At 42.9% G+C, this 44,245-nt stretch carries 40 protein-coding genes, 3 tRNA genes and 3 pseudogenes; 12 read left to right on the top strand and 34 right to left on the bottom strand.

The annotated features are described in order from the left end of the window. Both QZ169_RS06005 and QZ169_RS06000 read left to right on the top strand, forming a co-directional pair. Nucleotides 1-630, top strand: a pseudogene (locus QZ169_RS06005) (phospho-sugar mutase); the annotation flags it as partial. A 124-nt stretch (nt 631-754) separates the two neighbouring features. Further along, on the top strand, nt 755-1,102 hold the full coding sequence (locus QZ169_RS06000) for a thioredoxin (protein ID WP_295505319.1): 348 nt from the start codon (nt 755-757) through the stop codon (nt 1,100-1,102). Nucleotides 1,103-1,151: 49 nt separating this feature from the next. Here QZ169_RS06000 and mutY read toward each other — a convergent pair whose 3' ends face one another. The 5 genes from mutY to QZ169_RS05975 form a co-directional block, all read right to left on the bottom strand. Further along, a complete protein-coding gene (gene mutY / locus QZ169_RS05995; protein ID WP_295505317.1) occupies nt 1,152-2,309 on the bottom strand; it encodes an A/G-specific adenine glycosylase in 1,158 nt (385 codons plus the stop codon). A gap of 65 nt (nt 2,310-2,374) precedes the next feature. Beyond that, nucleotides 2,375-3,352 carry a phosphate acetyltransferase gene (gene pta / locus QZ169_RS05990; protein WP_295505316.1) on the bottom strand — a complete coding sequence of 326 codons (978 nt, stop codon included), beginning with the start codon at nt 3,350-3,352 and terminating at the stop codon, nt 2,375-2,377. Nucleotides 3,353-3,375: 23 nt separating this feature from the next. Next, on the bottom strand, nt 3,376-4,263 hold the full coding sequence (locus QZ169_RS05985; protein ID WP_295505314.1) for an RluA family pseudouridine synthase: 888 nt from the start codon (nt 4,261-4,263) through the stop codon (nt 3,376-3,378). Then, the gene (locus tag QZ169_RS05980) at nt 4,260-5,087 is read right to left on the bottom strand and encodes an NAD kinase (RefSeq protein WP_295505313.1); all 828 of its coding nucleotides are present in this window, start codon (nt 5,085-5,087) and stop codon (nt 4,260-4,262) included. The genes QZ169_RS05985 and QZ169_RS05980 overlap by 4 nt, the downstream gene beginning before the upstream one ends. Beyond that, nucleotides 5,062-5,733, bottom strand: coding sequence for a GTP pyrophosphokinase family protein (locus tag QZ169_RS05975; RefSeq protein WP_295505312.1), 672 nt, complete (start codon nt 5,731-5,733; stop codon nt 5,062-5,064). Before QZ169_RS05975 ends, QZ169_RS05980 begins: the two co-directional genes overlap by 26 nt. Nucleotides 5,734-5,828: 95 nt before the next feature. Between QZ169_RS05975 and QZ169_RS05970 the strand changes: the two genes are divergently transcribed. The 7 genes from QZ169_RS05970 to QZ169_RS05940 all read left to right on the top strand — a co-directional run bounded on the left by QZ169_RS05970 (nt 5,829) and on the right by QZ169_RS05940 (nt 10,778). Continuing rightward, nucleotides 5,829-6,392 carry a CYTH domain-containing protein gene (locus QZ169_RS05970; RefSeq protein ID WP_295505311.1) on the top strand — a complete coding sequence of 188 codons (564 nt, stop codon included), beginning with the start codon at nt 5,829-5,831 and terminating at the stop codon, nt 6,390-6,392. Between the two features lie 134 nt (nt 6,393-6,526). After that, complete coding sequence (locus tag QZ169_RS05965; RefSeq protein WP_295505310.1) at nt 6,527-7,483, top strand: ribose-phosphate diphosphokinase; 957 nt, start codon at nt 6,527-6,529, stop codon at nt 7,481-7,483. Between the two features lie 10 nt (nt 7,484-7,493). After that, nucleotides 7,494-8,606: a cysteine desulfurase family protein gene (locus QZ169_RS05960; protein ID WP_295505309.1), complete on the top strand. Its 1,113-nt coding sequence runs from the start codon at nt 7,494-7,496 to the stop codon at nt 8,604-8,606. A gap of 1 nt (nt 8,607) precedes the next feature. Further along, the gene (locus QZ169_RS05955; protein ID WP_002902952.1) at nt 8,608-8,955 is read left to right on the top strand and encodes a DUF1831 domain-containing protein; all 348 of its coding nucleotides are present in this window, start codon (nt 8,608-8,610) and stop codon (nt 8,953-8,955) included. Nucleotides 8,956-9,071: 116 nt separating this feature from the next. Next, nucleotides 9,072-9,293, top strand: a complete 222-nt coding sequence (locus QZ169_RS05950) for a DUF4649 family protein (protein ID WP_295505304.1) — start codon at nt 9,072-9,074, stop codon at nt 9,291-9,293. 120 nt (nt 9,294-9,413) lie between these two features. Beyond that, nucleotides 9,414-10,061 (top strand): redox-sensing transcriptional repressor Rex, encoded by a 648-nt coding sequence (locus QZ169_RS05945; protein ID WP_295505301.1) that lies wholly within the window; start codon nt 9,414-9,416, stop codon nt 10,059-10,061. Nucleotides 10,062-10,085: 24 nt separating this feature from the next. Further along, nucleotides 10,086-10,778 (top strand): gamma-glutamyl-gamma-aminobutyrate hydrolase family protein, encoded by a 693-nt coding sequence (locus QZ169_RS05940; RefSeq protein ID WP_295505300.1) that lies wholly within the window; start codon nt 10,086-10,088, stop codon nt 10,776-10,778. Nucleotides 10,779-10,846: 68 nt separating this feature from the next. Here QZ169_RS05940 and radC read toward each other — a convergent pair whose 3' ends face one another. From radC to gyrA, 3 genes are all read right to left on the bottom strand, one after another. Then, nucleotides 10,847-11,530: a DNA repair protein RadC gene (radC, locus tag QZ169_RS05935; RefSeq protein ID WP_002900302.1), complete on the bottom strand. Its 684-nt coding sequence runs from the start codon at nt 11,528-11,530 to the stop codon at nt 10,847-10,849. 154 nt (nt 11,531-11,684) lie between these two features. Beyond that, nucleotides 11,685-12,440, bottom strand: coding sequence for a class A sortase (locus tag QZ169_RS05930; RefSeq protein ID WP_295505299.1), 756 nt, complete (start codon nt 12,438-12,440; stop codon nt 11,685-11,687). A 14-nt stretch (nt 12,441-12,454) separates the two neighbouring features. Next, nucleotides 12,455-14,914: a DNA gyrase subunit A gene (gene gyrA / locus QZ169_RS05925; RefSeq protein WP_295505324.1), complete on the bottom strand. Its 2,460-nt coding sequence runs from the start codon at nt 14,912-14,914 to the stop codon at nt 12,455-12,457. 194 nt (nt 14,915-15,108) lie between these two features. On the opposite strand from gyrA, the gene QZ169_RS05920 reads away from it, so the two are divergent. After that, entirely contained in the window at nt 15,109-16,095 is a 987-nt protein-coding gene (locus tag QZ169_RS05920; protein WP_002895436.1) for an L-lactate dehydrogenase, read from the top strand. Nucleotides 16,096-16,139: 44 nt separating this feature from the next. Here QZ169_RS05920 and QZ169_RS05915 read toward each other — a convergent pair whose 3' ends face one another. The 14 genes and pseudogenes from QZ169_RS05915 to parE all read right to left on the bottom strand — a co-directional run bounded on the left by QZ169_RS05915 (nt 16,140) and on the right by parE (nt 29,355). Beyond that, a complete protein-coding gene (locus QZ169_RS05915) occupies nt 16,140-16,544 on the bottom strand; it encodes an NUDIX hydrolase (protein WP_295505321.1) in 405 nt (134 codons plus the stop codon). A gap of 70 nt (nt 16,545-16,614) precedes the next feature. Then, nucleotides 16,615-16,686: transfer RNA gene (locus QZ169_RS05910), tRNA-Arg, on the bottom strand. An 87-nt stretch (nt 16,687-16,773) separates the two neighbouring features. Beyond that, entirely contained in the window at nt 16,774-17,976 is a 1,203-nt protein-coding gene (gene rpsA, locus QZ169_RS05905) for a 30S ribosomal protein S1 (RefSeq protein ID WP_002909688.1), read from the bottom strand. Nucleotides 17,977-18,139: 163 nt separating this feature from the next. Continuing rightward, a tRNA-Gln gene (locus tag QZ169_RS05900) sits at nt 18,140-18,211 on the bottom strand. A 13-nt stretch (nt 18,212-18,224) separates the two neighbouring features. After that, a tRNA-Tyr gene (locus tag QZ169_RS05895) sits at nt 18,225-18,305 on the bottom strand. Between the two features lie 49 nt (nt 18,306-18,354). Next, nucleotides 18,355-18,585, bottom strand: a complete 231-nt coding sequence (locus QZ169_RS05890) for a DUF2969 domain-containing protein (RefSeq protein ID WP_002918960.1) — start codon at nt 18,583-18,585, stop codon at nt 18,355-18,357. 105 nt (nt 18,586-18,690) lie between these two features. After that, nucleotides 18,691-19,716: pseudogene (locus QZ169_RS05885) on the bottom strand (branched-chain amino acid aminotransferase); the annotation flags it as partial. 170 nt (nt 19,717-19,886) lie between these two features. After that, entirely contained in the window at nt 19,887-22,337 is a 2,451-nt protein-coding gene (gene parC, locus QZ169_RS05880) for a DNA topoisomerase IV subunit A (protein WP_295505294.1), read from the bottom strand. An 891-nt stretch (nt 22,338-23,228) separates the two neighbouring features. Further along, nucleotides 23,229-24,041, bottom strand: a complete 813-nt coding sequence (locus QZ169_RS05875) for an aminoglycoside 6-adenylyltransferase (RefSeq protein ID WP_295505292.1) — start codon at nt 24,039-24,041, stop codon at nt 23,229-23,231. Between the two features lie 16 nt (nt 24,042-24,057). Next, nucleotides 24,058-24,594, bottom strand: a complete 537-nt coding sequence (locus tag QZ169_RS05870; RefSeq protein WP_295505289.1) for a GNAT family N-acetyltransferase — start codon at nt 24,592-24,594, stop codon at nt 24,058-24,060. A gap of 29 nt (nt 24,595-24,623) precedes the next feature. Continuing rightward, complete coding sequence (fic, locus tag QZ169_RS05865) at nt 24,624-25,229, bottom strand: protein adenylyltransferase Fic (protein ID WP_295505286.1); 606 nt, start codon at nt 25,227-25,229, stop codon at nt 24,624-24,626. A gap of 26 nt (nt 25,230-25,255) precedes the next feature. Beyond that, nucleotides 25,256-26,005, bottom strand: coding sequence for a DUF6261 family protein (locus tag QZ169_RS05860; protein WP_295505285.1), 750 nt, complete (start codon nt 26,003-26,005; stop codon nt 25,256-25,258). Between the two features lie 277 nt (nt 26,006-26,282). Beyond that, on the bottom strand, nt 26,283-27,389 hold the full coding sequence (locus QZ169_RS05855) for a hypothetical protein (protein WP_060976038.1): 1,107 nt from the start codon (nt 27,387-27,389) through the stop codon (nt 26,283-26,285). Between the two features lie 16 nt (nt 27,390-27,405). Next, complete coding sequence (gene parE, locus QZ169_RS05850) at nt 27,406-29,355, bottom strand: DNA topoisomerase IV subunit B (RefSeq protein ID WP_295505284.1); 1,950 nt, start codon at nt 29,353-29,355, stop codon at nt 27,406-27,408. Nucleotides 29,356-29,545: 190 nt separating this feature from the next. Between parE and plsY the strand changes: the two genes are divergently transcribed. Further along, nucleotides 29,546-30,196, top strand: a complete 651-nt coding sequence (gene plsY, locus QZ169_RS05845) for a glycerol-3-phosphate 1-O-acyltransferase PlsY (RefSeq protein WP_295505282.1) — start codon at nt 29,546-29,548, stop codon at nt 30,194-30,196. Between the two features lie 39 nt (nt 30,197-30,235). On the opposite strand, the gene nt5e is transcribed toward plsY, so the two are convergent. From nt5e to QZ169_RS05795, 10 genes are all read right to left on the bottom strand, one after another. Continuing rightward, a complete protein-coding gene (gene nt5e / locus QZ169_RS05840; protein ID WP_295505280.1) occupies nt 30,236-32,395 on the bottom strand; it encodes a cell surface ecto-5'-nucleotidase Nt5e in 2,160 nt (719 codons plus the stop codon). Nucleotides 32,396-32,556: 161 nt separating this feature from the next. Next, complete coding sequence (locus QZ169_RS05835) at nt 32,557-33,825, bottom strand: dihydroorotase (protein ID WP_295505279.1); 1,269 nt, start codon at nt 33,823-33,825, stop codon at nt 32,557-32,559. Between the two features lie 12 nt (nt 33,826-33,837). Further along, nucleotides 33,838-34,302 (bottom strand): 8-oxo-dGTP diphosphatase, encoded by a 465-nt coding sequence (locus tag QZ169_RS05830; protein WP_295505278.1) that lies wholly within the window; start codon nt 34,300-34,302, stop codon nt 33,838-33,840. Between the two features lie 8 nt (nt 34,303-34,310). Next, nucleotides 34,311-34,964: a uracil-DNA glycosylase gene (locus tag QZ169_RS05825; protein WP_295505275.1), complete on the bottom strand. Its 654-nt coding sequence runs from the start codon at nt 34,962-34,964 to the stop codon at nt 34,311-34,313. Nucleotides 34,965-34,999: 35 nt separating this feature from the next. Then, complete coding sequence (locus QZ169_RS05820) at nt 35,000-35,752, bottom strand: DUF4336 domain-containing protein (protein ID WP_295505274.1); 753 nt, start codon at nt 35,750-35,752, stop codon at nt 35,000-35,002. Then, entirely contained in the window at nt 35,749-37,287 is a 1,539-nt protein-coding gene (locus QZ169_RS05815; RefSeq protein ID WP_295505273.1) for a glycosyltransferase family 39 protein, read from the bottom strand. The genes QZ169_RS05820 and QZ169_RS05815 overlap by 4 nt, the downstream gene beginning before the upstream one ends. A 111-nt stretch (nt 37,288-37,398) precedes the next feature. Further along, nucleotides 37,399-38,028, bottom strand: coding sequence for an orotate phosphoribosyltransferase (pyrE, locus tag QZ169_RS05810; protein ID WP_124764595.1), 630 nt, complete (start codon nt 38,026-38,028; stop codon nt 37,399-37,401). Between the two features lie 78 nt (nt 38,029-38,106). Continuing rightward, nucleotides 38,107-38,799: an orotidine-5'-phosphate decarboxylase gene (pyrF, locus tag QZ169_RS05805; RefSeq protein WP_124764593.1), complete on the bottom strand. Its 693-nt coding sequence runs from the start codon at nt 38,797-38,799 to the stop codon at nt 38,107-38,109. A gap of 247 nt (nt 38,800-39,046) precedes the next feature. Further along, a complete protein-coding gene (locus tag QZ169_RS05800) occupies nt 39,047-39,985 on the bottom strand; it encodes a dihydroorotate dehydrogenase (protein ID WP_124764591.1) in 939 nt (312 codons plus the stop codon). A gap of 11 nt (nt 39,986-39,996) precedes the next feature. Further along, nucleotides 39,997-40,908, bottom strand: a complete 912-nt coding sequence (locus tag QZ169_RS05795; protein ID WP_185681421.1) for a dihydroorotate dehydrogenase electron transfer subunit — start codon at nt 40,906-40,908, stop codon at nt 39,997-39,999. A gap of 348 nt (nt 40,909-41,256) precedes the next feature. On the opposite strand from QZ169_RS05795, the gene QZ169_RS05790 reads away from it, so the two are divergent. Further along, the gene (locus QZ169_RS05790; protein ID WP_002897493.1) at nt 41,257-42,165 is read left to right on the top strand and encodes a LysR family transcriptional regulator; all 909 of its coding nucleotides are present in this window, start codon (nt 41,257-41,259) and stop codon (nt 42,163-42,165) included. 116 nt (nt 42,166-42,281) lie between these two features. Here QZ169_RS05790 and QZ169_RS05785 read toward each other — a convergent pair whose 3' ends face one another. Continuing rightward, nucleotides 42,282-43,598 carry a type III-A CRISPR-associated CARF protein Csm6 gene (locus QZ169_RS05785; RefSeq protein WP_295505272.1) on the bottom strand — a complete coding sequence of 439 codons (1,317 nt, stop codon included), beginning with the start codon at nt 43,596-43,598 and terminating at the stop codon, nt 42,282-42,284. Then, a pseudogene (locus QZ169_RS05780) lies at nt 43,595-44,245 on the bottom strand (type III-A CRISPR-associated RAMP protein Csm5); the annotation flags it as partial. The pseudogene QZ169_RS05780 and the gene QZ169_RS05785, both read right to left, overlap by 4 nt.

The following is a 44,245-nucleotide window of genomic DNA, read 5'->3' as shown; positions in this document are numbered from 1 at the left end:
AAGATTGCTGAAAGCTACGGCGCAACCATGTTCAACGTCTTGACTGGTTTCAAATTCATCGCTGAAAAGATTCAAGAATTCGAAGAAAAACACAACCACACCTACATGATGGGATTTGAAGAAAGCTTCGGCTATCTGATTAAGCCATTTGTACGTGATAAAGATGCTATCCAAGCTGTTTTGGTTGTGGCTGAGCTTGCTGCCTACTACCGTTCACGTGGCTTAACTCTGGCTGATGGTATTGAAGAAATCTACAAAGAGTATGGTTACTTTGCTGAAAAGACTATCTCTGTAACCTTGTCCGGTGTTGATGGAGCAGAGCAAATCAAGGCTATCATGGCTAAGTTCCGTGACAATGGTCCGAAAGAATTCAACGCTACTGCTATTTCTGTTACAGAAGACTTTAAGGCGCAGACTTCTACGGCTGCAGACGGTACTGTTACAGCTCTGACGACTCCTCCAAGCGATGTACTGAAATACACTTTGGCTGATGGTTCTTGGATTGCTGTTCGCCCATCCGGAACAGAACCAAAAATCAAGTTCTACATTGCCGTTGTCGGTGACAGCAATGAAGATGCCCAAGCAAAAATTGCTGCTATTGAAGCAGAGATTAATGCCTTTATCAAGTAAAATAACACTATCAAACAAGCAACCAGAGGATGAATTTCACATTCTCTGGTTTTTCGTTTCCAAATCAAGCATTTTTCTGCTTTTTATGGCATACTAGTTTTATTAAAAGAAATGAGGATGTTTTATGGAACAATTTGCTCAAAATATTAAAGACTTGGAAGTCACAACTGTTGACCGTGCTCGTCAAGTGATTGCTGATAAAGAGACAGCAACTTTCTTCGTCGGTCGCAAAACTTGCCCTTACTGCCGTAAATTCGCTGCTACTCTCGCTGGCGTGGTAGCTGATACCAAGGCACATATTTTCTTTATCAACAGTGAAGAAGTCAGCGAATTAGATAAACTGCAAACCTTCCGCTCTGAATACAGCATTCCGACGGTTCCTGGTTTTGTTCATGTTCAAGACGGCCAAGTATCTGTTCGTTGTGATTCTTCTATGACTGCAGATGAGATTAAAGCTTTTGCAAACTTATAAAATTGATTCAATTCAAAAATCTGAGACAAAAAGGGTCTCAGATTTTTTATTAATTTCTAACTTTCTGAAAAGCCTCCCACATCTTCTGCTGGGGTTTGGCAAAGGGGTAATTGCCAAAGTCTTCTGGATGAAGCCACAAGACCTCTCCCTCCGCTGCGTGCTTGCTATCTTTAACTCGGCCATAAGCCAGCTGGATATGCCACTTGCGATGGCTGAAGACATGTTGCACTTTTGAAAAGGACTCCTGCTGCCAATCAACAATCAAATCATAATCCTGCTCAAAGCTTTCTTGAGGAGACAGATCCAGACTGGGCTGATTTTCTGCCACCTCAAAGAGGGACATCTGATTTTCAGTTTGAAAATCCTCGACTTCAATCAAGGGAAAATGCCAAAAACCTGATAACAAGCCAGCAGCCTCATTCTTTTCAAGTAAGAACTGTCCCTGTTCGTTTTCGATAATCAAGCCTTGCAGATAGACCGGAACTGGCTTCTTTTTAGGTGCTTTGATTGGATATTTATCCATAGTTCCGTGCAAATAAGCTGCGCTGAACTCTTTTACAGGACTGTCTTCTGGATGAGGATTAACAGGAGCTTCGATATCTGACCCCAGGTCCATCAGCGCCTGATTGAAATCTCCGGGTCTGTATGGATCAATCAGAATCTCCATCATAGCCTGAAATACCTTACGATTGCTAGGTTGGCCAATATCTAAACCAACTTCAAACAATCGACTCAGCACCCGCATGACATTGCCGTCTACCGCAGGCTCAGCTAGGTCAAAGGCAATACTAGCAATGGCACCAGCTGTATAAGGTCCAATCCCTTTGAGGCTAGCAATTCCTTCATAGCTATCAGGAAATTTTCCAGCGAAATCCGTCATTATCTGCTGGGCTGCTTTTTGCATATTTCTCACACGCGAATAATATCCCAATCCTTCCCAAGCCTTGAGGAGTCTATCCTCTGGCGCCTGCGCTAAGTCAGCTACAGTCGGGAACCAGTCAAGAAAACGCTCATAATAAGGAATTACCGTATCCACCCAAGTCTGCTGCAGCATAATCTCAGAAACCCAGATATGATAAGGATTATTTGTTCTGCGCCAAGGTAGATCACGTTTATTTTCATCATACCAAGTTAATAATTTCTTTCTAAAAGAGGCGATTTTATCTGCCTCCCACATTTCAATTCCGTATTCTTTCAAATCTAACATAAATCTAGTATAGCATAAGGCAAGAAAAATTGAAGAGCTTATGCCCTCCAATTGTTTCCTATCGTTTAATAATGACCGACTGCCTGGCTGGCTGTAATCAAAGTCAGCTTATAAACATCATCCGCATTACATCCTCGGGAAAGGTCATTAACTGGATGGTTAAGGCCCTGCAGGATAGGTCCTACTGCTGAAAAGCCACCCAAACGCTCTGCCATCTTGTAGCTGATATTACCAGCCTCAATACTTGGGAAGACAAAGACGGTCGCTTGACCAGCCACCGGGCTGCCAGGTGCTTTCAGCTCTGCTGTTGCAGGAACGAAAGCTGCATCAAACTGCAATTCACCATCGATAACCAAGTCTGGACGCATTTCCCGAGCTAGCTTAGTTGCCTCTACTACCTTATCAACCTTCTCTCCGAAACCAGAGCCCTTGGTCGAATAGCTGAGCATAGCAACTTTAGGATCGATACCGAAAATCTGCGCTGTTAGGGCTGAATTAACAGCAATCTCTGCCAAGATATTGGCATCTGGATTGATATTAATGGCACAGTCACTGAAAATGTATCGTTCGTCATCACGCACCATGAGGAAGGCTCCTGAAGTACGAGACACCCAAGGCAGTGTCTTGATGATTTGGAGAGCTGGCCGAACAGTCGCTGCAGTAGAGTGAATCGCTCCTGAAACCATCCCTTGGACTTTACCAAGATAAACCAACATAACACCAAAGTAGTTGACGTCTTCCTTGAGCAACTGACGTGCTTCATCTGCAGTGATTTTCCCTTTTCGACGATCAACGAATGCTTCTACCAGTTCCTCAAAGCAAGAACAGTTTGAAGGATCAATAACCTGATATCCTTCTTTTACTCCCTCAATTTCCAGATAAATACGGATTTTATCTGGATTCCCCAAAAGAACTGGTGTAATACTGGTTTCTTTCACCAATAGTTTAGTCGCCTGCAGAATTCGTGGTTCTTCACCCTCTGGCAAGACAATTTTTACTTCCTTATCTTTCAAGGCTTCACGAATTGAGTCAAAAATTTTCATGGTTCTTAACACTCCTTTATCTCTTAATCTTTTAATTTCTCAATAACTTGCTTAAAATCTTCCGGCAAAGGACTGGCACGCTCAACCTCCTGGCCACTAAAAGGATTATAAAATTTCAAAGAATGACAGTGCAAAGCCTGGCGCTCTATTCCGCGTTCCAAACTCCCTCCATAAAGGTCGTCACCCAAAAGTGGAAAGCCAATATGTGAAAAGTGAACGCGGATTTGATGAGTCCGCCCAGTATGAAGATGGATATCCACCAGATAGACATCTCCGAACTGCTCTATGACCTTGTAACTGGTATGAGCATACTTGCCATCCTCTGTCACGCGTCTCGTAATGATACTCTCAGGGTTGCGCCCAATCGGAGCAATAATCTCGCCTTGTTCTTCTAAGAGGCCACTACCCCTAACCAGAGCGTAATAACGCTTTTCTATCAGCTTCTTCTGCAGCTGCTTGTCCAATCTGGCATGAGCATAGCCATGCTTGGCAAAGAGCATGAGCCCACTTGTATCCTTATCCAGACGCGTCACGATATGCACCTGCTGGTTTTCATAGCCCTGACGAATATAGTAAGCCTTGACGAAATTAGCCATAGTATTGGAATGGTTAACACTGGGAATACTAGCTACCCCTGCCGGCTTATCCAAAACCAAGAAATGCTCATCTTCATAGATGACAGACAAATCCTTATCAACAGCCATCAGACTCTCAAATCCCTTTTCAGACGGGATATCAATCGTCACCCTATCGCCAATATCCAAGAGATAAATAGCGTTCTGAGGTTGATGGTTGACAAGAATGTTTCCGCCGGAAAATTTTACCTTTGCCAAGAGGCCTTTGGAAATTTCGTGCCGTCTTAAAAAGGTCTTCACCTTGACATGCTCATCGGCAATAAACTCAAACCTCATTCCTGGCACTCTCCAATAAAGGAGTCTCTGACACGATTCCAAAAGCTGGTATGACTTGGCGATGCCACAAAATGTATCTTATGATTGTCAATCTGATACTCAATACGGACAATATTTTTGAAAGAGAAAGTCTGATTATCGACCGCAATAGTGTGATAGTCACTGCGGGTCGGTACTAACTCGATCTTATCTTTTTTGGGAACAATGACTGACGAGCCCAACGTCCGATAAACCCGATTGTTGAGACTGGCAATTTCTGTCACCTGCAAGGCTTCAATGGTCGGATGCAATACCGCCCCGCCCAGAGATTTGTTATAGGCTGTACTGCCCGTCGGAGTAGAAACAGAAATCCCATCTCCTCGGAAACGCTCGAAATGAACCCGATTGATAATGACATCGGCTACCATAGTCCGATCCGAGCGCTTGATTGTTGCTTCGTTCAAAGCACGAATGATGCGTGTATCACCATTTTCAAAAATAATTTTGACATTTAAAATTGGATAAGAAACCTGAGCGCCGGAGTCTAATTTGAGATTTTCTACCAACTTATCTAGTTCAAAATCACGGTAGTCCGTATAAAATCCGAGATGGCCTGTATGCACACCAACAAAGCGAACCCGATCCAGCTGTTCTTCATACATATGAAAAGCCGATAGCAACATGCCGTCACCACCCACCGAAATCACGATGTCGGGATTCTTAGGAGTTAAAATAAAGCCGTTCTGTTTCAGCTTCTGCTTCAAATCCTGATAAACTTGTTCGCTCTGTCTTTTCCGATTGCGGATAATCGCTATTTTTTTATCTGTATTCTTCATCTGTATCATCACTATTTCCCACACCGTCATTTAACTTGCGGTGAAGAGGGTCAAAGAGGGCCTGCGCCTCCTGGATAGCGTCACGGATAGCACCCATCTCCTCATCCAGCTGATAAGCAAGATTAGCTGTGGTTTCCAAGCGGCATTTGATTTCCTCGGGAAATTCTCCTTTATACTTGTAATTCAAAGAATGCTCAATCGTTGCCCAAAAATTCATCGAAAGGGTGCGAATCTGAATTTCAGCCAGAATAAGCCTATGACCATTAATGGTATCGACTGGATACTCTACAATCACATGATAGCTTCGATAGCCACTGGCTTTTTTGTTTTTGATGTAATCCCTCTCCTGGACAATGCGCATATCAGTCCGGTTTCGCAAGACTTCTAAAATTTCATCCACATCATCGACAAACTGAACCATGACTCGTAAGCCAGCAATATCCTGCATCTCCTGCTCGATATTTTCCTCACGAATGCCTCGCAGAATCATCTTTTCTTTAATGCTCTCAATCGGCTTGACACGCCCGGTCACAAACTCAATCGGGGAATGACGCTGCTGCTTGCGGTATTGCTTTCGCACTCCACGCAACTTAATTTTCAGCTCTCCAACCGCTTGAATATAGGGGTCTAAAAACTCTTCCCATTCTATTGTCATACACTTACCTTGTCATATCATTATTTTTTGTATAAAATAAACACAACTGTTATTATAACATAAATCGCTTTCAAAAAAAAGAAAAGGATATGAAAATGAATCACTTAGAAATTGAATTCAAAACCATGCTGAGCAAAGAAGAGCACGACCGTCTGCTCCAGTTTTTTGCTGATATTTCGCCTATTAGCCAAACCAACCACTACATCGATTCAGATCAGCAAAGTATCCGTCACGCCCACATGGCTTTTCGAGTACGAACTTTTAACCATCGCGAAGCTGAGCTGACGCTCAAGATTCCTCAAGAAGTCGGATCCTTGGAACTCAATCAGAACTTGACACCAGAAGAGACCGAAAATATTTTGCAGAACAATAAATTTCCTACGGGAGAGATTTTAGAGACGCTGCTTCAGAAAGAAATACCCATCCAAGACTTGAAGATTCTTGGCTCTCTAGAGACTATCCGCTATGAAAAAGAAGACGAAATTGGCCTCCTTGCTCTGGATGAGAGTCACTACTTGGGCAAAACAGACTTCGAACTCGAAGTCGAAGTTGAAGATTTCGAAAAAGGAAAGGAAAATTTCCTTGACTTCCTAAAGCAGCACAAAATCGACTACAAACCTGGCAAGAGTAAAATAGCAAGATTTTCTGAAAACTTGTAAATCCAAGACCACAAAATAGCTGAAATAATCTATTTTTTTTGGTAAAATAAAAGGTAGCAATTTAAAGCCTATTGAAAAATAAAATTCATAGAGCATTAAATATAAAAAGAGACAAAAAGAGGACGGTCCAACTCATGTCAGATAAAAAAAATATGAAGCTTTTTTCCCTCAACTCCAATCATTCCATAGCTGAAAAAATCGCTGAGGCTGCTGGGGTTCCTTTGGGAAAACTTTCCTCCCGTCAATTCTCGGACGGCGAGATTCAGATTAATATCGAAGAAAGTGTCCGCGGCTATGATATTTATATCATTCAGTCCACTAGCTTCCCTGTCAATAATCACTTGATGGAGCTCTTGATTATGGTGGATGCCTGCAAGCGTGCCAGTGCCAATACGATTAATGTTGTGATGCCTTATTTTGGTTACGCCCGTCAGGATCGGACAGCTGCTCCACGCGAGCCAATCACAGCTAAGTTGGTTGCCAACATGTTAGTCGGTGCTGGAGTAGATCGCGTGATTTCTCTGGATCTTCATGCCGTGCAGGTACAAGGTTTCTTTGATATCCCAGTCGACAACCTTTTCACTATCCCACTCTTTGCCAAACACTACTGCAATAAGGGACTAACTGGCGAAGATGTCGTTGTAGTCAGTCCTAAAAACTCTGGCGTAAAACGAGCTCGTAACTTGGCTGAATATTTGGATGCCCCTATCGCTATTATTGATTATGGCGAAGATGAGGCTGGTCGCTCTGAGGGCTACATTATCGGAGATGTCGAAGGCAAGAAGGCTATTTTGATCGACGATATTTTGAATACGGGGCGGACTTTCTCTGAAGCTTCAAAAATTGTCAGTCGTGAAGGCGCAATCGAAATCTATGCTGTATCCAGTCACGGACTCTTTGCCGGAAAGGCTGCGGAATTACTGGATAATTCTCCTATCAGGGAAATTCTTGTGACCGACTCTGTTGATACCAAAGAAAAAACACCTAAGAATCTCCACTACATTACAGCTAGTGAACTGATTGGTGATGCCATTGTCCGTATCCAAGAAAGAAGACCAGTCAGCCCACTCTTTGCCTATCAAAAGAAATAAGGTAACCGGAGTGATTTATTTAGATAATGCTGCTACAACTGCTTTGTCGCCCGCTACAATCCAAGCAATGACCAAGACTATGACTGTCTTTGGAAATCCTTCCAGTACGCACAGCCATGGACGAGAAGCTAGTAAACTGCTCAGACAGGCGCGTGAGGATATTGCTCAAGCCCTGCATACTCAAAGCAATAAGATTCTTTTTACTTCAGGCGGAACTGAAAGCAACAATACTGCAATCAAAGGCTATGCCCTTCGTCACCAGAACCGAGGGAAGCATATTGTCACCACCGCAATTGAGCACCATGCTGTCTTAGAAGTGGTGGAGTACTTAGTAGACAAATTCGGCTTCGAAGCTACTTTTGTTCAGCCAGTGGATGGTCAGATTCGAGCGGAGGATATTGAGAAGGCTCTTAGACCTGACACTATTCTTGTATCTGTCATGGCGGTTAATAACGAAACGGGTGCCATTCTCCCCATTAAGGAAATTGGTGAAAAGCTGCAAGAACATCCTGCTGCTTTTCACGTTGATGCTGTCCAAGCAATTGGTAAACTTCCCATCTACCCTGACGAGCTAGGAATTGACTTTTTATCTGCTTCAGCTCATAAGTTTCATGGTCCCAAAGGCGTTGGCTTCCTTTATGTCAAGAAGATGGATTTTGACAATTTCATGCACGGTGGTGATCAGGAAGAAAAACACCGGGCCGGAACTGAAAATCTAATCTCTATCACAGGCATGGCGGCGGCTCTGTCAGAGAGCATGGAACATCTAGAGGAAAATCTAGAGCATGCGCAATACTTAAAAAACAGCTTACTTGCTGACTTATCGGACATTGACTATTACTTAAATGAAAGTCAGCCAAGCTTGCCTTACGTCATCAATTTGGGATTTCCCAATCAAAAGAATGACCTGCTCCTGCTTCAAATGGATTTAAATGGCTTTTCCATTTCAACAGGCTCAGCCTGCACAGCCGGAGCTATACAACCCAGTCATGTCTTGCAAGCTATGTATGGCAGGGATTCCAATCGCTTGTATGAGTCCATTCGGATCAGCACTTCGGACCAAACGACTTTGCAAGAGATTCAATCATTTACAAAGAAATTAAAAGAAATTTTAGGAGGATAAGATGGCCTTTCAAACATCTGTTAGCTTAGCAAACTGTGAATATACCTATTCACTTCACCCAAATGTCAAGAAATTCACCTTGCGCGACAATACATTCGCTGAAAGCAAGGTTGGCAACTATGAACTCTCTCGTCTGCTGGAATCTGTTCCCAACAGCGGAAATGGCTTTCTGCTGAAAATCATCGTCAATAAAGATTTGAATGGTTTTAAAATTAACATCACTGACAAATCAGGCCTGCGCTTGGTCAATATTTTCAAATCAGAAGACCATCACATTATCCAGCAAAAATTTTATTTCTTGATGGATAGCCTGGTTGAAAGAAATATTTTTGAAAAGACACCACAATAAGCAAGATTCTCGCAATTTTGCTTTTTTGATTTAGGCTCTTAAAAAAACAAACGAGCTTGACTTCTGCTTAGAACATTTGAAGAAAAGATCAACAGATTCCAAAGAAAGGATTAACGATGGTTGAACTGACCTATTTAGACTCATATAAGGTGAAACGAACACTTACCTATGAAGACTTCGACGAATTTCTTCTAGCCTTCTCTGGCTGCGTCACGGTTCCTGACTCGCTCAAGGTGCTTTCTGTTACTTATAACGGACACCAGCTGCCTTTTACAGGCCTAATTGGGGACTTATACCGCCAGGTGTACCAGTTAGACCTAAGTCCCTATCAGGACTAAGTTTTTCAACGCTACTATTCCCAGCGATTACTGATTTTCTTTTTTATAAATCAAACATCCTTAATTAGTTGATTTTTTCACAAACTTCCTATAAAATAGAATTAGAAAGGTTGTGATTTTGTGAAAACTGAAAAAAATACTACAATTCCCCGAGCTACTGCTAAAAGGCTATCGCTCTACTATCGTATTTTTAAACGTTTTAATGCTGAGAAGATTGAAAAAGCAAACTCCAAGCAAATTGCAGAAGCCATTGGTATTGACTCTGCTACTGTCAGACGAGATTTTTCTTATTTCGGTGAACTTGGCCGCAGAGGATTTGGTTACGATGTCAAGAAATTGATGAACTTTTTTGCTGACCTCTTGAACGACAATGCTATTACCAATGTCATGATTGTTGGCGTTGGTAATATGGGACGTGCTCTGCTGCACTATCGTTTTCATGAGCGCAATAAAATGAAGGTTGTAATGGCTTTTGACACAGATGATCATCCAGAAGTTGGCAGCACAACCAGCGATAGGATTCCTATCTATGGAATTTCCCAAATCAAAGAAAAAATACAGTCAGGAAATGTGCAAACTGCCATCCTAACTGTACCTAGCGTAAAAGCTCAAGAAGTTGCATCAATCTTAGTTCAGGCTGGTGTCAAGGGCATTCTCTGCTTTTCACCAGTAAATCTATCCCTACCTAAGGACGTGGTCGTTCAGTATGTTGACCTGACTAGCGAACTGCAGACTCTGCTCTACTTCATGAGAAAAAATGAACATTAATTTGAAAGAGGTATTTAACACTCAATGAGTAAACCAATTATTGGAATAACCGGAAATGAAAGAGAAATCCCAGACGATCACTTCATCCATATGAGCTATACGGCGACAGGATTCGTTGAGGGAGTTAAAGAAGTTGGCGGAATTCCAATGATTTTGCCAATTGGTGATGAAGAAATGGCAAAACAGTATGTTTCCATTGTTGACAAATTAATTATCACAGGCGGTCAGAATGTATGTCCGCAGTTCTATGGAGAAGAAAAAGCCATTGACAGCAATGATTATCTACTCAAACGAGATATTTTTGAATTAGCTTTAATCAAGGAAGCCCGCCGTCAAAATAAACCAATCTTCACTGTCTGCCGCGGAACCCAACTTTATAATGTCGCACTGGGTGGTACTCTTCATCAAGACATTGAAGATCATTGGCAAGACAGCTCTGCTGAGTACACAACTCAAAGCATGGTGACCAAGAACGGCTCTATTCTGCACGAAATCTATGGCCCTGCATCTGAAATCAACTCTTTCCATCATCAAAGTATCAAGGATTTAGCGGCCGGACTAGAAGTCATCGCCTATGATCCGCGCGATAAGATTATTGAAGCCATCACTTCTACTGACGGCAGTCCTTTCCTTGGCGTCCAATGGCACCCAGAGTTCTTGTTTGGCTCCAGAGAAGGAGACTTAGCTCTGTTTGATTATGTTGTCAATATTCTTTAAAAGCCTCTATTCCTAGCTAAACTTCTGTTCTACAAGAATAGAAGTTTTTTATATTCAAGTAAATCAAATTATATCATATCTGTCTCTTCTCGGTAGCTATAGTAGTTGGACTTGGACACAATTAAATGATCCAAAAGAACCAAGCCCATCATCTCACACGCTTCTTTCATATGCTGAGTCACTTCATCATCGTTTCTGCTAGGAACTACTGAGCCAGATGGATGATTGTGTACCAGTATGATAGATGTCGCCAGATGCTTGAGAGCGTAGTGGAGAATTTCTCTCGGCTCAGCAATGCTTCTGCTTACCGTCCCCATGAAAATGGTCTGCTGATGCAAGATTTGATTTTGACTATTAAGATAAATAGCAACCAAGCACTCCTGCCTCATATCTCCTAGTTCTTGTTGCATTTTCTGGGCTAATTTTTGACTGCCCATAATCTGCTCTTTCTGCAGAACTTCTGCTCGGTTAATCCGACGACCCAATTCGATAATGGCCTGTAGCTCCACAGCCTTAATCGGACCTATTCCAGAAATAGTCTGCAATTCCTGCAAAGTTAAATACTTGAGATCGTTCAAACTAGAAATTGATGATAAAATTCTTTGAGAAACTTGAAAAACAGTTTCTTTTTTGTTGCCTGTTCTGAGAAAGATTGATAGAAGCTCCTGGTTACTGAGTTTTTCAGCCCCTTCTCTCATCAAGCGCTCACGCGGCATCATGCTAATATCATCTTGAAATGAAATGCTATACATAGAAACCTCCTTACCTTATTATTCGGAAAAAGAGTCAGAATCAGCAAGAATTGATATAAAAAATCTTTCGCCTAAAACAAAATTTAGATAAAAAAACTCCAAAAGTTAGAGTTCTTCCTAACCTTTAGAGTGAAATTTTTTTAGTTTTTTGTCTTTAAATCTGCATTTGGTTATAAGACTTACTGAAAGATTCAAGAACTTCCTTAGGAGCCTTATCATACTCGACAGAACCTTCTATTGTTCCCTTGACAATAGTCCGGTTGGTTGCCGCGGCATCCTCACAAGTAACCAAAGTAATCTCAGTAACGCCTTCAGTATCCTCAATCAAATCCGTTCGATCCGGAGTTACCGTTTCAACACTGGTGATTACATAAGTATAGACTTGCTCTTTATCGGTGATATAAATCTTCATACCAGCCTTAGCACGGTCCAGTGGGGAAAAGAGCATGTTACTAGCCCCTGTGATGCCAAAGACATGGTGGCTAGCCAAGGCATAATTTCCCTGCCCCATCTGCTGAGTCTCTTTCATCGTACCAGCACCATAATACAATCCGGCATTATCCAGTCCTTTGAAGATCGGCAAATTCATGGAAACTTCCGGAATAGAGATGCCTCCGATAACAGGCAGTTGCTGAGCTTTCCACTGAGCATTGATAACTGCTTCTGTAGAAAGTGACTCTACCTTATTAAAATCAAAGCTAGTCTCAACATTTTTATTTTTATTAATAGAGTCTTTGGAAACCTTGCTGACCTGATATTGGTTGGTATGCCAAACCATAATCATGTTTCGGATTTGCGCATTAAAGATTAAGCCAAGAGCCACAATAATTAATAATGTCGCAACAATATTGATAAAAATATTTCTTTTACTTCTTTGTTTTCTTTTTCGACTTCTTTTTCCTTGTACCATATAGAGGTCCTCTTTTACGATTCGTTTTCTTCCTCTGCTACATCTTCTTTATCGTCTGCTTCGACGCTTGTAAAGGTGACAATCTGAGCATTTTGGTCCAGACGCATGACCTTAACTCCCATGGTTGAGCGACCGGTCTGAGAAATATTAGCCACACTGGTCCGAATGATGACGCCTGTATTAGTGATAATCATCAAATCTTCCTCACCAGTAACAGTCATCAGACCAGCAAGAGGTCCATTCTTATCAGTGATATTGGCTGTTTTAATCCCTTTACCGCCACGGCCCTTGGTTGGATACTCGCTGGCAAGAGTACGCTTACCATAGCCTTTTTCAGTAATAACAAGCACTTCGTCTCCCTCAGCAATCACACCAGCTCCAACGACCTGGTCACCATCTCGAAGATTGACCCCGCGAACACCAGTCGCTATACGGCTCATGCTCCGAACAGCTGTCTCATTGAAGCGGACAGAATAACCAAACTTAGTACCAATGATAACGTCTGCAGCACCATCCGTCAGAAAAACATTAATTAACTCGTCTTCATCTTTCAAATTCAAAGCCTTAAGACCATTCTGACGAATATTAGCAAATTCCGTTACACTGGTCCGTTTGACCACCCCATGACGAGTAGTAAAGAAGAGATAGGAATCATCACTGCGATCTTGCTGGACATTAATAATGGTCTGAATAGTCTCTCCTTCTTCAAGCTTCAAGAGATTGACTACTGGCAAGCCCTTAGCTGTCCGACCATACTCAGGAATTTCATATCCTTTGAGACGATAGACTCGGCCTTTGTTAGTAAAGAAGAGCAGTCTATCGTGAGTACTAGTTGAAACCAGCTCTTTGACGAAGTCATCGTCTTTGACGCCAGTTCCTTGAACACCGCGGCCTCCGCGTTTTTGAGCAGTAAATTCAGTTTGATTCAGACGTTTGATATAGCCTTTATTAGACAAGGTAATCAAAACATCCGCTTCCTCAATCAAATCTTCATCTTCAAGAGAAAGAACTTCTCCAACCATCAGCTCAGTTCGGCGGTCATCAGCAAATTTACGCTTGACCTCATCTAACTCTTCCTTGATAATAGCGATAACGCGCTCTGGCTTAGCCAAAATATCAGCTAAGTCCGCAATCAAGGCAATCAGCTCATCATACTCTGACTGAATCTTATCACGTTCCAAACCAGTCAGACGACGCAAACGCATATCGAGGATAGCCTGACTCTGGCGCTCAGACAGCTCAAACTTAGCCATCAATTCAGCTTGGGCCTCTGCGTCCGTCTCGCTATTACGGATAATGCGAATTACTTCATCAATATGATCCAACGCAATCAGCAAACCAGCCAAGATGTGAGCTCGCGCTTCCGCCTTTTCTTTATCAAAGGCCGTCCGTCGAGTCACCACTTCTTTTTGGTGCTCAATGTAGGCTAACAAAATCTCACGGAGAGATAGAATCTTCGGCACACCATTTTGAATAGCCAGCATATTGAAGCTGAAATTGGTCTGCATCTGAGTTAGCTTGAAAAGATTGTTTAGAATGACATGAGCAGAGGCATCACGACGTACCTCAATGACAAAACGAACCCCTTCACGGTTGGACTCATCACGAACAGCTGTGATACCATCAATGCGTTTTTCCTGCACCAAACGAACAATATGCTCATGGACCTTGGTCTTATTAACCATGTATGGAAACTCGGTTACGACAATTCGCTCACGGCCATTTTTCATCTCTTCAATTTCAATGCGAGAACGAAGAACAATCGAACCCTTCCCTGTTTCATAAGCCCGGTGAATGCCAGACTTGCCCATAACCAGTGCTCCTGTTGGAAAATCTGGTCCAGGCAGGACTTCCATGATGTCGCGAGTTGTTGCTTCCGGATTGTCCATGACAAGCTTAACTGCATCAATAGACTCACCAAGATTATGTGGAGGAATATTAGTTGCCATCCCAACCGCAATCCCTGTCGCTCCATTTACAAGCAAGTTAGGGAAGCGAGCAGGAAGAACTACAGGCTCTCTCTCGCTGGCATCATAGTTATCGATATAATCAACAGTGTTTTTATTAATATCACGAAGCATCTCTAGAGCAATCTTACTCATACGTGCTTCTGTATAACGCTGGGCAGCGGCTCCGTCTCCGTCCATAGAACCGAAATTTCCATGACCGTCTACTAGCATATAGCGATAGCTCCACCATTGAGCCATCCGCACCATCGCTTCATAAATAGAGGAGTCGCCATGTGGATGGTACTTACCCATGACATCCCCTGTAATACGGGCTGATTTCTTATGAGGCTTGTCAGGGCTTACTCCCAGCTCATTCATACCATAGAGAATCCGACGGTGAACTGGCTTGAGACCATCACGAACATCTGGAAGGGCCCGAGCCACGATAACACTCATTGCGTAATCGATGAAACTAGTCTTCATTTCACTAGTCAGATTAACATTTACTAAGTTTCTGTCTTGCATTAAAAAATGCCTTTCTTTCATATTAAACTATCCTATATTATACCACATTTTCTTTAATTTTTCAGCATTTTGAACCGTTTGTAAAAACGTTTACATCGCTAGATACACAAGTTGACCGTGACAAAATATGTCAAAAGTGGTAGAATGAATATGTGTGGGAAATATTCCCTAAAAAAATAAGGAGATGTTTAGAAATGACTGCTACTAAACAACATAAAAAAGTCATCCTTGTCGGTGACGGTGCTGTAGGTTCATCTTACGCATTTGCTCTTGTAAACCAAGGTATTGCTCAAGAACTTGGTATCATTGAAATCCCTCAATTATTTGAAAAGGCTGTCGGTGATGCTGAAGACCTTAGCCACGCCCTTGCTTTCACTTCACCTAAAAAAATCTATGCAGCTACTTATGCAGACTGTGCGGATGCTGACCTCGTTGTTATCACTGCAGGTGCACCTCAAAAACCAGGTGAAACTCGTCTTGACCTTGTTGGTAAAAACTTGGCTATCAACAAATCTATCGTTACTCAAGTCGTAGAATCAGGCTTCAACGGTATCTTCCTCGTTGCTGCTAACCCAGTTGACGTTTTGACTTACTCAACTTGGAAATTTTCCGGTTTCCCTAAAGAGCGTGTTATTGGTTCAGGTACTTCACTTGATTCAGCTCGCTTCCGTCAAGCTCTTGCTGAAAAGATTGGTATCGATGCTCGTTCTGTCCATGCCTACATCATGGGTGAGCACGGTGACTCTGAATTTGCGGTTTGGTCACACGCTAACGTTGCAGGTGTGAAATTGGAGCAATGGTTGCAAGCTAACCGTGACTTGAACGAACAAGACTTGGTTGATCTTTTTATCTCCGTTCGTGACGCAGCTTACTCTATCATCAACAAAAAAGGTGCAACTTACTACGGTATCGCGGTTGCTTTGGCTCGTATCACAAAAGCTATCCTTGACGATGAAAATGCTGTATTGCCTTTGTCAGTCTTCCAAGAAGGCCAATATGGTGTTGAAAATGTCTTCATTGGTCAGCCTGCTATCGTTGGTGCTCACGGTATCGTACGTCCAGTAAACATCCCTCTGAATGATGCTGAAACTCAAAAAATGCAAGCTTCTGCTAAAGAATTGCAAGCAATTATTGATGAAGCATGGAAGAATCCAGAATTCCAAGAAGCATCTAAAAACTAATTATAAAAACATCTCCTGATTAAAGGGGATGTTTTTTAGTTGCTTTAAATGGATTTGTCAGCAAAAATATCTATAAAATAAGGTACGATGAGCTCGCTCTCTATGTCTTTCAAAGAAGAAATCCAGACAAAGTCTGTGTGCTCTTCTAAATCCAATATAATATCACGCTCTGCCAAAATCTCGCCAGCATAAACTAGGCGTGTAAAGACAGTATCTTTGCTAGCATCAAACTGACTATCTTCGTGAATAATCTTATCAATCTGAAGTTTTTGATTAACCTCCTCCATAGCCTCACGTAGAGCTGCCTCTCTAGGCATTTCATTCTCTTCTACACTCCCACCAGGAATATCCCAATAAGATGGATAGACATTAGGACGACCTCGCTTTATTTTCGAGCGTTTGATAAGCAAATACTTCCCGTCTTTCTTGATCAAGGTATGGCGATTAATTTTACTGTCATTGCATTTTCCTCCAAAAAAAAGAGCAAAAAAAGACTCCGAGGAGCCCAATTTTAAGTCATCCACCCTGAGAGAATCGAACTCCCATCTCAAGAACCGGAATCTTGCGTGATATCCATTACACTAAGGGTGGCAACTAATTCATTATAACTGATTTTCTTTGAAAATACAAGTGAAAATCAGAAAAAGAAGTTGAGATTTCTCAACTTCTTTTATCTAATTACAATTCAATATCGCCAAACAAATCAGCCATTGAGAATCCAGTTTGAGTTTCTGGAAGTTCAAAGTCACGTTTTTCTTGACGTTTTGGACGACGAGGACGTGATTGACGTTTCTCATCTTTTTGTCCTTCTTCTTGAGCTGGACGTTCTTCAAGAGCCTTGATAGAAAGTGATACACGCTCATCAGCAGCATTCACTTCAAGAACCTTAACAGTCACTTCTTGACCAACCTTAAGGGCATCTTTAGGGCTTTCAACACGTTTGTGTGAAATTTGTGAAATGTGAACCAGTCCATCAATTCCTGGCAATACTTCAACGAAAGCACCGAAATCAGTCAAACGTTTTACAGTTCCTTCAATCACATCGCCTGCAGCAAGTTTTTGCTCAACGCCATCCCATGGTCCAGGTGTTGTTGCTTTAAGAGAGAGGGACACGCGTCCTTCTTCTTCGTTCAAGTCAAGAACTTTCACTTCGATTTCATCACCAACTGATACAACAGACTTAGGTGATACATTGCGCTCATGTGACAATTCAGTCAAGTGAACCAATCCGTCAACTCCGCCAAGGTCAATGAAAGCACCAAAACTAGTGATGCGAGCAACCTTACCAGTTACAACATCGCCAACATTCAACTTACCAAAGACTTCAGCACGTGCTGCTGCAGCTTCAGCTTCTACAACTTCACGACGTGAAAGGATGAAGCGGTTTTCTTTTGGATCTACTTCTTTGATCTTAGCATCAAACTCTTGACCTACAAAACGCTCAGTGTTGCGAACGAAACGAGTATCAAGCATTGAAGCAGGGATAAATCCACGAAGTCCTTCAAACTCAACTGAAAGTCCACCTTTAACAGCACGAGTGCCCTTAACAGTGACAACTTCTTCTTCACGACCAACCAATTTGTCCCAAGCTTTGCGAGCTTCCAAACGTTTTTTAGATACCAGGTAAGTTACTGTGTCTGTATCTTTACCTACTACTTGACGAAGAACAAGCAATTCAAGTGTTTCACCTGGTTTCACAAGGTCGTTGATATCAGCGTCGCGGTCGTTTGTCAACTCACGAAGAGTCAAAACACCTTCAACACCAGTTCCAGCGATTGCAACATTAGCTTGGTTAGCGTCAACAGTCAATACTTCAGCAGTAACGACGTCACCTGGCTCAACTTGGCTAACACTGTTTAGCAAATCTTCAAATTCATTCATCTAAAAAAATCCTCCAACAATCAAACTTTCGCTTGACATACTACTTATTTATTTTCCTAAGCACCCGCAAATGACATTGATCTATCGTTAACGATTTCCATCCTATAAAGAAATAAAACACCTGAAGACATTTTATTATTTTATCAGATCTATTACCTAAGAACTGGGGTAGCTGGATTCGAACCAACGCATGAGGGAGTCAAAGTCCCTTGCCTTACCGCTTGGCTATACCCCATTAATATAAAGAATGGAGAGAGAGGGATTCGAACCCCCGAACCCGAAGGAGCGGATTTACAGTCCGCCGCGTTTAGCCTCTTCGCTATCTCTCCGACAATCAACGCTATCTATTATAACATTGATACAATGAAAATGCAAGCCCTATTTGCTTAAATTATAGGTTTCAATCAAAGTTTCCACGGCTCTTTCAAGTTTTTTATAAAAACTTTCAGCATTTCCATTTTTGATAATTGCAAACTGGCCATCTAGTTCGGCAATCTCTCCGATAACCTTCTTGCCAATAGCAAGACGATAACCGTCAAATTGGTCTGCTCCGACTTTCACTTTGCTATCTGTGATTTGAATTTCAATCTTTTTATCTTTTTTACTCATAACTTACCTCTTTCAAATTTCTATTGTACACGAAAAAGACTGAGTACGCAAGCTATCTTAGGCTAGAATCGAAGAAAAACTGCCCAATCAAGGACAGTTTTTAGATTATACTTTCACAATCCAACCTTCTGGTGCTTCAACATCACCAAATTGGATACCAGTCAATTCGTCATACAGCTTGCGAGTGACTGGGCCGACTTCTGTTTCGCTATAAAAGACATGGAAATCTTCGCCGTGCTGGATACCTCCGATAGGGGAGATAACTGCAGCTGTTCCGCAAGCTCCAGCTTCAGTAAATTTACCCAAGTCTGCCAGAGGAACATCACCCTCAATCGGTTTGAGTCCTAGTCTATGCTCCGCCAGATAAAGCAAAGAGTACTTGGTGATGGATGGCAAGATTGAGGGACTGAGCGGCGTTATAAACTCATTATCCTTAGTGATGCCAAAGAAGTTGGCAGATCCCACTTCTTCAATCTTGGTATGGGTTGCAGGATCTAGATAAATCACATCTGAGAAATGCTTATCTTTAGCAATCTTTCCTGGTAATAAACTAGCAGCGTAATTGCCACCCACTTTTGCCGCACCAGTTCCGTGCGGTGCCGCGCGATCATAGTCATCTGAGACAATGAAGTTAGTCGGAGTCAGACCGCCTTTGAAGTAATTGCCGACAGGCATTACAAAGATAGTGAAAATGTATTCTTCAGCTGGTTTTACGCCAATAATATCGCCGACTCCAATCAAGAGAGGTCGAATATAAAGGGTTCCCCCTGTTCCATAAGGTGGAACATATTCTTCATTAGCTCGGACAACCTGCTTGACTGCATCCACAAACATTTCCGTAGGAACTTGCGGCATGAGCAAGCGGTCAGCTGTCCGCTGCAGACGCTCCGCATTTTTATCCGGACGGAAAAGCTGAATACTGCCATCCTTAGTTCGATAAGCCTTCAGACCTTCAAAAGCCTGCTGACCATAGTGAAGGCAGGGAGACGACTCAGAGATATGGAGCGTAGCGTCCTCCGTTAACGTTCCTTCTTCCCACTGGCCATTGCGATAGTAAGCTAAATAGCGATAAGGTAATTTCATATATGAGAATCCTAGATTTTCCCAGTCAAGATTTACAGTCATGGTCTTTCTCCTCTTCTTCCAAACTTCATTTTTAGATACTCCCTATTTTACACCTTTTTAAGATATTTTCAAGTATTATTTTCAATTTTCAGAAAATTTTGTTATTCAATCTTTTGTGCCACTATCAAACTTTTAGAAATTGAAAAAAAACCAGCTCGTGTGAACTGGTTTGATGATTATTTGATATAAGCTGAGAAGACTTCTTCGTCTGAAATAGTATCAGAAATGAAGCTGCCGTTACTGGTTCTCTCAGACAGGCTGAGATCAGCTAGATTAATCTCATAGGCAGTTCCTTTATTAGAAAGCACCTGCAAAATCTGATCCTCACTAGCTTCTGCTTCTGTTGTGAAGAGGTCAAAGTCCACTGCTTGGCCAAAGACCGGTCCAGCTGCAAAGACACGATGTGGCTTGGTCTTAAGCTCTCTCAGAACTTGAAGACCGCGATTTGCCCGACTGGTAACAGGAATATCAGCGACTACCATACGCTTGAGCGAACCTCGCTGAGTCAGGAGGTAAAGTGAGTCAGTATTGGCGATAAAGGCTGCCGCTAGGACATCGTCTTTCTTAAGGTTGATGGCTTTAACCCCAGCCGCCTTAGCTCCGATAACTGGTACTTCCTCAATATTGAAGCGAAGGGCATAGCCATTCCTAGTCACGAGCATGACATCATCCAGCTTAATCGGCGCCAGAGCAATGACCTGATCGTCTTCATTTTTCAGCTTGGCAAACTTGAGCGACTTAGACTTGTAGGTCCGCCAAGGACTGAATTCCTTGCGCTCTACACGCTTGATTTGACCTAACTTGGTCGCTGCAAAGTAAGTGCCCTCCTCAAAGCTGTCTAGCAATTCTGTATAGATAACCTCTTCCTTGGTATCAAAGTTACTGATAGTCTGGCTGAGGTGTTCTCCGATTTCTTTCCAGCGGATGTCTGCAAGCTCATGAACAGGCCGGTAAATGACATTTCCAAGACTCGTGAAAATCAATAAATGCTGGGTCGTCTTGGCCGGACTAACAAAAATCAGTCGGTCATCATCACGCTTGCCCATCTCTTCTAGGGTCGAAGCTGAGAAGGAACGCGGACTTGTCCGCTTGATATAACCAGAACGAGTCACGCTGACATAAGTTTCTTCCTCAACGATGAGACTAGCTGTATCAATCTCGATGGCGTTTGCCGTATCCTGCAGCTCACTGAGACGCGGATTGCCGAACTTCTTCTTGACATCGCGGAGCTCACGCTTCATGAGGTTATACATAGTTCGCTCATCACCAATAATGGCTGCCAGCATGGAAATCTTCTCGCGCAGCTCTGCTTCTTCCTCTTCCAGAACCACGACGTCTGTATTGGTCAAACGGTAGAGTTGGAGAGTGACAATAGCCTCAGCCTGCTCCTCAGTGAAATCATAGCTGACTTTAAGATTTTCCTTGGCGTCTGCTTTGTTTTCTGAAGCACGAATCAGGGCAATCACCTCGTCCAAGATGGAAAGCACCCGAATCAGTCCTTCCACGATATGGAGCCGTTTCTCAGCCTTGGCCTTGTCAAAACGGCTGCGAGCCAGAATAATCTCCTTGCGGTGGGCAATGTAGCTGGTTAAGATTGACACAATTCCCACCAAACGAGGCGTGAAATTGTCGATAGCCACCATGTTGAAGTTATAATTCACCTGCAAATCAGTGTACTTAAAGAGATAGTTGAGAATCAGCTCGGTATTGGCGTCTTTCTTGAGCTCAATGGCAATGCGAAGACCGTCCCGGTCGGATTCGTCCCGCACCTCAGCTATGCCAGCCACCTTATTGTTGACCCGCACATCGTCTATCTTCTTGACTAAGACCGCCTTATTAATCTCGTAAGGAATCTCGGTGATGACGATTTGCTCTTTTCCGCCCTTCAGCTTTTCAATCTCAGTTCTGGAGCGCACCACGACGCGACCTTTACCAGTCTCGTAGGCTTTCTTAATCTCATCTCGGCCTTGGACAATAGCTCCTGTCGGGAAGTCTGGACCAGGCAGAAACTCCATAAGTTTGTCAACCTTGGCAGACGGATGGTCAATCATATAGATAACTGCGTCAATGACTTCCGCTAGATTATGAGGTGGAATATCAGTCGCATAACCAGCGGAAATCCCAGTTGCTCCATTGACCAAGAGGTTAGGAAAGGCTGCCGGCAGAACAGTCGGCTCCTTTTCGGTATCGTCAAAGTTCCAAGCAAAAGGAACGGTATCTTTCTCGATATCCTGCAAAAGATAGCCAGCCATCTCAGACAGCCGCGCCTCAGTATAACGCATAGCCGCCGGCGGATCACCGTCCATAGAACCATTGTTCCCGTGCATCTCAACGAGAATCTCACGGTTTTTCCAATCCTGAGACATGCGGACCATGGCATCGTAGATGGAGCTGTCACCGTGGGGGTGGAAATTCCCCATGATGTTCCCAACTGACTTGGCTGACTTGCGGTAGCCCTTGTCAAAGGTGTTGCCATCCTTGTTCATCGAATAAAGAATACGGCGCTGAACAGGCTTCAAGCCATCGCGAATATCCGGCAAGGCTCGCTCTTGAATGATATATTTGGAGTAGCGACCAAAGCGCTCTCCCATGATGTCCTCAAGGGACATGTTTTGAATGTTACTCATAAGATACAAAGGGACGTTTCGGCTTGCAGAAAATCTCTGTAGAAAAATAGAAAATCGATGCAGGGTTCGATGAACCTTAAGCGATTTACCTTTTTTCCTAAGTCTTAGTCCCGTGTTCAGTTACTATAAGTAACCAAACTATCCTTTCTGTAGTTTAAATACGTTGTTAAATGGTGGGGAAGGAGTTTTCACACATCATTTAGGGCGTGTTCAACTCCTTTCAAAGAATGTGGAGTAGATTTTTACATTAAAATTGGTACTTAAGAAAAATATTTTTAGATACTATTTAAGTCATTCACAAACACTTATTTAGATTAAGCAAATGCAACTATTCCCTATGGATTGTTCTTTCTTCTTTGAAGTATGTACAAATATAGACAAGGTAAATAAGAAATTATAGCAGTTGATATCAGCAAGATATCAAATACAAACTTTTGCCCTCGAAATAGCTCCTCCCAATGCATTGTATTAAGATAATGAAAAATTAAACCGAATAAATAACAGATACTTATAGGGAAGACTCTCCACTTGATTGATTTGTATAAATAATATAAGCGTATTGAGTGATAGAGCGTGGAAGAAATAAGCATAGGTAAACAAAAATCAATTAGAAAAAAATAAAACCTTAAAGCATCGTGAAACATATCTGTCCGATCTATGGGAAACAACCAAATATTACATATGCTAATAATCACAGGAAAAAATAAACCATAAAATCTTTTGCCAAGTTTATTATTTTGTAAGGCAATATATATTGATAAGATTATGGACACAATCGGAAGAAATGGGAATAACATAGCAAATATTCCAAACATAAAATCCAACATACTATTTCACCTCAATAACTATTATTAACCAAAGATTTTGTTCATCTTGCAAGTGTCTCTGAAACTATTTCAACTTCTCCTCAGCATACTCAATCATCTTCTCTGCGGTTGCTTTGTCATAGTGGAAGCCTGTTTTGAGAGAGAAATCTTGGGCTTCTTTGTGGAAAAAATCCATGGTAGCCAAGAGAGACTTAGTGAGGCTTTTCTGGTCAGAAAAGTCAAGCAAGGCTGTAAATTCTTTCTCTTTCTCAGTAGGCAAATACTGAAAGAGGTATTTGTAGTTCTTGCCAACATCAACCGTCCCCTTATCTGCTGCAACTTGCCAAGCTAAGAGCTTGAGCAATTCTTGCTGACAGATTCCATACAGATGATCCGTCGCATAGACCAGGTGATTTCGATGAATGCCCTTGACCACATAAGCTGAGACCCACCAGAATTCATTGCAGGATTTATCAAAGTCAGTTGCACTGGCGGGTGCGGTCCAATAACGCTTAGGTGTTGGTGTATAAGGAGAAAACAGTCCCTGCGGGTCATCCAGAACCGTGAAATCCGCTTCGCTATCCACCCACTCTTCGATGTGCTCCTTAGGACAAAGGGTCAAATCTATCCGATTGCCATCTTCAAAGAGCATGAGATAGAGGCGTCGATGGTCTACTAGGACATGCTGCTCAATCATGCGCTTGCCAAACTTTTCCAACCAAGTCAGGTCAGCCACCAGACCATCCAAATCCTCTACAATGTAGACTACATCATAGTCTTGGAACTCGTCCCTGGGAGCATTTGGGTTTGTCCGCGAGCCGGACATAGCAACAGCCTCGACCTGTAGCGCTTTTGCGGTTTGCAAAATCACATTAAACATCTCGGTTTCAGTTCTCATGGGAATACCTACCTTTTTAGTGGAAACTCTTGATTCTGTAGAGGACATGTCTATAAAGTGGACTGTCAGCTGGAACTTTTTCATTATCGAATTCTTTGACAAATTCCATGCCTAGCTTTTGCATGACTTTCTGCGAAGGGTGATTGAGTAAGGATGTAAAAGAGTAAACTTCTGACAAAACAGCTTGCTGAAAAGCAAAGTCTAGACAGGCTTGGGCGGCCTCCGTCGCATAACCACGATTCCAAAACTCTTTTCGCAGACGCCAGCCGATTTCTACAGCTTCTTTTCCAGCAAAAATTCGTAAATCCGAATGGTGCAGACCTACCAAGCCGATAAACTCCTGACTGTCCTTTTCTTCAACAGCCCAAAGACTGTAGCCATAAGCCGTAACTTCATCTTGAATGCCCTGATAAAGGCGCAAGGACTCCGCTTGACTATATGGCTTCGGGAAATACTGCATGACCTCCGGATCCTGATTCAAAGCAATCAAAGCCGACAAATCAGATTCCTGGAAGTCTCGTAGGATGAGACGGTCTGTTTCAAGCATTGTCATCTAATCACTCCTCTGCAAACTATCTTACCTCACAAGTCCTCAGCTTTATATAGGCTATAGCCTTCATAGTAGTAACTATGGTCTACGCCCTTCATGTAGAGGTTGCGGTTATGAATGTCCTTTGTGAGGGCTTGCTTGAGGACGTGCTTGATTTCTGTGTCTCGAATGGGGCTGCGCTCCATAGCTAGGAGGTAATCTTCCTTGTCGACTTGAGACCAGTCCACGACTTGCCCCAGCTCAGCCTTGATTAGGTGGTCCAGCCAAAGCCTCATGCTTCTGCCATTTCCCTCGCGGAAAGGATGGGCAATATTTAGCTCCACATACTTTTCGACAATCTGATCAAAGGTCTGCTGAGGCATGCGGTCGATATTTTCCAAGGAAGTTGCCAGATACATGACAGGAGCAAAGCGAACATTCCCTTTGGAGAGATTGACTGTCCGAATCTGGCCAGCGAAGTCATAGATTTCTTCAAACAAGAACCTATGAATAAAGGCCAGAGTAGCGTAAGTTCCAGCTGCTTTATCGTCCAGAAGCTGCTCTTCAAAAAGCTCTTTAGCTCGGGTCTTGCTGATTTTCTCTTCCATCTTGGCTAGTTCAAGCGAATCTGTCAGACCCAGTTTATTGTCAAGCGTCATTGGCTTTCTCCTTTCGTCAGAAGTTGCTACTTCGCCTCCGCCACCACTTCTTCTTTCACCTTCTTAGCTGGTTTTCGTTTTTTGTAGCGGCTGCGGATAGTGTTGAGGTGGTCGCGGAGATTGACCACATGAGTTCTTTCAGCATAAGCGTAGGCGATGATTACAGTGAAATCCACTAGAAAATCATAGATTTCTTGCAGCTTGAGGCGGACGTTCTTATTCTGGCTCGGTGTCTTGCCCTTAAGCTCAGTTAGTCGCTCCTTGTAGACCTTTTCAAAAGCCTTCTGAGCAGCTGCCAGACTGTCGACATGGGCTTCCAGATGGAGCTTAGCCAGTGCTGTCTGGTAGGCCGGCTTTTTCAGCTCTTGGAGTAGGTGGTTGATGCCCTCGGTCTCCTTTTCCAAGCTAGTTACAGCTAGGCCGGTGTAGTTTTTCAGAAGCTGAGACAGGGTCTCATAAGCTTCCTTGGTCGCTACATCCTTGACCCGTGCAAAGGCCCGAACTAAAGATTGGAGCGTGCCCAAGGCATCATCACGCTCGCGGTCAGCCTGATCCAGACTAGCCACCAGCTTACTGGACTTGGTCTGATGAAGCCCGCCCTGCAACTGTTCCAGAAGTTTGTCCATCTCATCCAGCTTGGTCGTGTAAATGCCGTCCACCTTATTTTCCTTGATAAATGCCGCAACCTCGCTCCGACTCTCGGACATGAGCTGGAAAAATTCGTTGTTTTCCAAAGTCTGAACATCTACACTAGTAATTCCATAAATTTTTTTCATTTTTATAATCTCCTAAATTTTTTATTTATTTTAACTTTAATTCCCTTTTTACCTTTTCTGATTTTCTGAAAAGGTTTTTTGCTTTAAAACTACTTGCCAGAAAAACAAACGTTCGTCTTTTACTCAAAAAACACTCGCCAGATTTTCTGCCAAACAGAATTTGCCCCAAAACACTTCGTCAGAAAATCTGACGGTCTCACTTAAGCTCTGGCGAGTTTGTCAGAAAATCTGGTGAGGTGTTTGTTGTATGCTATGGCAGCATTCATCACAGTGCTAACTATATTTTTGCGTTAGCAAAGGTTCTAGCAGCATAATATTTATCATAAATTAAATCGCTATTTAAAGTATTGATTAGATCTTTATTATAATCAATATCATCATTTAATGCATGATTCATTTTAAATAAGAATGTATAAAAATCACCAAAAAGAGTCCCCCTTTCCTGTTTATACACAGGAACTCGAATATCTATAGAATATTTTTGTTTATCCTTTATTATTTTCTTACCACATTTAACAGCTACATTATACTTCAATTTACAACTTCTATCGACTAAAATGGAAAACTTAACATCATTAGCGCCAGGAGTTAATCGTTGGGAGCAAGCAACAGATTTTTGTTTGGTATCTTCAAGCAAATTAATCAATGGAACCTCGCCAATCCTGGAACCAGCAGCACCTCGTTGACCAACATGAAATCTCTTTTCTTTTCTATTGAAGTCTAAAGCTAATATCAATTCTGGAATATTTTTTCCATTGTTATCAAAAACTAAAACATTTATAAATTCTAACTGGCTGTTTCGTTCGAATTCAGAAATAAACTCCTCGAATGAATATATGATTAAACTCTTAATATCTCCAGATTTTAACATCAAGGGTTTTTGTAGAACTTTCTCTGTTTCGTAGATTTCTTTAAAAGTGTCTTTCTCACGCCTAATAAACTTAATAGTATATTGGTTTAGTATCGCTTCTTCAGTTCCGTTATTATAAGCTAGGAGTACAAATTTTTGGCTTTTTTCAAAAAAACCACCATCGTATTGAATATCTTGAAAATCATTTTTGCTTTTCCTGATATTATATAATTCAATTTCTGTTACTGATTGATTAGCACTTCTTTTATTTTCTACAGTTAGAGTGTTTAATATAAAATTTGAATATAATTGTTGTCCAGAAGTTGCCAGTTCAGGCACTCCGGTTCTGTTATTTATGTTTAAAATACTATTTCCAATTATATCTATCTTTTTTGCATTGTCAAATCTATTTTTTAAACTATGTACTATAATCGGTCCCAAAATCGTAGTCATTATCAGAGCAAATACTACCCACCACCACTCTTGTGATATTTGTAAATTATTTTGCTGAACATTTTGTATTGCTATAAACATACTTTGCTATATCCCCCTAAAACACCATCTCCCCACTCTCCTCAAGCGTAAACTTAACGTTATCCTCAATCCACTTGCGGCGTGGTTCGACCTTGTCGCCCATGAGGACATTGACACGGCGTTCGGCGCGGGCCAGGTCTTCGATGGTGACACGGATGAGGGTGCGGGTGTCGGGATTCATGGTCGTCTCCCAAAGCTGATCAGCGTTCATTTCACCGAGCCCCTTGTAGCGCTGAAGCAGGGCTCCCTTGCCAAACTTGCGGCGCAGGTCATCCAGCTCGCCATCGGTCCAGGCATACTCGACGACTTCGTTCTTGCCCTTGCCCTTGGACATCTTGTAGAGAGGCGGCAGGGCGATATAGACGCGGCCAGCCTCGACCAGCGGGCGCATATAGCGATAGAAAAAGGTCAGCAGCAAGGTCTGGATATGGGCACCGTCGGTGTCCGCATCGGTCATGATGATGATCTTGTCATAGTTGGCATCCTCAAGAGTAAAGTCTGTCCCAACACCCGCTCCAATCGTGTAAATCATAGTGTTGATTTCTTCGTTCTTGAGAATATCAGCCATCTTAGCCTTGGCGGTATTGATAACCTTACCGCGCAAGGGCAGGATGGCTTGGAACTTACGGTCACGGCCTTGCTTAGCAGACCCACCGGCAGAATCTCCCTCGACCAGATAGAGTTCGTTCTTGGCTGGATTCTTGGACTGGGCTGGAGTCAGCTTACCTGAGAGCAAGCCCTTATCTTTCTTATTCTTCTTGCCGTTCCGGCTTTCGTCACGCGCCTTGCGGGCCGCTTCCCTGGCATCTCTGGCCTTGATGGCCTTGCGGATGAGGTTAGATGCCAGCTCGCCATTTTCCAAGAGGAAGAAGGTCAGCTTGTCAGAGACGATGGAGTCCACGGCCGGACGAGCCAAAGGACTGCCCAGCTTGTCCTTGGTCTGGCCTTCAAACTGCAGGTGCGCCTCAGGGACCAGGATGGACAGGACAGCAGCCAAACCTTCACGGTAGTCTGATCCTTCCAGATTCTTGTCCTTTTCCTTGAGCAGGCCGGTCTTTCTGGCATAGTCGTTCATGGCCTTGGTAATTGCAGTCTTGAGCCCCGTCTCGTGGGTACCGCCGTCCTTAGTGCGGACATTATTGACAAAAGACAGGATATTATCGGCATAGCCGTCGTTGTACTGGAGGGCCACCTGAACTTGGAAGCCGCTCTCCTCGCCCTCGAAATAGAGGACAGGAGTCAGGGTTTCCTTGTCTTCATTGAGATAGCTGACAAAGTCTTCAACCCCGTTCTCATAGTGGAACTCTACTTCTTCGCCAGTCCTCGCATCGGTCAGTGACAAGCGGACATTCTTGAGCAGGAAGGCTGATTCCTTAAGCCGCTCAGCAATAGTGTTGTACTTGAAGTCCGTCGTTGAAAAAATCGTATCGTCTGGCATGAAGGTCACTTTGGTCCCAGACTTGGACTTAGGTGCAGTGCCGATTTTCTTGAGCGTAGTGACTGGTTTTCCGCCATTTTCAAAGCGCTGCTTGTAAACAGTTCCATCCCGCGTGATTTCCACTTCCAGCCAGCTGGACAGGGCATTGACAACAGAGGAACCTACACCGTGGAGACCGCCCGAGGTCTTATAGCCACCTTGGCCGAACTTACCGCCAGCGTGGAGAACGGTGAAGATAACCTCAACCGTGGGAATACCCATGGCGTGCTTGCCAACTGGCATCCCGCGTCCGTGGTCTGCGACGGTCAGACTGCCGTCCTTGTTGATAGTCACATCGATCCGGTCACCGAAGCCAGACAGGGCTTCATCGACAGCATTGTCCACAATTTCCCAGACCAAATGGTGGAGTCCAGCTCCGTCGGTCGATCCGATATACATACCCGGACGTTTGCGGACTGCATCCAACCCTTCTAATACCTGAATGGCATCGTCATTATAATTGTTAATATTGATTTCCTTTTTTGCCACAAGAACCTCCTAATGATTCATCTTTTCTATCTTACAAGTTTTTGGCAAATATTGCAAAGATTTTTTTGAAAAAAATGCTGATGAGAACGGATTTCAAACGGAGAACAATCCAATATCCGAGTAGACATTTCCTGCTATAAATTCTATCCTTTTCTATTGTAAGAAAGCGAAATAATGGTATAATAAAATCATGATGAACACGATAATTGGATTAATACTGGCATACTTACTGGGCTCTATTCCGACTGGACTTTGGATTGGGCAAATTTTCTTTAAAAAGAACCTGAGAGAATACGGCAGCGGCAATACCGGAACGACCAATACCTTCCGTATTTTGGGAAAGACAGCGGGAACGGCTACTTTTGCTATCGACTTTCTCAAAGGAACTGCAGCGACCCTGCTGCCTTTCTTTTTGCATATTGAGGGAGTTTCGCCGCTTGTCTTTGGCCTCTTGGCCGTGATTGGCCATACTTTTCCCATCTTTGCTGGCTTTAAGGGCGGCAAGGCTGTGGCAACCAGTGCAGGGGTTGTTCTGGGCTTCTCACCAGCCTTCTTTGTCTATCTGATTATCATCTTTGCCAGCATCCTCTATCTGGGGAGTATGATTTCTCTGGCAAGTGTTCTCTCAGCAGTCATCGCTATCCTGTCGGCGCTGCTTTTTCCTCTAGTCGGCTTTATACTGACCAGCTATGACCTCTTCTTCACTCTGATTATCATTGCGCTGGCTTTGATTATTGTTCTCCGGCACAAGGACAATATCCAACGTATCAAACAGAAAAAAGAAAACTTAATCCCTTGGGGCTTGAATATTACACATCAAAATCCTGAGGCTAAGAAATAAAACGGAAGTGAACAACTTCCGTTTTATTGTGTCTTTTAACTAGTCTTCTTTGTGACTTTTCTTGATTCCTGCCAATCCAAAGAATCCTAAAACCACACCAACTAGGCTCAAGGCAACTGCTGATTCGCTGCCTGTTTGTGGCAGTTCTTTAGCTGCAGGGTCCTTAGTGAAGGTCTTGGCAACATGGACAGGTACTTGCTTAGTTTGATTTGGCGTGTTAGCCATTGGAGCTGCCTGTTTTGCAGGATCAGCTGCTTTGGCACCAGCTGGGTAGGAAGCTGCATCAGCCGGATCCGTTCCTTGCTTGATTTCTTCAATATCAGTGTAGCCATCACCATCTGTATCTTTAGTAGATGAAATAGAGATAGCCCGTGAGTTTGGATTGATAACTGCATAGGCTGTCAAATCAGCTTTTGCCAAATAGTCTGCGAAGGCCACATCCATAGATGGTCCTTCCTCGCGAGGGCCGCCCAACATGGTATAGCCGTCACCACCAGCAGCCAAGAAGTCATTGGTCGTCAGATAGTAGGTCTTATTTGGATCAAGAGGCTCATAAACACCCGTTTCTTTGTTCTTAATCTCGATGTGGAGGACACGCTGATTAGCTGGCAGAGTGGTGTCGTAGTAGACTTTAGCTCCAGAGATTTGCAGGTAACCACCACTTGGTTCTAGCAAAGGTTGTCCGTTCTCATCCAGCACAGGCTTGCCATCTTTTTCCTGAAGAATAGAGCCCAGAGATTTGGCAAACATATCTGCGATATTTTGACCGGTTACCTTGATTTGTGAAATAGTGTTCCCAAAAGGCAATACAGCGATGACATTTCCCTTGGTGATTGGCTTGTCTTTGGCAATAGTTTCGCGCAGGCCGCCTCCGTTAGTGACAGCTAGATCTGTTTTATTGGCAAAGCCAGTTTGACCATAATCATAGAGAGCATCTGCGACCACATTACCCAGATTAGTTTCCCGAACGCGGACATTTTCACGGTCGCCATTAAGCTCTACTGGGCTGTTTGCCACGATAACCTTGGCATTATCAGCGTCGTACCTAGCTTTAATCTTGCTGACCATGTCTGCTACAACTGGGTCTGGAGCGACTTTCTTAGCAGTTTCAGCAGGGATTTGCTGAGGATTACCCAGAAGTTGATTGGCCTTGAAAGTTACTTTTCCGATATTGTGTAGGTAGCTACCAGTCTGGTTATAAGTAACATTATCACCATAAGTCGTAGACTCTACTGTGTGGGAGTGGCCGTCAATAACGGTTACGCGCTTGCCTTTGAGCTTAGGATTTTTAGAAAGGGCTTCAGCCAATGTTGAGCCGCGCCACTCAGTTGGAGTTGTCGTGTCAACACCCAAATGAGCTAGAACAACGTAGTTTTTGTAGTTCTTTCCTTCTGCCGCTGCGCGTGCTTCGATTTCGTCAATAACCCGATTAACCTCTGTAATTGGATCAGTGAAGGTCACGCCTTGAACGTTTTTAGGGTGAGTTTTTGTAGCAGTTTCAGGTGTTGTCACACCGATTACCACAAACTCATCTCCCTCAACCGCTGGATCCTTGTCTACAATGGTAGAGGCTTGGAAAACTCGAGCATTGTTGGCGTAGGTGTTAGAACTAAGAAGTGGGAATTTAAGAATTTCCTTGTATTTCTTTGCCTCATCCAGACCAAAGTCAAACTCATGGTTACCGACTGCCATAGCATCGTAGCCAATTTCGTTGAGGATTTTCGCACGTTCTTCTCCTTTTGAACTATTGGAAATTGGCAGTCCTTGGAAGGCATCACCCGCATCCACGACTAGCACTTTAGGATTTTTAGCACGTTCTTCCTTGATAACAGTAGCTAGCTTGGCATCACCGATAACGCCTTTTTCCTCTACGATGCGACCGTGAACATCGTTGGTATGGAGAATCGTAGCCTCTGGTAGATTTTCAGACTGGGCTGGTGCTGCAGCGGCTTCTGTCGTAGCTGGACCAGCCGGAGCAGCCACATTCTGACTATCTGCTGCTGGCTTTTCTTCTGCTGAAGCTACTGGAGCAGTTGGTTGATCTGCAGATGTTATCTCAGCAGCTGGCTGATTGGTCAACTCAGTCGTTGCCGGCTCTGGACTAGCCTGAGCCTCTTCTGCAGAGACTTGATGTGCCAAAAAAGCAGGTGCCAAAAGCACTGTTGATAGAACAGGTAAGATGAAAAATTTCTTCTTCATATAACGAACACTCCTCTTTAGTATTTTGTTATATTATACATCTTTTTGGCTCAAAAAGGAACTAAACCACTACTATTTTAACAAACATTCGGTTTTCAGAAAATTACTAGAAAATTTTCTGTGTTAAAAAGACTCTGAAATTCATCAGAGTCTGAACTATATTATCCCTCAAAGACAACTTCCCCATCACAGATGGTAAACTTCACTTGGCCTTTAAGATTTTCACCAACGAAAGGTGAATTAGCTGCTTTGGAGGCAAAATGATCAGTCACAAGTCTATCTGCTGCTGGGTCAAATATTGTCAAATCGGCTGGACCATCCTGAGCGATGAAACCAGCATCAAAGCCATACAACTGAGCCGGATTGATCGTCATTTTTTCCAAAAGTCCCATCAAGCTCAGATGACCAGCCTCTACCAAGTAGGTTAGGCCAAGAGAAAGCGAAGTCTCAAGCCCAGTCATGCCAGAAGGCGCCTGAGTGATATCGGCTACATTTTTCTCGTCAGCATGATGTGGAGCATGGTCCGTCGCAATGACAGAAATGACACCAGATTTGAGCCCCTCAATAACCGCCAGACGATCCGATTCTAAGCGCAGAGGCGGATTCATCTTAGCATTGCTGCCCTTGGTCAATAGCAGAGCTTCTGTTTTAGAGAAGTGCTGAGGTGCTGCTTCAGCAGTGACTTGAGCGCCTAGCTTCTGAGCGAATTCCACCACCTTTACACTCTCAGCCTTGGACAAATGCTGGATATGCACATGAGCCTTTGCATCATAAGCAATCATGACATCGCGGGCAATCATGCTGTATTCTGCCACACCTGTCGCGCCGCAGATATGAAAATGCTCTTTAGCGATATGCTCGTTGAAACCAAGTATGCCATTGAGATTTGGATCTTCCTCGTGCAAGCTGATAAAGGTGTTATATTTACGCGCTTCTACGAGGGCCTGGCGGACAATGCCAGCGTTGGTCAGCGGAATACCGTCATCAGAAAAACCTACTGCACCTGCTGCCAAGAGACCTTGGAAATCTGTCAGATGCTGCCCATCAAAATTCTCTGTAATCGTCGCGACCGACTTGATATGGATATTTTCACGACTAGCCGATTCCAGTACTTCTTTCAGGGTTTCGACCGTAGAGATGGTCGGATTGGTATTAGCCATCATAACAACAGTCGTAAAGCCACCTGCTGCTGCTGCCAAAGCCCCCGTATGAATATCTTCCTTATGAGTCTGGCCTGGCTCCCGAAAATGAACGTGTATATCCACCAAACCTGGAGCCACCACCAAACCACTGGCATCAATAACTTTTGCATCTTCTGCCTGCAAATCTTGACCGATTTTGACAATTTTCTTCCCCTCAACCAAGAGGTCAGTAATTTGGTCAAAACCAGTCTTAGGATCCATAACTCGTCCGTTTTTGATTAATAGCATCGTCTTATCTCCTTATTCGTAAAAGTCCACCTGAGTATCCAGCAGTTTATCCCCGTCATAAACAAACTTTGCAGAAAAGAAAGGCTTGTCTTCTAAAAGCCACTCAACAAAGGTATGATCGCCTTCCCAAGTTGGTTTAGACAAAACCTGGTTATAGGGCACCCATTCCAAAGTCCCTTCGTTGCAGTCAATCAGTTCCCCCTCAAACTCAGTCACCTTGAAAACATAGGTGTACCAGTCCAAGTTGGGAGTAAACTCCGGAAAAGTGATAATGCCTTTAAGAACAGGCTTGGCCTTTAGACCTGTTTCCTCTAGAATCTCGCGCGCCGCGCATTCCTGCGGAGTTTCTCCTCGCTCTAGCTTGCCACCGACACCAATCCACTTCCCAGCATGAACATCATTGGGCTTTTTGTTGCGGTGCAGCATGAGAAACTCCCGGCCATTATCAATATAACAAATCGTCGCTAACTGAACCATACTACCTCCTAAGTTAACCAATCAATAGGCTCCAAGCCCTTAGCCACTAAGAAATCATTGGTACGAGAAAAAGGTTTGCTGCCAAAGAAACCACGATACGCAGACAGTGGACTTGGATGAGCTGACTCGATAATCAAATGTTGGGAATTGCTAATCAGCGCTTTTTTCTTGCGGGCGTAAGAACCCCAGAGGATAAAGACAACTGGATCAGACTTTTCATTGACTACTTTGATAATCGCATCTGTAAATGGCTCCCAGATTAAGCCGGCATGCTCATTGGCCTGACCAGCAGGCACTGTCAGACCAGCATTAAGCAAGAGAACACCCTGCTGAGCCCAGGAAGTCAAATCATGCGACTCCTTGACGCCAATATCATCAGCCAGTTCTTTGAGAATATTCTGCAAAGAAGGCGGAGCTGGAATATCATCAGGTACCGAAAAACTCAAGCCCTGTGCCTGTCTCGGTCCGTGGTAGGGATCTTGCCCCAAAATAACCACCTTAACATCTGCTAAATCTGTCGTCTGAATCGCATTAAAAACCTTTTCCCGAGGCGGGTAAATGGTCCCTGAAGCATACACTTCGTCTAAAAAATGATTGATTTTTGCAAAATAACCTTCCGGCAGCTGCTCCTTAATCAAAGCGTGCCAAGCTGAATGCTGCATATATGTCTCCTCTCATTTCCTTCGATAAAATTCTCTTATCTAATCCACCTAAGCGCTCTTTTGAGTTCTGCTATACCATTTTCCAGAAAACAAGAACCGTGAGCCAGAATGATTTTTTCCGGTTGCCAAGCCAGCATCTGCTCTAGACATTCCTTGGCTTCTTTTTGATGACCGATAAAAGTCATACGGTAGTCAATAGGTGTCTGGCCATCCGGAGCTGCAACTCGAACTAATTTATAAGCATTGCCGCGAAGCTGACTTGCAAAATGATCTGTTTCAAAATTCTCGATTAAATCCGTCAAAATCAAGGTTTGACTGTCCTTGTGAAAAAAGACAACTTCCTCAATATAAGAACTTCCCTTGAAAACCAACTGATCTATCTGACCTGTCCAAGCTTCAGGAGCCTCATCCGTCAGTTTTTCATCAAAAGAGACCGGGATTTTCTGCTTGGCTGCTCTCTCCTCAACTCCTGGGCTAGACCAAGCAATTGCCTCAGGATAACGCTTCTTCCAGTCAGCTATATAGGCATAGTGAATCTTATTAGGCGAAACGAGATGTGCGACTGGTCCCAAAGCGTCCAACTGGTCAAACAAGGCTTGATTTGGCTGGATTGGTGAATGGCACCAGAGCTGGCCATTTGCTAACTTGATGACAGTCATGCGAGTGGAAAAGGGCAACTTTGTAACCACCGCATCCATCTCAATTAAATCACCGTCGACAATCCAGATATTCTCAGCAATGGTCTTCAAGGTATAAAGCGGTTCATAGATAGGAATAGGTCTTTTCATTCTAAATACTCCTTCTTTCTAGTCCAAAAGCGAAACTTCCCTAGAGCTTGAGGATACTGGGCTAATCCTAGGGCGGACAGAATCAGTATCTGAGGCAAAAACTGAATCAGATATCTCGTCTTTCCTCCCTCGAAAATCTGTAAAAAGAGCAGACCACCAAAAACAGCTAAGGTCAGAAAATTCAGCTCATCACTGGAGCGATATTTCCAAAGCGCAAAAACAAGTCCTGCTGCCATGACAATCCAAACCACCTGCTTGGACAGCGAGAAATAGACAAATTCTGACTTGTCAGTGTTCAGGAAGAAGTCACGGACAAACTGAGTTAAAGGATTATCTTTCGTATCTTGGTAAAAAGGCGATATATAAGGCGTCTTTTCATTTTCAACACTGCGATAGAGCCAGCCCAAATCTCCTTCAGCTACAGTCAGAGACTGCTTATGGAAGAGATGATGCGCTAAAGTCAAAGGATTATATTCACTTAAGCGCCGCTTGATTTCCTTGATAACATATTCCTTGGCAAACATGCCATTGTTATAGTCATATTGCTTATCAGGCTCAATATACTGCAAGAGCCCTTCTTTCATATCTTCCTGATTGTGGCCATTGAAGGTCAGACCTAGATTAATAAAGAGCAAGGGACCTTTTGCCAATCCCTCTCCCTCCATAATCGGCACTTCCGTCTGGTGCTTGGACCAGTAGTGCAGCGGTGCATAGCTCATCGCAAAACTGCAAGTAAAAACGACTAGTGCCAAAAAGAACTTCTTCCAATTCTTTTTGAAAAAGAGGACTCCGAAGACAGCTATCAGCAGAATCATTACTGTTGGTCTAAAAAAGAAAGCCAGACTAGTCATTAGCCCAAGCAAAATACTGCGCCAAACCAGCTGTCTACTAGTTTCCTCTCCCTTCAGCAATCCCAGAACTAGGAAAATCTGCAAACTGATGAAAGGCAGGGGCGGAATATCCGTATACATTGAAAAGAAATAAGGAGAAAAGCCCAGTAAGAGCATATATAAACTAAAGACAGCATCTGCAGTTTTTTTGGAAAAATACTTTTGGCAGCCCTTATAGAGAATCAAGGCCGTTACGTTAGTATAAACAATATTCAAGGCCTGCATGACCCATAAACCAGATTCCCCAAATATATTAAAGAAAAAACGCTCGTATAGAAAGAGAGAGACATTGTTAGGATTGCGGGTCAGATAGTTAGAAATGGAGCTTTCTTTCAGAGTTTTGAAAGCCCCTGTAAAGACAACTGCTGCATCCCGCCTAATCAAAAGTTCTGCTGAAAAGAGCATAATCAGCTGAAAAATAAAGACAGCTAGCATAATAAGAAGTTTATGCTTCATCAGCCAATGATAAGCTTTTTCTAGCAAATGCCGATAGCGATAGGCCAGATAAGTCAAGCCAGCAAAAGCAATCATAGCTATACTATTCAGCTCTGCAACATGCCAGATGGCAATCAGAAACCAGTGAACAGCCGTAATCAGCATAACTTTCTGTAATATTGAAAAGGATAGATGATAAATCTTAGACATAGCTCTATTATACCAAACACCGAGACTTTAAGCCATTTTTAAAGGCAATACAAGGACGTTTTACTGAAAAATGACCTGAATAAAGGTCAGATCATTTTATTTGTATTCGGTCTAAGACTGCCAATTCTCTTGGTCATGCTTAAATTTCTCAAGCAAGGCCAAGCCCTCAGGACTGACATACCCTTCTGCTTCAGCCAGAGTGATTAGTTCAGTATAGTTAGAAAGGGTTACTAATTTCACATCCGCTTCATTGAAGTTCTTTTCTGCCTTTGGCAGCTCATAGGTAAAGATAGCCGCTGCACCAATCACATCCGCACCTTCACGTTTAGCGGCAACGATAGCATCCAAGACCGAACCGCCAGTCGAGATTAAGTCTTCAATGACAACCATCTTCTGTCCAGGCGCTACGCGACCTTCGATTTGATTGCCCGCTCCGTGATCTTTTGGTTTGCTGCGGATATAGGCAAATGGCAGGTTCATCTTATCCGCAATAATGGCTCCATGAGGAATGCCTGCTGTCGCAGTTCCAGCAATGACTTCTACATCAGGAAATTCCGCCCGAATCTTTTCAACGAAACCATCCTCAATCAAGGTCCGAGTCTCTGGATAAGCCAAGGTCACACGGTTGTCCGTATATATAGGTGACTTGATGCCCGACGCCCATGTAAAAGGCTCTTCTGGCTTCAAATACACAGCTTTGATTTTCAATAGATCACGCGCAATCTCTTTTGCTAAAGTCATTTTTTGCTCCTTATAAATTTAATTTTTATGATGCCGTCAATTTCGTATAACGATTTAAATCGTATCACTTGTTCTTACTTAGCTATTCCACTGCTTCTTAATCTCGTGATAGGCATCCCAAGGATTTTCAGCTTGGATAATTGGACGACCTACTACAATATAATCACTGCCGATTTGATGGGCTTCCTGCGGAGTCATGACCCGCTTTTGGTCACCGATTTCTGATCCAGCTGGCCGAATACCCGGCGTCACACAGAGAAAGTCTTTGGCCGTTGCTGCCTTGATTAGTTCAACCTCTTGAGCTGAGCAAACTACGCCATCCAAACCAGCTTCTTTGGCCTTCCGAGCGTAATTGACAACTGACTCCTGAACCGTAGTCTGGATGTTTTGGCAATCCCGCATATCTTCCTCACTGGTCGAGGTCAGCTGGGTCACCGCAACCAACTTAGCCTTATCTCCCAAAACCTTCTTGGCCTCGCTCATCATTTCCACACCACCCGCTGCATGAACTGTCACCATGTCAATACCAAAGGTACCTAGGACAGACATGGCTGAGCGCACCGTATTGGGAATGTCGTGCAGTTTCAAATCCAAGAAAATGCTGTGTCCCAGAGCTTTCAGATAATGAACGATTTCTGGACCGATGGCATAGAAGAATTCCATACCGATTTTGACATAGAGTTTTTCATCTTCCGGAAAATGCTCCAAGAAATCTTTGACATCGTCAAAAGATGGAAAGTCGAGGGCGATAATAGGCCGTTCTTCACGCATGAGGGGAAAATCTCCTTTTTAATTTTTAACTTTAAAGAACTCTGCTAGGCACTCTTTTATCCAAATCGACCTTCACGCTAGGTTCAGAGACATAGAAAAACCTTGCCCGAGAGCAAGGTTACACGAAAATGTGGCAGTATATGCCATTCAAACGTATGTACCTTAGTAGCCTCTCTGGACTTCTTTAAAGGTTATATTTAATTCATTCTATAATTTCACAGCAGTATTGTCAAGTAAAAATGTAACTTTAAAGCAAATTCTCTCGAACTTCTTTACGAAAGCTTTCAAGACTTTCGATGCAGTATTTATCCATAGCCTTAGGCAAATCTTCAATGATGATCGGGCAGGCATAGGGATCCGTGAAATTGGCAGTTCCCACTCCAATAGCTGAAGCACCTGCTATAAACATCTCCAGAGCAGCCTCCGCCGAATCAACTCCCCCCATACCAATAATGGGAAGTTTGCTTGCTTGAGCCACTTGACGGATCAGCTTGAGCGCTACCGGAAAGACAGCCGGACCTGACATGCCACCAGTTCCATTAGCGATAATAGGCTTGCGCGACTTCAAGTTAAATCGCATACCTACTAAGGTGTTAATCATGGTAAAACCAGCAGCACCAGCGTCTTCAACAGCCTTGGCTACCTGAGTAATGTCTGCTACGCTCGGAGTTAATTTGACATAGACTGGTACAGCAGAAGTCTCTACTGCTGCCTTGGTTGCTTCGTAAGCTAGTTCCGGAACTTGACCAATCAACAGTCCAGCATTTCCATGGTCAACATTAGGACAGGAGATATTGAGCTCAATAGCCTTGACATTGGGGGCTTGAGAAATTTTTCCAGCAACTGTGGCATACTCTTGATTAGAAAAGCCCGCTACATTGGCTATGATTGGTAGGTCGGGATAATGTTTTTCCAGCCAGGGCAGTTTTTCAGCTAGAACAACCTCAACACCTGGATTTTGTAGGCCAATGGCATTGAGCATACCAGCTGGCGTTTCTGCCACACGTGGAGTGGGATTGCCAAAGCGGGGGTCCAAAGTCGTAGCCTTTATCATGATAGAACCCAACAAGTCCAAGTCATAGTACTTGGCATATTCTTGACCGAAGCCAAAGCAGCCAGATGCCGGAATAATTGGATTTTTCAAGTCCAATCCTGGCAAGGAAACTCTTAAACGTTGGTCACTCATTCTTTCCCCTCCTAAACAATAATCGTGCCCGTCTCAAAGACCGGACCGTCTTCACAAACGCGCTTATTGACCGACTCGTCCTGACCAGCCACATGAACGACGCAGGCATAGCAGGCACCCATACCACAAGCCATACGAGACTCCATGGAGAGATAAGCATGCGGATGATCCTGAAACTTACGATCGACATACTGGAGCATGGCTGGCGCTCCACAGGAATAGACAGCCGCATAGTCTTGGGACAACTCATCCACAACTGCTGATACATAGCCTTTGCGACCATAAGAACCATTATCCGTCGTGACAATGACCTCGGCGTATTTTTTTATTTCTTCCTCTAAAATGACAGCAGATTTATCAGAAAACCCCAGAACAGCTGTCACTTGAGCTGCCTTGGCATACAAGTCTTTGGCAACCTCAAGCAGGGGAGGGACACCAATCCCACCACCTATAATTAAAGCGTGGTCACCTGCCCTTACAGGACTCAAATCAAAGCCATTGCCCTGAGGACCCATAACATCAAGAAAAGACCCAACTGAAAGTTGAGAAAAAATAGCCGTGCCGCCGCCTTCTATCCGATAGATGATGCGACAAGTCAGATTGTCTCGGTCAATCTCTGCGATTGAGATAGGCCGGCGCAAAAGCTTGCTGTCATCTGGTACACGAATGTGTAAAAACTGTCCAGCCTGCATCTGGCTGACCATTTGGCCCTTTAGGAGCATAGAAAAAATATTAGGTGCAATTTCTACTTGCTCCAGCAGCTCCATCTGCTCCAGCATAATCTTTCCAAATCTCTTTTTACAACTGTCACTAACCATGACAACCTCACTTTCTACAAGAAAAAACCTCGCCGCAGCAAGGTTTCGCAAAAAACAAGGCAGCCAACTGCCTCTTATACCGTTTTTCCTACCTTGCAGCCTCACTGGACTTGATTAAAGGTTAAATTGTAAACATTATATCGTTAGCGATGAGGAATGTCAAGGCATAAAAATATCAGAATTTTCATGTTCGCTCGAGTTCCTCATAAGCAGATTTAATACCCCACATGATCATCACCTTCCCAATCAGAACCATCATACAAAACATAATACATACAATAAAAATAGTAATGGCAATGGCTAGAACTACCGAACGATTTTTATAGTCATTATATTTGGCTATATAGTCCTCCTCATTTCCTTCATCCTAGCACAGGCAACTTTAGCAAGCAAACATTTTCTAATCTTCTGATTTATTGGAAAAAAATCCCCAGTTTGTGATAAAATAGTCCTATGAGAATTCAACAGTTACATTATATTATCAAAATCGTCGAGACTGGTAGTATGAACGAAGCTGCCAAGCAACTTTTCATTACTCAGCCTAGCTTGTCCAATGCTGTGCGGGATTTGGAAAATGAAATGGGCATCGAGATTTTTATTCGCAATCCCAAAGGAATTACCTTGACCAAGGACGGCATGGAGTTTCTTTCTTATGCTCGGCAGGTAGTTGAGCAGACGCAACTTCTAGAGGAGCGATACAAAAACCCTGTCGCCCACCGCGAGCTTTTCAGCGTTTCTGCCCAGCACTATGCTTTTGTGGTCAATGCCTTTGTCTCCCTGCTTAAAAAAAGCGATATGGAGAAATACGAGCTCTTTTTGCGGGAAACTCGGACTTGGGAAATTATTGACGACGTAAAAAACTTCCGCAGCGAAATCGGCGTCCTCTTTCTCAATAGCTACAACCGAGATGTCCTATCCAAGATGCTGGATGACAATCACTTGATTGCCACTCATCTCTTCACAGCGCAGCCCCATATCTTTGTCAGCAAGTCCAATCCGCTAGCCAAGAAAAAGCTGGTTCAATTATCTGACTTAGAAAACTTCCCCTACCTCAGCTATGACCAAGGGACTCACAACTCCTTCTACTTTTCTGAGGAAATTCTCTCTCAGGAACACCATAAAAAATCCATCGTGGTCAGCGACCGTGCGACCCTCTTTAACCTTTTGATTGGTCTGGATGGCTACACAATTGCTACCGGTATTCTCAACAGCAACCTCAACGGAGATAATATCGTGTCAATCCCACTGGACATTGATGATCCGATTGAGCTGGTCTACATCCAGCATGAAAAAGCCAGCCTATCCAAAATGGGAGAACGCTTCATTGAGTATCTGATTGAGGAAGTGAAATTTGATAAATAAAGTAAAACACCTAGAAGCAGGCAGCTTACTGCAGGCTATAGGTGTTTTTCTATTTTTCAGACCTGTTTTCCCTTCAGGTCTATCAGATGGAGGAAAGAGGTAGGGAAAGTGGAAGTCTATTTAAGACAGCTAATTAAATCTTGATTCTTTTGATCGTAGTAATCAAAATATTTCTGATATAAAGAGGCATTCATATCAGAGTATGCAGCAATGACGAGCTCTTTCAAATCATTCACTAATTCGTCCAATTCCTCTTGCTCCACTGAAATATCAGCCAGTCCATGAGCAACTTTGTTTCTTTGAGAATTTACATCCTGAACTTTAGAAATTGAAGTTTCAAATTCAGAATATTCATGATAATGGTTGAGAATTTTAATCATATCAAAGATATTAATTTTCTTAATTTTTTTAATTACTTTTAAATCCGGATGTCTTCTTTCAATTACAGATTTTAAGATAAACTCCGCAAAGGATTTTGCCTTGACAAGCACATCAGTCACTTGACCTCTACGGTTTAGAATATCAATCATCAGATAATAGTTTAACACTTTTTGAAACTCATCTGTGTCACCATATTGCAAATTATCATCAGCTACAATCTCTTCAAGAACTCTCTGTTTTTGAAAAACACTAATCATGCTTTCTAATATATTTTTTGATTTTTCTTGATCTTGTTTATCAGAAATGATATCGGGATTTCCCTTTAAGATATCTAACGCTGCCTTGTATTCATACTTCAAAATGAAATCTTTATAGGTCCGTTGCAATAAATTGTTTTTTAACTTTTCGCCTGTTTCAATTTCTGGTTTACGCTCATCTTCCTTTTCTGCTGTTTGTTTTTTCAATAAATCATCTAAAACAACTTCTTCAAAATAAGGAGCGCCCTGATTAGACCTATTTGTTTTCTTCCCATTTGGAGAATCTACCCGAGCAAGTCTTGTATGATAATCCTTGATAAAATTGATAAAGTACATGGCAGCCTGGCATTGAGCAGTACCACTTGTAATATTTAAAATATAATCTCCGTTGGACATATCTTCTCTATCAAGGATTTTTTCTACAAATTTATACATTGCTTCAAATTCATGAACACCCTCTGTTACATACTCATTTTGAATCACAGGGATTTGGACTGCTTTTTTTCTATAAACAGTTTTAACAGTCCTTTCAAAGTTTTCCTGCTTTACCTTCATCTCATCACTATATATAACAATAAGCTTGTCAGGTAATTCATCTTTAATAATTACGAGTGCAGGACCATCTGAAATTTCCTGTTGGTATCCATCATGCTCATATGTATGAATGTCCCCTATAGACAAGGCTCTTCGAAAATTGTCCGTTTTTTCTCGACCCGTTTCATCTTTTTTTGTAGGATGTTTAAATTTTACACCAATCGGATCATACTGACTGATAAATGTGATTAATGTCTTCATCTTGTACCTACCTCCGTAATCGTAAAACAGGTTTTACCCATTTCATAGAAATTCTCTGCATTATTAATTAATTCTATTTCACCCTCAACGGTTAAAAAAGGCGCCTTTGTCAATTTTAGAGCTCCTCGTTCAGACATTTTCTTATGTCGTTTTTGAACTTCGCCATCCGCTTGCCTAAATACTGTTTTGGTCCAAGCACCGCTACCACCACCTAGATAGAGGGGATAGGATAGATTGTTTTGAATTAAATGATTAGGAAATTTTTTTAGAAAGAAATCTTTATATCCTTCATAGCCTTCATCTTCTGTCATTCCAAAGTAAAATTTTTGTGCATATTCCCCAAGAGAAGAAATGAGCTCACCAGCTCTTCCACCTTCGAAACCTAAAGCGGCAATAATTTCAAATTCCAGCTTGGTTCCAGGTCTCAGAGCTTCACGATAGATACTTAGTGAATGTGGTTTTGTATCTTTATCTGGAGTGAAATCCCACTTTTGAACAAGAATTAAATCATCATTTGTCAGAGGCTGACTGTCTGAGACACGAATTTCATTAAAAATATCATCAAAAGGTTTTATTTTTTCATGTCTCTGTCGTCTAGTTGGTCCCCAAGGAATCGCTTTCTTATTTTCAATGATTTTGCCTTTTTT

Origin of the sequence: uncultured Streptococcus sp., from assembly GCF_905372115.1 — a bacterium.
Lineage (GTDB): Bacteria > Bacillota > Bacilli > Lactobacillales > Streptococcaceae > Streptococcus.
This window is presented reverse-complemented; position numbering and strand designations above follow the sequence as displayed.

Coding starts and splice junctions, on each gene's coding strand:
- QZ169_RS05800 (WP_124764591.1), bottom strand. CDS start 39,985: ATGAGTGACCAACGTTTAAGAGTTTCCTTGCCAGGATTGGACTTGAAA.
- QZ169_RS05890 (WP_002918960.1), bottom strand. CDS start 18,585: ATGAGTAAAAAAGATAAAAAGATTGAAATTCAAATCACAGATAGCAAA.
- mutY (WP_295505317.1), bottom strand. CDS start 2,309: ATGTTAGATTTGAAAGAATACGGAATTGAAATGTGGGAGGCAGATAAA.
- QZ169_RS05920 (WP_002895436.1), top strand. CDS start 15,109: ATGACTGCTACTAAACAACATAAAAAAGTCATCCTTGTCGGTGACGGT.
- QZ169_RS05785 (WP_295505272.1), bottom strand. CDS start 43,598: ATGAAGACATTAATCACATTTATCAGTCAGTATGATCCGATTGGTGTA.
- QZ169_RS05825 (WP_295505275.1), bottom strand. CDS start 34,964: ATGCAGCATTCAGCTTGGCACGCTTTGATTAAGGAGCAGCTGCCGGAA.
- QZ169_RS05820 (WP_295505274.1), bottom strand. CDS start 35,752: ATGAAAAGACCTATTCCTATCTATGAACCGCTTTATACCTTGAAGACC.
- QZ169_RS05985 (WP_295505314.1), bottom strand. CDS start 4,263: ATGAGGTTTGAGTTTATTGCCGATGAGCATGTCAAGGTGAAGACCTTT.
- QZ169_RS05970 (WP_295505311.1), top strand. CDS start 5,829: ATGAATCACTTAGAAATTGAATTCAAAACCATGCTGAGCAAAGAAGAG.
- QZ169_RS05940 (WP_295505300.1), top strand. CDS start 10,086: ATGAGTAAACCAATTATTGGAATAACCGGAAATGAAAGAGAAATCCCA.
- QZ169_RS05870 (WP_295505289.1), bottom strand. CDS start 24,594: ATGACAATGCTTGAAACAGACCGTCTCATCCTACGAGACTTCCAGGAA.
- QZ169_RS05955 (WP_002902952.1), top strand. CDS start 8,608: ATGGCCTTTCAAACATCTGTTAGCTTAGCAAACTGTGAATATACCTAT.
- pta (WP_295505316.1), bottom strand. CDS start 3,352: ATGAAAATTTTTGACTCAATTCGTGAAGCCTTGAAAGATAAGGAAGTA.
- parC (WP_295505294.1), bottom strand. CDS start 22,337: ATGAGTAACATTCAAAACATGTCCCTTGAGGACATCATGGGAGAGCGC.
- QZ169_RS05790 (WP_002897493.1), top strand. CDS start 41,257: ATGAGAATTCAACAGTTACATTATATTATCAAAATCGTCGAGACTGGT.
- rpsA (WP_002909688.1), bottom strand. CDS start 17,976: ATGAATGAATTTGAAGATTTGCTAAACAGTGTTAGCCAAGTTGAGCCA.
- QZ169_RS05975 (WP_295505312.1), bottom strand. CDS start 5,733: ATGACAATAGAATGGGAAGAGTTTTTAGACCCCTATATTCAAGCGGTT.
- plsY (WP_295505282.1), top strand. CDS start 29,546: ATGATGAACACGATAATTGGATTAATACTGGCATACTTACTGGGCTCT.
- QZ169_RS05815 (WP_295505273.1), bottom strand. CDS start 37,287: ATGTCTAAGATTTATCATCTATCCTTTTCAATATTACAGAAAGTTATG.
- QZ169_RS05930 (WP_295505299.1), bottom strand. CDS start 12,440: ATGGTACAAGGAAAAAGAAGTCGAAAAAGAAAACAAAGAAGTAAAAGA.
- nt5e (WP_295505280.1), bottom strand. CDS start 32,395: ATGAAGAAGAAATTTTTCATCTTACCTGTTCTATCAACAGTGCTTTTG.
- fic (WP_295505286.1), bottom strand. CDS start 25,229: ATGACGCTTGACAATAAACTGGGTCTGACAGATTCGCTTGAACTAGCC.
- QZ169_RS05830 (WP_295505278.1), bottom strand. CDS start 34,302: ATGGTTCAGTTAGCGACGATTTGTTATATTGATAATGGCCGGGAGTTT.
- QZ169_RS05855 (WP_060976038.1), bottom strand. CDS start 27,389: ATGTTTATAGCAATACAAAATGTTCAGCAAAATAATTTACAAATATCA.
- QZ169_RS05835 (WP_295505279.1), bottom strand. CDS start 33,825: ATGCTATTAATCAAAAACGGACGAGTTATGGATCCTAAGACTGGTTTT.
- radC (WP_002900302.1), bottom strand. CDS start 11,530: ATGTATAGCATTTCATTTCAAGATGATATTAGCATGATGCCGCGTGAG.
- QZ169_RS05860 (WP_295505285.1), bottom strand. CDS start 26,005: ATGAAAAAAATTTATGGAATTACTAGTGTAGATGTTCAGACTTTGGAA.
- QZ169_RS05980 (WP_295505313.1), bottom strand. CDS start 5,087: ATGATACAGATGAAGAATACAGATAAAAAAATAGCGATTATCCGCAAT.
- QZ169_RS05965 (WP_295505310.1), top strand. CDS start 6,527: ATGTCAGATAAAAAAAATATGAAGCTTTTTTCCCTCAACTCCAATCAT.
- QZ169_RS06000 (WP_295505319.1), top strand. CDS start 755: ATGGAACAATTTGCTCAAAATATTAAAGACTTGGAAGTCACAACTGTT.
- pyrF (WP_124764593.1), bottom strand. CDS start 38,799: ATGCGTGAAGAACGGCCTATTATCGCCCTCGACTTTCCATCTTTTGAC.
- pyrE (WP_124764595.1), bottom strand. CDS start 38,028: ATGACTTTAGCAAAAGAGATTGCGCGTGATCTATTGAAAATCAAAGCT.
- QZ169_RS05875 (WP_295505292.1), bottom strand. CDS start 24,041: ATGAGAACTGAAACCGAGATGTTTAATGTGATTTTGCAAACCGCAAAA.
- gyrA (WP_295505324.1), bottom strand. CDS start 14,914: ATGCAAGACAGAAACTTAGTAAATGTTAATCTGACTAGTGAAATGAAG.
- QZ169_RS05950 (WP_295505304.1), top strand. CDS start 9,072: ATGGTTGAACTGACCTATTTAGACTCATATAAGGTGAAACGAACACTT.